The following is a 57671-nucleotide window of genomic DNA, read 5'->3' as shown; positions in this document are numbered from 1 at the left end:
GATAGCCAGATAAGTTTTTTCATTATTTATTCCTTATAATAATTAAACTAACTTTCCTGTTTTATATATGTCATGACGATGACGTTAAATGGAGTATAGTCTATGGATTACATAAATACATTATTTAGCAAGAATTAGTAATTATTTGAAAATACTAATTTTTCAAGAGACTGTGACTTAGTATTACGAAATAAATTGTTGACTATTAAATTTAATGATAACAAGAATCATTCAATTTTATTTTTTTATCTTTTGTAAGACTGAAAATGATTGCATCATGACAATGATGCTCGAGTTCTTTGATTAATTTTTGTGTGTATCCATTATGGTGATGAATGGTATGTAGGACATTTTTGAATTGAAGAATATTAAATTCATTGTCCTGGGTAAAGCAACTTAATACGAGTTCCAGATCCCTTATTCTGATACGATTTTTTTCCTTAGAGGCAAAATGTCGCGAAGTGTGTGTTATTTGTTGGATGTATTGTTCTATATCATTTTTTATTGTAGAAAACGAAACAGGTAAGCTTTGAGCAAGCTCTTTTTGCCGTGTGGCAAGTAATTTTGTCCGTGATGCTTGGAGTTTTTTTCCCGAATCCAACCATGAGGAATCATTTAATTCACCTTCGTCGACCCCTAGAAACTTTAGCATTCCTAAAACATTTTCATGCAAGGGAATAGAATTTTGTGAGCGAAAAGCATTCTGTAATCCGTAATGATTAAACGAGAGGGGTTGTATCTCTTTAATAAATTTATCAGAATCCACAACATAACCGCTGAATAATGCGTTTGATATTTGGATTGGACCGGTAGTGCAGACCACAATGGACTTAAGATATAGATCTCGCTCCTTATTCATTAAATAAGCTAGGAACTTATCATCATTTTTTTCTAAAATACGTTTAATTGAAGAATATTCTTTGCTGAAAAAAAGATATTTAATTAGGTTTAATTGAGTCTCGAGATCTTTTCTTAATCTCTTGATTACATCTGTATGAGTTTCTTGAGCTTCGATTTTGTTAAAATCCAAAAATTTATTTGTATCAGTCATTACCTCGTTGATATAAGCTCTAATTTTTAATGAAGAGTCGGATGTATCTGGTGGAATGATTTCTTTGGATTTTGCTATATAAAGTGACTCAGAACGATTTTTCATAAACTTTAAAAGATGACGATTTATAAAGCTGTCGGCGTTTAATTCATTTTCAGTCCGCTCAATAAAATCGGTATCATAATGTGCGAGTCTCGAGATCAGTCCGTTTTGCACCCGCTCAATGTCTTTTTTGGCTGCAATTTCATCTACAATAGCAACAAAATCATTGTTTGACAGAATGAATTCTTTTCTACCCATTTTTAAACTACCGATGTTAAGTAGTATGGGCATTTCAGTTGTAATCAGCTTGGGAAGATTGGAGGTATCAATTGGAAAATCAAAATCTGTGTAAGTACCTTTGTTAAATATTGGTGATAACCATCTTAAAATATCACTTGCAACGGCCAAATTCCCACCTGATTTTAAATTGCAAATTTCTTCCTTATAAAAGTCGTATAATTTTTGTTCATTATCTGATTGAAGCGATGTATGAATTGTATGAGCATCGAGTGAAATAATCTTATGTTCCTTACAAAATTCATTTAACGAATTTAATGATGCATGTGCGAGCAAATTGGAGTCATATACTAAATGAATTGTATCTGTAGGATTTTTTTCACGCATTTCAATTAGACGAATTTGATTTTCCAAATTCATGAATATGTTTGGATTATTACTTAACCAGATTTTTACATGTAAGTTTGGATTATATTGATACATTTTTTATTCTTAATTTTTAGGTTCAATAAAATTACTGCATATAAAAACTAGTTTTTTGTCTCTTCACAGGTGGCAATGAGTAACGCACCCTATATAAAAAGCTTAGCACAAGATAAAAAAAATGATTTGCCACTGAATTTGATTGATGAATTTCATCGAATATGGTATAAATACGGCGCTTTAAATACACACACGGTTCGGCACATACGATAGGGTCCCTTAAGGGTTTCGTATGGGGAGCGTGGAGGAATAACCCTGGAGAATAAATTATGAATATCAGTATGCGTGAATTGCTTGAATCAGGCGCTCATTTCGGACACAGAACACGTTTTTGGAATCCTGAAATGGGTGATTATATATTTGGTTCCCGTAACAAAATTCACATTATCAATCTTGAAAAAACAATGGTAATGCTTAACGATGTGGTCAACTATGTTGGCAGATTGGCATCTAATAAAGCAAAAATTCTATTCGTAGGTACAAAAAGGGCAGCACAAGAGAGTATTCGTGAACATGCGAAGCGTTGTGGTATGCCTTATGTCGATCATCGTTGGTTAGGTGGTATGTTGACCAACTATAAAACTGTTCGTCAATCCATTTTTCGTTTAAAAGAATTAAAAGAAATGAAAGAAAAAGGATTGTTTAACGGTATGATTAAAAAAGAAGCATTGATGCTGACACGTGAACTTGAAAAATTAGAAAGAGGTTTAGGTGGGATTGAGCACATGGGTGGTTTACCTGATGCTCTATTCGTTGTTGATGTTGGCTTCGAGCACATTGCTGTTGAAGAAGCTCATCGATTAAAAATACCTGTTATTGGTGTTGTTGATACCAACAATAGCCCAAGAAATATCGATTATATTATTCCGGGTAATGATGACTCCATGAGAGCAGTTGATATTTACGTACGTTGTATTGCTGATGCAATTTTAGATGCTAAAGGCAGTAATACAGTAGGAGGAGGTTCATCTGACGCTGAATTTGTAGAAGTAGTTGAACAAACTAAAGATGCAGAAAAAGCTGGGGAATAATTAGAATTTAAAATATAGGGGGCTGGGTGTTTGAACACCTAAATTGGCCCCCTTTTTGCTATACGGAGAAATGAAAATGTCAATTAGTGCAAGTTTAGTCATGCAGTTACGTGAGCGTACAGGTGCTGGTATGATGGAATGTAAAAAATTTCTAGTAGCAACCAATGGTGACATAGAGGCTGCAATCATTGAAATGCGTAAAGCAGGCCAAGCCAAAGCAGATAAAAAAGCTGATCGTGTTGCTGCAGAAGGTGTGATAGTAATTGCACGCTCTGCTGACGGACGCCGTGCAGTAATGTTAGAGATTAACAGTGAAACAGATTTTGTTGCTCGTGATGAGAACTTTACTAACTTCGCAAGCACAGTTGCTGATGCTGCATTAAATAGTTCAGCTACTACAATCGAAGAATTGTCTGCGATGGCTCTTTCTTCTGGTGCTACTGTAGAACAAGCTCGTCAAGAGTTAGTGGCAAAAATTGGTGAAAACATTAAATTACGACGTCTAGAGCGCATGGTTTGCGACACCGGAGTTATTGGTTGCTATCTACACGGATCACGAATTGGTGTTATGGCTGCACTAAAAAGTGGTGATGAAGAACTGGCTAAAGACATTGCAATGCACGTTGCAGCGAGCAAACCAATCGTAGTAAGTAAAGATCAAGTATCTACTGACGCTATTGAAAATGAGCGTGAAATTTTTACTGCTCAAGCAAAAGAAAGTGGAAAGCCACAAGAAATTATCGATAAAATGATTGAAGGTAGAATCAACAAGTTTATTGATGAAGTGAGCTTATTAGGTCAGCCATTTGTTAAAAACCCAGATACCAAAGTAGGCCAACTTTTGAAAGAAAAGAATACAGAAGTTCTTGCCTTTGTACGTTATGAAGTTGGTGAAGGGATAGAGAAAAAAGAAGATAACTTTGTTGAAGAAGTGATGGCTCAGGTTCGTACATGATGAATGAAAGTCACCCAACATTAAAATATAAACGTATTCTACTTAAATATAGTGGCGAGGCCCTTATGGGTAAGTCACAATTTGGTATTGATCCTTCGGTCTTGGATACATTAGCGAAGGACATTGCCGAATTAATTAAGATGGGCGTTGAGGTTGGTCTCGTATTAGGTGGTGGTAATTTATTTCGTGGTAAGGCGCTTTCTCAAGCAGGGGTTGGTCGTGTAACTGGCGACCATATGGGTATGCTTGCTACGGTAATGAATGCCTTAGCGGTGAGAGATGCGTTGGAACGTATTGATATGCCTGCGCGTATTATGTCAGCAATTCCCATGCTTGGGGTGGTTGACCCATACCATAGACGCAAAGCAATTGAACATTTGCGCACTGGACATGTAGTAATATTTGCAGCAGGAACTGGAAATCCGTTTTTCACTACTGATACAGCTGCTTGTTTAAGAGCGATTGAAATAGGAGCTGATGTAGTTTTAAAAGCAACTAAAGTAGATGGTGTTTACTCAGAAGATCCTTTTAAAAACCCTAATGCCAAACGATATGATTATTTAAGTTATATTGAAGTTTTAACTCAAGGTTTGGAAGTAATGGACTCTACTGCAATTTGTCTTTGTCAGGATCAAGGCATGCCTTTACAGGTTTTTGATATGACTGCACCCAATGCATTGAGAAGAATTGTATCTGGAGAGCGCGTAGGAACTATAGTCGGAGCTAATCATGATAAATGATATTAAGCAAGATTCAGAAAAGCGAATGAAAAAAACCATTGAGGTGTTACAGACTGATCTGACAAAAATTCGCACGGGAAGAGCAAATGTCGGTTTACTGGATCACGTACAAGTTGATTATTATGGAACTATGACTCCATTAAATCAAATTGCTAATGTTTCCGCTAGTGATTCACGAACCATCTTAGTGACTCCATGGGAAAAATCTATGGTAGCTGCAGTAGAAAAGGCTATTTTGACTTCTGATTTAGGGTTGAATCCTGCTACAGCAGGAAGTGCCATTCGTGTTCCCATGCCGCCATTGACTGAAGAACGAAGAAAAGAGTTAATCAAAGTCGTTCGTAATGAAGGCGAGCAAGGAAAAGTTTCCATTCGTAATATCAGAAGGGATGCGAACACTCAATTAAAAGATTTGGTCAAAGATAAAACTATTTCTGAAGATGATGAGCGTCGTGCAACCGAAGTGATTCAAAAGTTAACTGATAAGTACATCCTTGAAATAGATGCATTATTGGCTGAAAAAGAAAAAGATTTAATGGAAATTTAAGTTTAGTTCAGGCTTGAGGCGAGTAGCCTCAAGCAGCAATGATTCTATTGCAATACATTATCCTTCAAAAATACAAGTAATTCATTTTAATTTTCAAGATATAAATTAAAAACTTTGCAAAAAAGTGTCGCTTTAATCGTATTTTAAGAATTATTAATAGCTCTCTGTTTTTAAAATGCATTTGGTGAAATAATATTTGAGGTTTCGTATGGAATATAAAGTTGTTCTTTTGGGTAAAAAGGGGAGTGGCAAAACCCAACTTAATTATCAAATTGCTTCACAAAATTTTGATTTTAAAGAGGATTCACCTCCTTCCATAGGAGTAGATTTTTTAACCCGAACAATCGATCCGGATATTAAAGTAAGATTATGGGATATATGTGCAGATGAGCGATTTAAACAATTAAATCAAATTTTTTATAAAGGCGCTGATGTTGGTGTATTTTGTATTGATTTAACAGAAAAAATTAGTGAAAAAGAAATTATTGAAAGCATTAAAGAGTTTCGACAATATGCACCCCATGCCCCTATTATTTGTGTTGGAACAAAATCAGACTCTCCGTATGCAGACATCAATGCATTAGAGAAAATTAAATCAAAAGAATTATTTGCTGGTTTCATAACGACTTCAGCAAAAAATAGAAAGCATGTAGAGGAGCTTTTTAAATTAATCCATAAACACTGTGAGGCCAAATATCAACGGTCTTGGAACGAGGTTGTTATAGAACTTGAAAAAAGTTTGATGCAACTGCCGGACAAAAAAACTATCTTAATAAAAGAAGAATTAACTAAGTTATCAAAAGTCATATTGGCTAAATCTGACGATCCCAGTGTAAATCCAAAGGCTAAAGTTAAAGCGATCGAGGATTTTGCAAAAAACTGTGAAACTATTTTGAAAGACGAGCATCCTAATATTCTTAAAGTAGTGCTTTCAGTTGCTGCAGCAGCAGTCGTCCTTACTGTAACTGCCTTAATTGGTTTTGCAGTAGGCGTTGCATGCAGTTGGTGGACAGGGCCAGGGGCATTTTTTGGTGGGCTTCTAGGTGGTTATACTGCTGCTGTAGCTGTTGCATCATCCAGTACTGCATTAGGTGTTGTAGCGGGTAGTATCACAGCATATAGTTTATTTAAACCCTCCAAAGAAATGAAAGCAATCAATGATTTTACCGCTGAGGTTTCGTCTTGGGAGCAAGCAATCATTTTATAGCATCAAAACAACTGAATTTCATTTTGGATTCTTTTACTGAGTAGTATAAGTAATTGTATTTATACTGATTCAGATCATTAGCAAAAGGACATTTCTTAGTAGTTTTTATTTTGTAAAGGGATGAAAACATTACCTAACACCATTAGGGCAGTTCAAAAAGCCCATCATGCAATCAAGGCAAAACGAGGTTTAGAACAGGAAGAGGAGAGAGGTTAGACTCCATAGAATATATTCGGATTTTGCAAATAAAATATTATTTATTCCCAATAGAGTTCATTACGCACAATAAAATACTTTTTCAAATTCATCTTCTATGATGAGCTAATCTATATGCAGGTCAGGAAAAGCTATTGGAATTTAGTATAATAATAAAAAATGAACATGACTTTTTTAACTGGAGCTACTATAAACATTGTAAGCCCTACCTTTCTGATAGTTACATTATTTTATCTTACAATATCTTAAACTAAATCTTTAAGCATATAGTGGTTTATATAAGAGATACCGTCCTTTAATTCCATTGCTTGTTCTTTATTTATAAAAATCCCAAATTTTTTACGGCCAATACTTGCGGATAAGGGACCGGAAATCACTGGCAAATTGCATTTTATTTGTTGTTCTATAGTGCTATATAATGGTTTGGAGAGCTGTTTGAATGTAACAAAATTTTGAAGAACTTGCTCTGCTTTTCGAGCATTAATGAGATGGCCTCCGTCTGCAAACCCCTTGCAGGCTTCTTTAATAAGAAGTTCATCATACAAATAATAGACAGCATAATTCTCTGTTTTTGGTCGGTTTAATGTATATAAACAATTTCTCACTGTCTCCATTTCACCTTTCACCGCGGCACTATAAGTTACGTGAGTCAAGTTTGAAAACAAGTCCTCATGTGATACGCCATGTTGAACTAGAAAATCCACTGCTTCATGGTTTCCTTGCGAAGCTAAGAAACTAGCAGGGGTTAGCATGGCCACTTTGATATTTAAATTTGCTCCGTGATCTTTAATTTTTTTTAATCCAACGGCATCTTTTGCTTGTGCAAGTTGACAGATGGTCTCAAATAATTTTCGGCCATGATAAGAGGTGGAAAATGTCATTGCGTTCGAAATATTTTCTATCTCTCTAGGAGTTAAAGCATAGATAGAATTAGCTATATGACAGAACATACTAAATTCTAAACGACCTTCTTGCACGAGTTTTGTCCCATAAATCATCCAACCATAAAAACCAGGAATGGAAAGAGACATAGTTTCATTAAAGCTAAGCCCATATTTATTCATAAATATATGAACTTTATTTGCGCGTGGCAGAGATAGGATTGGCGTGGGATCTTGCCCCATGTGTCTTCCTAGTTCTTTAGCTAATTTTTCTCTCAGGTCAGGTTGTACTATAAGGCTTAGGCTATGTTCTACATTGAACTTACTATGACGTTCTCCATTAACTAAGCCCCGAGCAAAACTTCGACAGGTATCTTTCATGGCCCAACTGCGTATATACTTAAAACCAGGGTTTTTTGATGAACGATCTTTTGCAGGAACAGCGGCATTCATCCATTTTGCAGCTTGCTGTATATGGCCTCCATAAGCATACCCATAAATGGCCCACTCAACACTGCCGCCCAACCTAATTAAGAGAGCCACGGCCTCATGTTCGCCTCGAAAGGCTAATAAACTAAGAGGAGTATGACCATTTTGTTGGATATTGAGAGAGCTTAAGGAATTTTTGACAATTTTTTCAAGCTCTATGATATTTTTTTCTAAAGCTAGTTGACATATATAATCAAACTTTTTGGGTTCTGTGAGACTATTGTATGGGCTTAATAAGCGTGCTTTCTCCATTTTTATTAGAGTAGCGGCATTTGTATTGCTTAACATAGAAGAAATATTAAAGTCATATTGATTAAAATATTACCATTATGGTAAGTTAATATCAAGATATTGCTTGTTAAGGCAACAACTTTTTACACTGGTTTTGTCAATAGTCGTAGAAATCACTTAATTTTTATTCATTTTTTACAGAACACTGTAATACCGAAGATAATTGGTTAATTGCAGCCAACTAGTTTGTTTGTAATCCCCAACATAACCCCAAGAGTCAACCCAAATTATCCGCTTAAAAGCACCAGTTTCTTTTATTTTTTCCATAAATAATTCTTTACTTTCATTTTTTGCAGCAAGAATGACCATGTTAGCACTTTTTCTTATTGGAACGACTAAGGTATGATTAAATTGATTTTTAATTAATTGAAAAATTGGGTACTGTTCTTTTATATTTGCCAAATTTACAGCCAAGATTCCATTTTCAGTTATTATTCTTTTGCACGAAGCAAAAAACTGAGTATTGGCACATTCAGGTGGAAAATGGTTTGCGTTGTATAGATCAACGATTAGATGCGTGAAATTTATTTCGCATTTTTGTACATAATCCACCGCGTTTTCATGGATAACCGTTAGGTTTTTTAAGCGATCTATCATAAAAAAACGTTTTGCTATTTCAATAACTTCCTCACTATTGTCTACCGCGATTATAGGAGCATCCTTCAGCATTAATGCAACTCCTGCACCGCCCAACCCTAACAAACAAGTAACTCCTGGATCATTACGGGCCATTATCGTCAGAGCAGGAAGATAGTATAAAACAGGTTTATGTGGCTTATGACGGTTAATTACCGTTTGTAGGGCATTACTACCTAGCGTTAGCCATCGATAGCATCCATTTTGATATACTTTATAACCCGATGGAGAGGTATAAATGCATCTTCCCAACTTTGTTTTCCACATTTTAGAGAGTCTTCTCTAATTGAAAAGGATAAATTGAACCAAGTTTTAGGATTTGTGTTAATTCATCTAAGGCAAAAAAACATTCTTCAATCAACTGAGGATCAGCTAAGTCTGCTGCATTTAACTCAGTACGATAGTGCTTTAATACCCACTTTTCCAAAATTTTTAATAATGGATCATCTATTAAAACGCCTTGATGCATGGCTTGAAGCTCTTCTTCATTCAATGGAACACGCAATCTCAGGCAAGCTGGGCCACCACCATTTTGCATACTTTGTTTCAGATCAAGGAAATGGACGGAGTTAATAGGATTAGATTCATCAGAAAGTATTCTCTCGATACACCTGTTAGCACGAGGATTATTCTGACACTCGAAAGGGGCAATGAGCATCATAGAGGTTTGTTTCGTTAAACTAATAATTTGTGAGTTAAAAAGATAGGTTTCAACAGCATCAACGATACTTAATTCATTTTGTGATACTTGAATGATATTTATAGGAAATGAAGCTTTGTCGCTTAGTTCTTTAAGTACTGAGCTCTGCTGATGAAAGGCTTGTTCGTGGACGAGCAAAACAGATTCATTGGCTACAGATATCACATCATTATGAAAAACTCCTTGATCAATTGCGATCGGATTTTGGCATGCAAATACAACATGGTTGGTCGATAACTGATGTTGACGGACTATGGCTGCAGATGCTTCATGTGTTTGTCGTGCAGGATATTTTATTGGTCCAGAGGGTAATTGACTGGTTCCTAGCCCCTTTTTTCCATATACAAAAAGATGGATTCCAGGTTGATTATAGTTTTGACACAAGCGACTGTGATTGGCCGCACCCTCATCTCCCATAATTGTTGATCGTGGTAGAATAGGGTGGTGATGGAAGTAATCTGAGTTTGCGAAAATAAATTCCAGAATTTTTTTTGAAAAGTCAGCTTCATGGTGTCGGTGTAAATTACTTACAAGATTTGCTGCCGTAAAATGAACTTTATGGTCTTGAGTATCGGTACTGGGAGAAATTGTGGCTGCATTTGCTGACCACATGCTGGAAGCTGAATAACACGCGTTAAGAAGTTCGGGCGCTGTTCTGTAGGCTTTATTAATTTGTTCTTTCGGTGTACCACAAAAACCTAATTGATAAAGTAGTTCAAGATTAGGTCTTTGGTGTGGCGGAAACAAACCTTGTTTGAGCCCCATTTTATGAAGCAAGTGCATTTTTTCTAGGCCTTGTAAGGCAGCTGCTTGAGGATTAGAACTTGCTAAGGCATTAGAGAGCGATGCAATATTGCCTTGTGCAAGACCTGCATAATTATGTGTAGGGCCTACAAGGCCATCCATGTTGACTTCATAAACATTCATTTTAATGTTCCATTTTAAATTCATTACTACTTTGTGAAAACGTAATTGATACAAAAATGAGGCAAATATGTTTAACTAATTTATAAGTTTCAAATTGATTTGCCTTACTCAAGACAGTTTAGAATTCCACACAATGTTTAATTAACTCAATACAATACCAGGTAAAATTTGTTCGGGCATTGTTAGAAGTGGCTGCTCCATACTAGATACAGGGTAAGCGCAATAATCTGCGGCAAAATAAGCACTTGGCCTATGATTTCCACTTAATCCAACACCACCAAAAGGAAGGCTACTGGCAGCTCCTGTCGTGGGTCTGTTCCAATTAATCAATCCAGCACGTATCTGCTGATAAAATTGATGATAGTGTTGTTCATTATTACTTAATAAACCCGCAACTAAACCGTAACGGGTTTGGTTAGCCATGTTGATTGCTTCATCAAAATGATTGTACCGATATATTTGGACTAATGGTGCAAAAATTTCCTCATCTGGCGGATTTTCAAAGTGGGTCATATCAATAATGCCTGGTGACAGTAGGCCAGTATGTTCAACAAGTAACGTCATGGATAAGAGGGAAGCGCCACCCAACTCAACTAGTTTTTTTTGGCTCTGAAGGTGTTTAGTGGCTTGTAGATGACTAATAACTGGTCCCATAAATGGTTCTGGGTTTTGATCAAAAGGCCCGATCCTAATTGATGAGCACGTTTTGATAAAATAATTCAGGAACTCATCGCCTTGATGTGTGTCGGGAATAATGACTCGTCGTGCGCAAGTGCAGCGTTGACCTGCAGTAAGCAATGTAGAGAGTAAGGTATGATAAACGGCAGCATTGAGATCGGAAATTTCATCAATAACTAAAGGATTATTCCCACCCATTTCAAGGGCTAAAATCACTTCAGGTTTATCACTAAACTGTTGATGGATGCGCAATCCAGTTGCATAACTTCCTGTAAAATATACGCCTTGGATGTCTTGTGAAAGTAAGGCTTTTCCACAAGATGCATCGCCCTGTAAGCAATTGATTACTCCAGGGGGAATTTCACTTTCATGCCAACATTGCATAATAAATTCAGCGACTGCAGGTGCTTGTTCACTTGGTTTATAAAGAATTGTGTTGCCTGCAAGAAGGGCAGGAATTATGTGTCCATTACTTAAATGGGCTGGAAAATTAAATGCCCCAAGAATGACTACAACGCCTTGAGGTTTAAAACGAAGACACGCATTGGCTTCTGTAGTTTTGGTTATTTTTGTCCACGTTCTTTCCTGGTAAGCTTGTATGGATAAATTAATTTTTCCTATAACGGCGCTGACCTCTGTATGAGCTTCCCACAAAGGTTTTCCCGTTTCTAAAGCGATTAAGTGTGCCAGGTGGTCACGATTTTTATCAATTTGTTGAGCAAATTTTTGGGTATAAAGTACACGTTGTTCGAAATCAAGAGAAGACCAAGGTATAAGAGCTTGTCGTGCTGCATGATATGCAGCTGAAGCTTCTTGATCTGTAGCATTTGTGCCTTGCCAAATTAAGGTACCATAGCTAGGGTTTATAGATTCAAGCGTCGTTCCATGGCCTCTTATCCATTGGCCATTAATATATTGCCCTTTTCCACATGTTATATCTGCTTTAGTCATTTACCTCTCCACTGTCACATTGTAAAGGAGCTACTCGTAATTGATTTCCGCATTTGACTTGTAGGACATTAGCTGTCTCTTTACTAATAATACAGGTATTATTTTCCTTATTAATTAGCGCGCTATTAACGGTTGCGCGAAAGTCCAATTGGGTATTTGCTAATAAATAATTAGGACTACTCACCTCATCGCTAATATTTTTAATGATTACAACTCGGCTATGTTCTATGGTTTGGATTCGGGATAATGGAACCTCAAGGGTAGGACCGGCATCAAAAATATCAATATATTTGTTATATCGAAAACCTTCTTTTAATAAGATGTTCATAGCTGATTGGGTAGACGGGTGGGCTTGGCCAATTACTGCTTGAGCTTCCGGCGATAGCAATTTAATGTATATAGGATTTCTCGGCATTAAATCAGCTATAAATTGTTTGTCAGTTGCCAGAGTGAGTCGATCTGCATCAGCAAAAGCCATATGGAAAAAATGGCTTCCTACATTTTCCCAAAAAGGTGATATACCCTTCGCATCTGAGATTCCACGCATTTCAGCAATTACTGTTGTAGCAAAGCGTTGGGGATGTTGGGCGATAAATAGGAAACGTGCTTTGGATAATAATAAGCCATTTTTATTTTTTCTATACTTTGGCTCTAAAAAAAGGGTGCAGATTTCACTTCGCCCTTGATTATCATTCACTAGGCTTAAAACCTCGTAATCGCTACGGATATTTAATGAGCGACTAATTCGGGTACGTTTGGAGATTTTATAAGAATAGAACGGGGCCTCATGACCGGTACAGGATTCAATGCCTGAAACGCCAATTATTTTTTTACTCTTGGGATTTTCTAAAACGAATAAATAATATTCATTACTTGGTTTTTCTATATTTTTTTTGAATGACTCAGTGGACCAGTGAAGTCGTTTTGCTAATATTTCCTTATCTTTAGAAAGCGTTGTTATTCCTATACCGCTTTCTTCGGCCAAGTGATGAATGGCATCTAAATCTGTATCGCAAGCACTACGAAATAGCATCATTTTTTAAATCCTCTAAGCCACCTTGAGCAAGGTCGAGCAAGAGTAGGGCACTAAGCGCAGCACGTTCAGATAAACTATCGAGTAGTATATATTCATCTGTACTGTGGATGTTTCCCCCTCTGACTCCAAGAGTGTCTAGGACTGGTAAACCATGTTGGGCTAAGTTATTTCCATCACAACAGCCACCACTATCTTTCCAATCTATAGATAAACCGAGCTCATGTCCTAAATGTTGAATACGATGAAACAGACGTTCTGTACCTGAGCACACGCGTTTTACGGGCCTCCCAAAAACACCGTGTACACTTAAAGAATATTCAGGACGTTTTAATTGAACAATAATATCATCCAATTCGGTTCGTACCCAAAATTCATCTTCAGGCAGACTAATTCGAATGTCAAGTTGCGCTACAGCTTTATCAGGAACTACATTAAGTGCTTCACCACCTGCTATTTTTCCTACGTTAATGGTAACTCCATTACGTTTTCCGTTAAGGGCGTGTATGGCACTTATTGCTTCAGCCAAGTAACAAATTGCATTTCGCCCCTCTGCAAAATCGCGTCCTGCGTGAGCTGCTTTTCCAGTAGCGATGAGTGTTAATTTTCCGCTTCCTTTTCGATTTTTAGCTAAAGTGCCATTTGCTGTCATGGCTGGCTCGTATACCAAAGCGGCTTGATAATTAGACGCCAGTTCGTCGAACAGTATACTAGATGCTGGCGATCCGATTTCTTCGTCTGCATTGATTAAAACATCCCAACCCAGCTCTGTTGCACAATCATTCAATTCAAAAGCAGATAAGGCATGCAACATCACAATAAGCCCACCTTTCATATCAGTAACACCGGGCCCGTTGATGCAGTTGTCATTAATGTAAGTCAATTTCTGGAATGGATTATCGGCGGTATAAACTGTATCCATGTGTCCACAAAGTAAGACACGTCGTTTTAAGTGAGGCCGTTTTCTGATGAGCAAGGCATCTCCACAGGTTTGGAGTGAGGTATTACCGGACATATCAATAACTGATAAAGGTTGCAGTTTTTTTTTAAAGATTGTATCCGCAATAGGTTTATAGACTGTTTTTAGTAGGTTAGCCATTGATGCCAATCCAACTAAATTAGTTGTTCCAGAATTAATCTCACAAAATTGATGGAGTTGTTTTACCATCATTTGTTGATTGTTTTTTATCAAATTTATCAGCTTATTATATGATTTAATCACAGTTTTTGAATTCATGCTAAAAATACAGAATAGCTGAAATCAGGGGGCTTCACAATCTATTGCCATATTGAGCAAGGAATAAAAAATACACGGGATTTACTGTTATTTTATAATTCTATCCTCCAAGTAATGATGCTTGGAGGAAGCTATGATTCAAGACATTTCATTATTAAGGTGCTGGAGTATTTAGTTTCGGAGATGGAGATGGATTACTCATTGGCCATATCTGCGGTAACGCCATGAAACCAAGTTTACTTAGTAATCCCTCAGGTTTTATTTGTTCTTCAGTTTTAACGGGATTCAATTCTGGATGAACACTGGAGTCAACACGTTTATCCAGACTTTGTAGGCGCTGAAGTTGTTTTTCTTGAAGTTCTAAAAGCTTATGAAATCGTTCTGTACTAGCTTTCAATTCAGTTTTAACTTGGAAAAGATCAGACTCTGCTTGGAGCATACGTTTTGCCACTTCATCAAAACTTGCTGTTTTTTTATCTATGAAAGAATCGAGTTTCTCTTGAAAAGAGAGTCGTTGATTTGAGTCAGTTATGGCTGTACTGGAGAGAATTTTTACTGCTCCTTCTAAAGTGGATGCAATTTTCCTAGCTTTCTCTACTTCAGCTCCCATGGATATTCTTACTTCAGATAACTCAGATGTTTTTTGGGATAATAACAGCAGGCTTCTTGAATGCTCCTCACGAGCTTTAATAAGTTCTTTTTGAGTAGTGTCAAATTGTTTGCTTTGTTTTTCAGCATCTTGTTTTAAAGAAATAGCAGTTTTTTCAAGCTCGTCCTTTGTTTTACGAAGTAATTTTTCGGTTTCAACATACACTTCCACTTGAGCACTCAATGTTTCTACTTCTTCATTTAACCTTGTAATGTTTTTAGCTAATTTTTCATTTTCTTCTCTAAATCGTTCTATTTCAACGGCTAGTTTTTTGCGAATAGCATCTAAGGCACCAATAGTTAACTCAAGGATTTCCGCGACTCCAAAAATCCCTTCTTTTAATTTTTGAGCAATACTCCTGGTATGATAATGGTGGTCATCAAGAACGATACTGCTGGTGGTGTATGCTAAAGCGCTTACGCCACTAATGGTCACTAGGAACCCAATATGAGCTGCAGCTCCTATGATCAAGGTAGGTCCTGATATAGCAACACCACCTATAATTCTTTGCCATAACGGCAATTCCCCCCAAAAAGCAGCGGCACGGGAAATAAGGCTTGGATTATCTTGTAAACTCTCAACTATTTCTCCTAGACTTTTTTTGACTTGTGCTAAGTGTTGTTGCGTTAGAGCAATACTCTGTAGGCTATCCAGATCGTTTTCAGGCGAATTTGGGTTGAGCAATAATTCTTTTGCAGCATCGGAAAAATTCATCTGTGCTAAAGTTTTTTCAATGACGACTCTATTTGTATTAGAGAGGTTTGTATCACTCTTTATAAGTACATCAAGTTCTTGTTCTTTAGTAGACATAACACCAGCTCCCTGTGTAAGAATCTCCCTGTAAATTCTATTTTTAACCACAAGGCATGAATTAGCAAGTAAAAAATTTGTTTCTATGGAGTTATTTTAAGACAATGGGGTCATATGAAGTGGTACTCAAACTTAGAGGCATAGCTCCAAAAAAGTACGGTTTTACATACTTAGACTTGAAGTGAATTCAGCTAGTTCTTCACTTAGTTTATTTCTGCTTTCGTAGAAAAAGCCTTTGTTCTGTAGAGCTTCTCCACTATCTATTATCGCCTGGGAGAATCCCAAAGAGGGAATAAGAAGTATAACACCAAGTAATGATACCATTAAACCCGCGATTTCATATAAAGTTGGGTGATTTATTTTTAGAGCATGGGTAAGAGCATTATAGTTTTCAATTGACTCTTTAGACGGTGTATTTACGAGTTCAGAGGTGCGTGAAATTATTTCGAGTAGGAGTTCATCGCTACAAGACTTTTGGTGATCTAATTTATTGACATTCCTCAATAATTTAAGACCTATTACTTTCACATCTCCTTCTGGTAGTTTTTCAAATTGTTTATGAGTTTCTTGGAGTCTTTTTTTAAGAAGTTTCCTTGTCTGTATCTCTGGACAGTTCATATCACGCCAGTGAATTAACCAAGACTTCTTCTTGTTCGTAATTAATTCAGAGTAATTAGCATTAACATAAGTATTTAAAGCATTCCATATGATTTTTCGATGAAAATTCATACCTCTTCCTTTAACATTTGCCGCTGCAGCATCTAGAGAACGTTCAAATTCTCTTTTGTTTATAGGCTTTTCTAATTTAAAGGATTTCATCAAGTTATAATAAGTAGACGATAGTGCTCCACGATCTATTGCATCTTTGCAAGAAAAATTGAAGCTATTAGGTTTTACTTGTTTTATGATGTAATTTGGGAGTTCATATTTGATGAAGTGCACCCAAACTGCTTGTTTTTCCGCAGAAGTAATAGAACGCTTATTGATAAGTCCTTGTGCCTTAAAACTCTTTCGAAGTAACTTTTCTAAGATTTCTTGTTCATTATCACCAAACAACAATTTTCTTGCTGTAGGACTAATGTGGAAATCAGAAATGACTTTTTTATCTGTTTTTTCTCTTGCTATCTTTAGAAATTCATTAAATACAGCTCGAGGTTGTAACCGATCATCCACTTTTTCAAAGTCGGAAGAATCCATTAAACCTTCATTAGCAGGAAGAGTAATGACAAGAACTTTAAGCTTTGGATCGTCTTCAAGTTTATGTAGCGCTAGAGTCAAATCTCTTTCTTTGGAGCCCGCAATATCATACTTACTTCGATCTAGCCCCAGATTATTAAAGTAGATATGGCATATCGGTTTGTCCGATTTTTCGGCATTTATTGTTAACCAACGGTTAAAAAGAGGACTGATACGAGGTTTTCCACCATGGCGCTGGGCTTGAGTGCTAAAACGATACTCTGTAGGAGCTGAGCCATCTTTATAGGGAAAGTTTTTAATTGTTGGCAGATTGGTTTCGTGTTGGGGTTTAAAGTCTTCTGAAAACAGAGAATAAAGGCGTCGGAAAATGCTACTTTCACTATTTGGTGAGCGCTTATTTACATTTTTTTTTGTATCTTTTATTGTTGTTTTAATTTTTTTATCTATATTGGATTTCCGAGGATGTAGTTGGTCACCAATATCATTTATCCAATCAGAAGACTCTTCGAGGATTTTATTATCATTGTGGTAAATGGCTAGAACTAATTCATCCAGCTCTTTAACTTTATCTGTAGAGTTGTCCTCAATATACTGTTCCAAAGCGGCGATACAAGACGAATATAAATCACCATAGGGATAATTTTCATCATATTTTTGTTCTAGTACAGCGTATAATTTGGCGAATTCTGGCAGGAGCTCCAAGACAACTGGGCATTGACTAATTGCAGTTTTTAATTGAAGAAAATAAGCATAGCAGTTACGATTATGCAGTGCATCGCTAGTTAGGATTTCTTCGTTTTTTACGCTAGTGCTCATAACTTTTATATTTCTGCTCAAATTAAGTGCATTATATAGAAAAAGGAGTCATATTGGAAGGGTCATTAGAATTGTTGATACCGAATATAAAAATGGAAAATCAATCTTTTTTAAATAATTGTCATTCTGATTGGAAAAAAATTCTAATCACAGCCTTAAAAACAATGGATCAGAATTATTTGCATCAGTTAATGAATGATGAAAATTGGTTGCCAGGAAGAGCGAGATTATTCGCAGCGTTCAGTTTACCGCTGGCCAAAACTCAATATATTTTATTAGGTGAATCACCTTATCCACGTAAAGAATCAGCAAATGGATATGCATTTTGGGATAATTCTGTTGCTGAATTATGGAGTTCTACGGGTCTGAGCAAAGCGGTGAATAGGGCAACTTCTTTGCGTAATTGGATAAAAATGATGCTTTGTGCACGTGGGGATTTAGGTTTTAATACATCACAAGCTGATATTGCGTTACTGGATAAAAAAACCTTGGTACAAACAGCGCAACAATTGTTTGAGGGAATGATGAATAAAGGTATTTTATTACTCAATGCCTCGTTGGTTTATAGTGAGGGTAAAGTTCCTTATCATGCTCGCCAATGGAAGCCCTTTATGCAAAGTCTTTTGGAACAGTTAATTCTAATTAAGCCTAATATTCAACTGATTTTATTAGGTAAAATTGCAGAAACTGCGGCGCAGAGTAAATTGCCTATAGGACTTATTGCAGAGCATCCCTATAATATAAGTTTTATCACGAATCAACACGTGATCGATTTTTTTAAACCTCTGGATTTATTAAAATATGAGTAATACAGAATCAACCGTTAATCCGCAAGAAATAAATAAGTTTGCTCAGCATGCCAACTTATGGTGGGATAAAGAAGGGCCACTGAAAACACTTCATGATATTAATGAAATACGACTTGATTTTATTAAACAACATGTTCAATTAACTGATTTAAATGTTTTGGATGTTGGTTGTGGCGGGGGTATTTTATGTGAAGCCATGGCAAATTCTGGAGCAAAAGTTACGGGGATAGATGCAGAATCTACTGCAATTTCTGTAGCACAAGAACATGCCAAAAAAAATCATTTAAGCATTAACTATCAATGTGCTTTAGTTGAAACTTATAAGGATCAACGTTTCGATGTTATTACGTGCATGGAAATGTTAGAGCATGTTGAAAATCCCGAGTTAGTTTTTGAACATTGTAGACGATTACTTAAGCCCAATGGATTTTTGTTTGTCTCAACAATCAGTAGAACAATTAAAGCTTATGCTACTGCAATTATTGCTGCTGAATATGTATTGAATTTATTGCCAAAACAGACACACGATTATAAGAAATTTATCAAACCCAGTGAGTTGTGTGCCATGGCGCGTCCTTGGGACTTCAATTTAATTGACTTGAAAGGTATGGATTATAATCCGTTTTTAAGAAAAGCTACGCTCGGCTCTGATGTCCGAGTTAATTATTTGATGGCTTTTCAGTAATCATTAGGATGAACGAAGAGGGCATATCTAAGACTGGATTTAAAGCCAGTCTTAGATTTTTTGGAGTCCTTTAGGCGCTACTTTGGTTGCTACTCTTTTTCTCTGAATTTTGTTTCTTGTTATAACGCTCCAAATAACGCTGATGAGCGTATCTGGCTTGTTCTTGAGTGACTACATCTACTTCATTCCCATAAATATCAATTCGTGCAGCGTTCTCTTTTTGGCAATTTAGGTAAGCTGGTGAGGCACTATAGTAACTTAATGCCTCTCGTAGCGATTTTTTACTAAAAGGTGGGGTGTCTAGTCGTTCGTAGAAGTCGATAATATCGTCAAAAATTCCAATTTTCAGAGGTTTAATCTGATTTCCTTTTTTAAAAAAAGCATTTGGAAAATGTTCAATAAGCCAATCTATAATGTTTAGTTTATCTTTTTTTACTGTAGTTAACGGTTGTTTGTCCATCATATTGCTCTAAAGCGTGATCTAGATGCTGAATAAACTACCACATCTTTTGACATAATCAAGCACTTGTATGTAAAGACTGTTATTACTTTAGTTTTTTAGTGGAAAATAATATGCTTAATAGATAGGGGTACGTTTTTTTTGCTCGATCTTGTGTAAGAGATTTCTCAATTCAAGTCAAGAGAAACGCTGCTTTTTTTGGCATATATTTCAATGATTTTATTTAACTCATTGTTTTAAAATAATATTTCTGAAATTTATTTGAGGGTTTATTTAAAGTCTGTTAGAGAAAACTACCCAAAGCCTTCTTGCGCTTCTAAATATCTATGCTAAATTTTAAACATGACTTGTATGGATATAAGTCATACAAATGGAATTGTAATCATATGGATATGATTTATCATGGATGATAATAAGAACTGAACGTTCTTATACGGATGACTGCGAAAGCCAGGGCTTAAACCCTGGCTTTTTTTATTTATGCTACTAGATAGCCTGATCGAGATAAAAACTTTTTATCCGGAAAATAAGCGAAAATAACAGAACCATTTTTTATGGTATTGATTACTGGTTTTGCTAAGGTTTGAGCGATAGCTGGACACCCCCATGAGAGTCCGGCGCGACCTGATCGCTTTATGAAATCAGGTTCTACATACCAAGCCCCATGTATTACTACACGTCGACTTAATGCATTATCATTGAAACCTTTATCTAAGCCCTGTAAGTTAAGCGAATATCCTTTATGTCCTATATAGGTATCTTTCGTAATGTATGTACCTAAGCTTGATTGTTTGCTTGAGGGAACATTGGAAAAATGGCTGGCTTTATTCACCCCTGAGTTTTTTCCATGTGCTACATAAGTGTTATATAAAAGACGCTCTTTACGGAGATCGAATACCCACATGCGTTGTTTGTTTGAAGGCAAGGAATAGTCTATTACTGTAAGTACAGGCTTTTTAACAGAGCCTCTTTTACTTGCATTTTGGTAAGCAGTTAATGCGAGTCTTAAGACATTTTTATTCAATTGGGGGGCTTTGTGACTCAAATGTTGCAATTTGCTATTAATATCAGATTCAGACCTTGCTGCAAAAGAAGGTGTGCTGGAGGTTATATTACTAGTTAAAATTACGGTTGAGATTAGAGTTAATAGAGTATTCATACTGCTCCTTTCTTCTGTAAATCGCCGTTATTGTTTCTTAGAAAAAATGGTGATTATATTAACAATTCACGTAATTGTAAAATCAGAAGTCCTTAATTTGTCCATCAGGGAGAAATATTACTCAATTCATATGCTTAACCCTGAATAGAAAAAAACATAGTTTAAACAATGCGCTATATGATATAAAAAAACGCCATTTGCCATGTTTAAATAAGTTCAAATAGATAAAAAAAAATTCAAGAAAAATAAATAAACAACAGAAAAAAGATCGAAATTTAGGTATAATTACTCGATTTACAGCCGATTTGTATTTTATTCTATAGGCAAAAAAGCAAGTAGTGCATTCCATTTTATATGGCGCTAAATTATACTTGGCTGTTAGTTTTTAAACTCTTTTGAGCCCAGCATTGACTTGGTACTTCTTTGTGTTCAAGAAGGCACGGGAAAAAGATTAGTTATAGATTTGATTGCGGAGAAATACTATGCTGGAAAAGCAGACCATACAATTACCCGAGGGTTTACGCGCTGCTATTAATCATGCCTATCGTCTTGATGAGTTGCCATTAATAACAGAGCTTTGTGAAAAAGCAGCCTTAGGGCAACAGCAACTAATTGATATTAAGAATAGTGCTACAAAATTAGTTGAGTCAGTGCGTACGGAGCGAAAAAAAAGCACGGGTATTGATTCCTTTTTGACTGAGTATGCTTTATCCAGTGATGAAGGTATTGCTCTGATGTGTTTGGCTGAGGCACTATTACGTGTTCCTGACAGTGCTACAATAGATAATTTAATTAAAGATAAATTATCGGGTGGAAATTGGAAATCTCATATAGGTCAAAGTGATTCATTTTTTGTAAACGCAACTACCTGGGCATTGATGCTTACAGGAAAAATACTCACACCGGAAAAAGCTGAAAATACATTAACTAAATCGTTAATGAAGCTCGTTAATCGCAGTAGCGAAGCGGTTGTAAGAAAAGCTGTTGATAAAGCAATGCGCATTATGAGCAAGCAATTTGTTATGGGGCGCACTATTAGTGAAGCACTAAGCCGAGCAAAAAAGAAAGAGGCACAAGGATATCGTTATTCATATGACATGTTGGGTGAAGCTGCATTAACATCTGTGGATGCATTACGTTATTTTGAGGCCTATAAAGAAGCCATTGAAACCATAGGGAAACAGGCTGATAAAGATTCTGATGTATACAAACGAGCAGGGATATCTATAAAACTTTCTGCATTGCACCCACGTTATAATGAAAGCCAGCATGATCGAGTGATGGAGGAGTTACCAACTAAACTCTTGGCTTTGGCTCGCTTGGCAAAAAGTTACGGAATTGCCCTAACGGTTGATGCTGAAGAATCCGAGCGCTTGGATTTATCACTTGACGTGATGGAGTGTGTATTTAACGATGCAAGTTTGGATGATTGGAATGGTTTCGGTTTAGCGGTCCAGTCCTATCAAAAAAGAGCTTTTTATGTATTGGATTGGGTTGCCGCTCTTGCAAGAAAAAAACAACGTCGAATCATGGTACGCTTGATTAAAGGAGCCTATTGGGATAGTGAAATAAAGAAAACCCAAATGCAGGGGTTGAATGAATATCCTGTATTTACCCGAAAAGTTTTTACAGATGTTTCTTTCCAAGCGTGTGCTAAAAAAATATTGACCATGACGGATGCAATTTATCCACAATTTGCAACCCATAATGCTTATTCTGTGGCGATGATTTTAAATATTACTGGTGATTATCGAGATTTCGAATTTCAGTGTTTGCATGGAATGGGTAATGAGCTCTATCAACAAGTAGTACCAACAGAGCGTCATGGAATTCCATGTCGTATCTATGCGCCAGTAGGAAGCCATGAAGATTTACTTCCATATTTGGTACGTCGTTTGTTAGAAAACGGTGCAAATTCTTCATTTGTGAACCGTATCGTTGATGATAATGCACCAATTAGTACATTGGTTGAAGATCCTGTCGAAAAAGCCAGATCATTACTCCATAAGATGAATCAAAATATTCCATTGCCGGAAGATATCTTTCAACCGAGCAGAAAGAATTCTAAAGGTTTTGATTTTTCTGATCGTACTGAGCGCGCTTTTTTACAACAAAAAATGGCGCAACTTAAATTACAGCAATGGACCTCAGGACCGATAATCTCAGGAAATCCAGCACTTAAAGGCGAAATGCAACGTGTTGAGTCGCCGCAACAAACTGAAAATATTATTGGAACAGTTCAAAACTCATCCCTGGATGATGTGGAGAAAGCATTGGTACAGGCTGAGCAAGCATTCCCTGGATGGTCGAATACTCCTGTAAAAGAAAGGGCTGCCTGCCTTAATCGTTTTGCTGACTTATTACAGGAAAATTATGCGGAACTTATGACCATAGCGTGCCTAGAAGCCGGTAAAACTATGAATGACTGCATTTCAGAGGTGCGTGAGGCCATTGATTTTTGTCGTTATTATGCGATCCAGGCCCAGCAAATTTTAGCTCCTCTGCGTTTAACAGGTTATACAGGTGAACTAAATGAGCTAAGCTTGCATCCACGTGGCATAGCGCTCTGTATCAGTCCCTGGAATTTTCCCTTAGCAATTTTTACAGGACAGGTTGCTGCTGCATTGGTCACAGGAAATTGCGTTATTGCAAAACCAGCAGAACAAACTCCTTTAATTGCTGCTTATACAGTTAAATTAATGCATCGAGCAGGAATTCCAGCTGGCGCTGTACAATTAGTTCCTGGACCTGGTGAAACCATAGGGGCTGCCTTGGTTGCGGACAAAAGAATTAAAGCGGTATTGTTTACTGGCTCTACTGACACAGCAAATCTTATTAATCGTACCCTAGCAACGCGTGGCGGTGAATTGATTCCTTTGATTGCTGAAACTGGCGGTCAAAATGCGATGATTGTTGATTCGTCTGCTTTATTGGAACAGGTAGTAGTCGACGCAGTTAACTCTGCATTTGGTAGTGCGGGTCAACGATGCTCTGCGTTGCGCGTTTTATTTGTCCAAGAAGAAGTATATCCACGAACTATTGCGCTTTTAAAAGGAGCTATGGCGGAATTGGTAGTTGGCGATCCACGTTGGCTTGTGACTGATGTTGGACCTGTAATTGACAGGACTGCTTTATCCACATTAAAAAATCATGTGGAGCATATGAAAAAGCGTTTTGAAATCATTTACCAATGTCCATTGGATGAATCTTTGGAATCAGGATACTTTATGCCACCTACTGCGATTGCTATTGATCATATCAACGCATTGGAAAAGGAAGTTTTTGGTCCGGTTTTACATGTAATTCAATTTAAACGAAAAGACTTAGACCAAGTCATTAAACAAATTAATGCAACAGGGTATGGCTTAACATTGGGGATTCATAGTCGGATTAATGAAACAGTAGAATACATTAGACAGAATATTCATGCGGGTAACTGTTATGTAAACCGTAATATGATAGGTGCTGTTGTGGGTTTACAGCCTTTTGGAGGAGAAGGATTGTCAGGTACAGGTCCTAAAGCAGGCGGTCCTAACTATTTGATTCGACTTTGTCATGAGCGAACCTATACTGTTGACACTACTGCAGCAGGAGGTAATGCGAGCTTAATGTCTTTGCCTGATTAATAGGTAAATGATGCACGGCGTGACTCTAATCATTATCTAGATTTCAGTTACGCCTATATTTCTGGTGCAACAGGAAGTTGCCATTTCAAATTAGTGGAGTGATTAATGAATAAGATACTCTATGTGACCCATGCTCTAATCTCTATTCTTATTTGCTTTTTTAGTAATACTTTGCAGGCAATGACCATAGCACTTCCTCATTCAAATCAATTTATTTCTTACAATGATGTAGGTGAGGGGAAACCAATCGTATTAATCCATGCATTCCCAACCGATCAACGATTGTGGCAGGCCCAACAAGAAGGGCTTAAAGGGCACTTTCGAGTGATTACCTTAGATTTATGGGGATTTGGTGAATCATCTTCGGTGGATGGAAATGCAATTCCTATGACTCAATATGCTGACGAAGTAAAACAACTGTTAGATTACTTAAAAATTGATAAAGCAATCATTGCTGGCGAGTCAATGGGAGGATATATTGCCCTGGCATTTTTAGGCAAATATCCTAATCAAATACTTGGACTAGTACTTTCAAATACCCAGGCGGTGGCAGATAGTCCGGAAACAAAAGCAACACGCGAGAAAACTGCCCTTGAAGTTCTTGAAAATGGGACGGATAATTTAATTAACGGGTTTATGACTAAGGCGCTATCACCTTATGCATCACAACAAACTCGAGCTTATCTACGCCATATTTTAACATTACAAAAATCAACCGCTCTAGCATCGGCTTTGCGTGGAATGGCTCTTCGTAATTCAACAGCAGCTCTACTGGAAACTACAAAACTACCAATTCTGATTATTTCAGGAGAATTGGATAATGTTATTTCCCCGCAACAAAGTATCGATATGCATTCAATTTCAAAAAATAGCCAGTTAATTATTTTACCTGATGCAGGACATTTATCTAATTTAGAGCAACCCGAACAATGGAACCAAGCGGTTATCGAGATGTTTGAATAGTGAATAATTATAGTTTGGGTGAACCCCGGATTATCTTGTCGTCATCCCTTACTACGTTGGGGATGACGGCTTCACACACTCTAATGTTTTTTAGCAAGAAACCAGGGAATTAATACAAACAAAATTAATCCACCGATTAAAAATGATTCGAAAATAAATACATTACCAATAGGTATTTGTGTTGGCGGTACAAAACCGATAACAATTGCTGTAAGACAACAAAGAATCCCCACGGTACATAATAACCACATGACTACATTACCACCTGGGACAGTGTAACCACGATGTATATTGGGTTTGCTGTATCTTAACTTAATAGCAGCTGCAAACATAAAGACATAGACTAATAAGGCCATTTGGGCACAGAGATCACTTAACATCCAGTAGGCCGCATTAATTGAATGTAACAAAATAAAAGCGGTACTTAAAACTGTAAAAATAATAGCTTGTGCAAAGAGAATCGTTGTTGGAGCACCGAATTTATTTGTATGAGCGAATAGAGCAGGTAATGAGCCATCTCTTGCTGAAACCATTAATCCTTTTGTGGGGCCAATAATCCATGCCGAAACGCCACTGAGGCCACCTAAAATAATTAAAACGGCAATAATAGAGGTCATCCAGGGCATATTATACGAATTAAAAAAAACAGCATAAGCATCAATAAGCCCAGATACTACACTTAAACTTTCATTAGGAACTACAACCATAATGGCGATTGAGCCTAAGGAAAGCGTAGAAATGACTAAAATAGTTGAATAAAAAAGTGCTTTTGGATAATCCCGTTGAGGATTTTTTACTTCTTCAGCATGAACAGCGGACATCTCCATACCAAGTAAACCAAATAACACCACTGCAAATAGTGATAAATTACCAAAAGAACTGAAGTCAGGTAACCAGGTCGTGGGATAGCCAACAACCATAGGTTTTCCTTGAATAGCCCAAAGTATGGCTAAGAAAATAATAAAAAGCATTGGGAATATAGTGCCTATTGTTGCTCCGATAGTGCTGACTATGCTCGATACTTTCATTCCAAAGCAATTGAGTATTGTAAATAACCAAAACAGAACAAGCACTGTACCTAACAAATAATACTTGTTGCTTCCTAATTCTGGGGCAATTAAATAAGATAGGGTGGCCGCGATAAAAGCAAGTATCGTTGGATACCATACTACATTATATATCCACTGCAGCCAAATTGTAATAAAAGCTGCTCGTTTACCAAATGCTTCACGAACCCATACATAAATTCCACCTGTTTCGGGGTAGGTAGTTGCTAATTCGGCTGCCACTAAAGATACAGGGATAAAAAAGGCAAATGCAGCTACAACATAATAAGAGACTAATGTAAGTCCGAGTTTGGCACTAATGGGCAAAGTACGTAAGCTATCAACAGCAATGACGTTAATCATTACTAAAGAAAATACACTTAGAACCTTTTTAGGGTGATTCATGATTAGTCCTTAACAAATGCGGTACAAGCAAAACTTTGATGCGCAATGCTATTATCATTAATGAAATTAAATAAAAAAGTAGATTGGTGTCTTTATAACCAAACAAAAGATGAGCATTAGATATATGAGCTAGCTGAATATCAGAGCTGTTGGGCCATAGGCCCAACGTAGAAGGTATCATAATCATCAAGCACTCAGATTCCTGAGAACGTATTGAAGAATACCCCCATTTTTATAGTACTCTAATTCATCAGCTGTATCGATACGACATAATGCTTTAATCTGCTCTACTTGACCATTGGTGCGCTCAATTGTTACTGGAACCATTGAACCAGGCGTTAATGAATCCGATACATCAACGCTAACACGTTCATCTCCTTTCAGATCCAGAGTTTTGCGTGTCATGCCATCACAAAATTGTAGAGGTAAAACGCCCATGCCGATTAAATTAGACCGGTGAATACGTTCAAAGCTTTCAGTAAGTACGGCCTTGACACCAAGCAAATTGGTTCCTTTGGCCGCCCAGTCTCTAGAAGAGCCGGTACCGTATTCTTTCCCTGCAATAACTACAAGCGCATGATGGTCTTTTTGATAAAGCATTGCTGCATCATAAATAGGCATTACTTCGCCAGAAGGAATGTAACGGGTGATGCCTCCTTCTTGACCAGGAGTCATTTCATTGCGAATACGAATGTTAGCAAAAGTACCTCGCATCATTACCTCATGGTTACCACGACGAGAGCCGTAAGAGTTAAACTCTTTTTCATCAACTCCTTTGGATTTTAAGTACAATCCTGCTGGAGAGTTGGCCTTTATGGATCCTGCTGGAGAGATATGATCTGTTGTAATTGAATCACCAAATAATGCCAAAATGTAAGCTTGTTTGATCGGTTTAATTGAATCAGGTTTTGCTTTTAAATTATCGAAAAACGGAGGGTGTTGGATGTATGTTGAATCTGCATCCCACTCGTAGGTTTTTCCACTGCTTGTTTTAATTGATTGCCAGTGTTCATCACCAAGAAATACTTCAGAATACTCTTTACGGAACATGCTACCAGTAACTTTAGATACTTCGGCAGCAATTTCAGCATTAGATGGCCAAATATCTTTCAGATACACATCATTACCTTTATCGTCTTTACCAATAGGCTCTTTGCTTAGATCGATAGTGGTCGTTCCACAGAGAGCATAAGCAACAACTAAAGGAGGAGATGCTAACCAGTTTGCTCTAACTTGTGGATGTACCCGGCCTTCAAAATTACGGTTTCCTGATAAAACAGCTGAAACAACAAGATCGTTATCACTGACACAGTGAGAAATAGCATCGGGCAGTGGTCCAGAGTTACCGATACATGTTGTACAACCATAGCCAACCAAGTTAAAACCTAATTGATCCAGATAAGATTGCAATCCTGCTTGTTTAAGATAATCTGTAACGACTTTAGAACCAGGTGCTAAAGAAGACTTAACCCAAGGTTTGCGTTGGAGTCCTTTTTCAATTGCTTTTTTAGCAACTAAACCTGCAGCCATGAGCACACTTGGATTCGATGTATTGGTACAACTGGTAATGGCCGCAATAACCACATGACCGTGTTTCATTTGGAACTCATGATTCTTAACAGAGAACGAAGAATCTGCTTCTTGTTCTTTTCCTGCTTCTTTAAGGAACGTATCAAATTCCACAGGTAAAGTACTTAATGTTACTTTGTCTTGTGGTCTTTTGGGGCCAGCTAATGAGGGAACAATTGTACTTAGATCGAGTTCCAGAGTATCAGTAAACACTGGGTCTTCACTGTCTTTATCGTACCACATGCCCTGTGCTTTAGCGTACGCTTCAACCAACGCAATAGTATGTTTATCACGTCCAGTCAATTCAAGATAACGAATAGTTTCTTTGTCTACTGGGAAAAATCCACATGTAGCACCATATTCTGGAGCCATATTAGAAATTGTAGCTCGATCAGCAAGGGGTAAGTCGCTTAATCCTGGACCATAAAATTCAACAAATTTGCCCACTACACCTTTTTTTCTAAGCATATGCGTAACAGTGAGTACGAGATCGGTTGCAGTGATTCCTTCCTTCATTTTTCCATGCAATTTGAATCCGATAACCTCTGGAATCAACATCGATACGGGCTGTCCGAGCATAGCAGCTTCGGCTTCGATACCTCCAACGCCCCATCCTAAAACGCCTAAGCCATTAATCATGGTTGTATGGGAGTCTGTACCTACTAAAGTGTCAGGATATGCATATAAAGTACCATCATCAGTGCTACTCCATACAGTTTTTCCTAGGTATTCAAGATTGACTTGGTGGCAAATACCAGTTCCAGGTGGTACAACTTGGAAATTATTAAATGCTTTTTGTCCCCAGCGTAAAAACTCATAACGCTCATTGTTTCGCTTCATTTCAATTTCAGTATTAACTGTTAAAGCGTCTTTACTACCAAATTTATCAACCATAACTGAATGGTCAATGACTAAATCCACAGGTGACAACGGCGAAATTTTATCTGGATTACCACCCAGTTTAGCAATTGCATCTCGCATTGCTGCTAAGTCCACTACAGCGGGAACCCCAGTGAAGTCTTGCATTAATACACGAGCAGGTCTAAAAGCAATTTCATGTTGTGATGTTTTATTGTTCAACCAGTCAGCAACAGCTTTAATATCTTTGGTGGTAACTGTATTGTCATCTTCAAAACGCAATAGATTTTCAAGAAGAACTTTAAGTGAATAAGGAAGACGATGGATTCCGTTTAAATTTTTTTGTTCGGCTTCTTTAAGACTATAATAATGATAAGTTTTTCCATCTACATGCAATTGGGATTTTGTTGATAAGCTGTCATGACCTACTTTCATAAGGAGCTCCTGAAATCAAAAACTGAATGATAGCTCAATTTTAAGAAAATTCCATGAGTTCTTATGAAATTAGGTCAGAACTTTTTAGAATATACTAGCGTACTGTGGGGTATACCCTTGCGTTTCATCAAAAGACAATTGAGGATTATTTACTTGAACACCAGCTTGAAAAACTAATTTCTCTAGGCTTTTTATCTCTGATGTATCAATAGGGCCTGGAATTAATAAGGATGCGCCGCCTGGAGCTAACATCGTAATACCAATTGGAAGCAAAATGGCAGTTATCAATGGATTAATCCATATTGCAGCTATGGATGCTAGGATAAGCGCTGAGCCTAAGATTGTCGCAGCCAGTGATATATTATGCCGAAAGGGCTCTTCGATTACCTTAGTTGCTCCTACAGGATAATAATTCTTATTCTTATGATAAGAATCTATTATATAAGCCGCATTGTGTGGTGTGGATAAACAAGATGATAATGTTTTAGCAAAACGGTGATATTGTTCCAATATTCGTTTTATTTCATAAGGATCCGTGGTTTGTTTCAACGCCTTGTTGAAATCTTCTTTTCGTAATTCCAGCATCTCAAGGAACGCTTTATATTGATCGTCTTGATTAACCAATAGCTTCAAGGCATTTTTAATTTCATCTGAAATTGATTCATATGTATATATATTTTTTTGCTTATAAAAAGAAGGTTTACCATACATGATAATTACTCTTAAAGATTTAGTGAGCGCAGATTAACATTATTTGACTTGGTTTAAAATGGATCTCTTAGGTAAATTTACAATCAAGTAATATTTTTTAACAATAACTTAATTTTTCTAATAAATTATTCAATTGGTATGGATATTGCTATTAAATCTACAAATTAATGGAGGATTGGAATGACAGACTTGAATAAAGCAATATCAAATCTACCTACGGCTGACCTTTTCTCGAATAATCTGTCGGGTAGTAGTAATGCTGTAGATGGCGAAATTTTGACGAATACAGTAGAAAACTCACAGACAAAAAATGCTTTGCCAAATAATGATCTTAAAGATACAAATGATTTCATCTTTTTACTCACCCATATTGCGACGCAAATATCCAAGCATCAAGGAGCAAAGCAAAATTCGTTTCAAGTTTCAGAGGTAACGCAACACTTAAGCCCTACAACGACTAACTCAACCATTGATTCGGATGAAGAGGTGTTGGAAAAAACCATCTCAGAACAAACGAATGAAGAGCAATCACCAAGTGTGGTGGAGGATAATGTTGCTGTCTCTTGGATTAATTCGCAATATTTCCAGCAAGCAGTAGAAAATCTGGCAATCCAAGATGAGCCGCCATCAGGACAACCTGTTTTGATTGAAATGCAGCAAGAAGTTGATGTGAATCGGTTAAATTTTCAGCAAGAATACAATTCAAGTGAAGATAGAAATATAAGTAAAGAGCAAAATGTAGGGCTGAATGTATTAGAAACGGTACAATCAGCCGAAGTTCAAACCCCAGTTCAAGAAGTTCAAAATGTAATGGAACGTACTTTAACTCAAGAAGTACGACAGCAACCAGCTGAACCTGCTTTAATTGAACATGGTTTATTACAAAATGAAGACATTATTTTGAGTTCTGATGCGAATCAAATTATAAAAAATGTGTCATTGAGGCCTGAAGAGCCCACCGAACACGATGAACGCTCAGAAAATCCCCCGTCGCGTGGAGTACGCATGAAATCCATGAGCGCATCCATTCCTTTGCTCCCTAACGTCAATTCTTGGGAAAGTAAAGAAGGAGATAATGAAGAAAAACAGATTATATTGCAGCCTTTAGCTCGTGAAATGGGGAAGCAAAACGAAAGTACGTTACCCACTCAACCTAAACCGGAATCTCTCATGGAACAGCTTGATGGGGTAAAGCTACCGTCAATGGTCAATGTATTTACCAATGAAGTACGTATTAATCCACCTGTGGAAAATCATGCTCGTACTTTTGATGCTATACCTCAAACCCTCACGATACCAATGGAAATAGATAATCCTGAATGGTCAAATCAATTTTCGGAGCGTATTACTTGGCTTGGCCAGCAAGAGGTAACCGGCGCAATAATTAAAATAAATCCTGAAGACTTAGGCCCGTTGGAGATCAATATTAAGGTAATAAATGATACAGCTTCAGTCAATATAACGGCACATAATCATCATGTACGAGATATTATTGACCAAGCATTACCGAAATTGCAGGCAATGATGGCTGAACAAGGCTTAAATTTATCTGAAGTGCAAATTGATTCAGACAGCAGTTCAGGTCAGTTTTCGCAACAAAATGATGGGACTACAGAACAATTGACACATGAAGATGAAGTTGGAGTAACCCCCTTAAAAAATAAGAGGGTGATTAAAGGTCTGATTGATTATTTTGCCTAAGCATTAATACATATAGCGCTTGCTTTCAAAAGCAGTGCGAATTGTTATCGGCAACTTCTTTTACAGCGAATTACACGTCCACTCCAGCGGTCAATGAGACAGCTTTGACTACAGCCATGTCCTATGTATCTCCAATCCGTCCAGATAAATCTTCTATGGTGACGATGGTGGTGGTATGGAGGCGGAGGCGGGCCATAATATGGGGATGGTCCATAATAGCCGCCGGAATGATATCCAATGAAATAAGCGAGCTGCTGACTCTGCAGTTTAGAAGATGTTATCTCAGCCTTAGCTAAATTACTGTATAAGAAACCTATGAGTATTGTGAAAGACAGAACAAGGAGCCGAAAAAACTTATTGCTTCGAATGCTAACTTTTTCCATGTCGCAACTCCATATTATGTTGTTACATTAGGAATTATAGATTATAAATGATTTTCCTGAGCAATTTTTGGATACGATTTATGAAGGAAAAAATAATTCTAATTACTGGATGTTCTAGTGGAATTGGGTTCGATGCTGTTTTTACTCTGAAAAAAAGAGGACACAGAGTTATTGGATCATGTAGAAAAAAAGAAGATGTTCAAAAATTATTAGATATGGGAGTAGAAGCCATTCAATTGGATGTTGCAGATTCCTCCTCAATTCAAAATGGGTTTGCTGAAGTATTGGTTAAAACAGAAGGTCGCTTAGATGTTTTAATTAATAATGCTGGGTATGGTCAAGCAGGGGCTCTGGAAGATATTGGACGTGATGTGATACGAGCCCAATTCGAAACGAACGTTTTCGGGCTACTTGAACTGACGAATCAAGTGATTCCCATCATGCGTAAGCAAGGATGTGGTCGTATTATTAATATAAGTTCAATTTTAGGCATTATCAGTATGCCATTTCGGGGTGCTTATAATGCATCCAAGTATGCAGTAGAGGGCATTAGCGATACACTAAGATTGGAATTAAAATCTTCAGGTATAGATGTCATTACGATAGAACCCGGTCCTATAGAAAGTCGGTTTCGAGATAATTCTGTTGATAACTCATTAAACAACATTGATATGCAGCGTAGTTATTTCAGTAAACAATATGAACGAATGCTGGCTTCATTTAAGCAAAAGAAATCCGACTCTTTTTTTACTCGAAAAACCGATGCGGTGATCGATAAATTGATCCATGCAATTGAGTCTAAAAAGCCTAAAGCCAGATATCCGGTAACATTCCCGGCTCATCTGATGATTTTTTTAAAATGGATTTTAAGCGTTAAAATGCTAGATAAATTCTTTTTGCAGGTTTCAAAAAAAGAACTATCCTAACTGCACTTTTGAGCTTATTAACCCTGATTAAATTGGTACGGAATAATAAACTTTTTTTAAAAAAAAGAAGAAAAACTCAAATTTCTTTGCTAATATCTAAATGGGTTAAAAATCATTAACTATCAAGGAAGTAAAATTATGAAAAAATCAACAATAGCTGTAGCTGCTCTATTAACTGTATTAGCAGCTCCTGTAGTATCTGTTGCTTACGCAGATGATGCATCTACTACTACAAGCACTTGCAAAGGTTGTAATGGTTGCAAAGGTTGCAAGGGTTGCAACGGTTGCAAAGGCTGTAAAGGTTGCAAAGGCTGCGGTGGTTGCTCTGGTGACTAATCTGTAGTTTTGATTCTAATAAAGAGGTAGTTCCTACTACCTCTTCTTTTTTCCTTCCTATATGAAGTAAGAAATATGATTAGTCATGCTGAATTTACATTACCCAAACTTAGCAGTTGGTATAAAAATATTTATTTGAATTACGCCAAACAAATTTTAGAAGCCCAACAATTAATGACAGCTAGAAAAGGTAAAAGCATCCTGCATTATACCTTACAAAAAAAACGACGTTTTGAACGAATGAGCCATTATCCTCGAGGAGATCGCATTGATCGTAATACTGGGGCTCAATATTTTTATCATTGCCATAGAGAAAACTATGAAAGTACAGAACATGGTCATTTTCATTGTTTTTTACGTTACAAACATATCCCTAAAAGTATCAAACCAGCTCCTTTAGCAGATTGGGACAAATATATTGATAACCCTATGACCCATTTGATTGCAATCGGCATAAATCAATTAGGGCAACCAATACGCTTATTCACGGTTAATCGTTGGGTTACTTCAGAAATTTGGTATAATTCAGAATACAGTGCACGCTTACTTAAACACTATAAAATGACTTTAAGTGATGATCCTTATTGGCAAGTGTTGGATCGTTGGGTTGAAGGGATTATTCATTTGTTTAAGCCACAGATTTTATGGTTGCATCAAGAGCGTGATAAAAAAATTATGCAGCATCAAGCAAATAATAGTGCAATTGATAATCCTTATCTGGATTATGAGCTAGAGGAGCTTTCAGAGATTTCAATTGACTTGAAACAACAAATTGAATGGATAATCAGTTAGTATAAAATAGTCACGAGGATTGGTTTTTTTAAATCAATCCTTTTTCTATAAAACACTTAGCCCTCAATCCAAAAATCAAAATCAATAATCTGTACTATAATTTACATGCAAAATAATAAATTCTTTGGAGTATTTGCATGTCAGCCCACGCAAAAAATAGGACTGTAGAAGATCTTAATTCGATACATGAATATTACATGGAAATCATTAATTCAATGCCCAATATAGTTTATTGGATAGATACTGAATGTAATCTGAAGGGGTGTAATAATAATTTCGTGAAATTATTAGGTCTAAATACACTCAAAGACTTCAAAGGCTCGCCTTATCAGAAAATGGAAGAATTTGCCCATTGGAATAAGGAACGAGTAGAAGAATTAAAACTAGAAGATATGAAAGTAATATTTTCGGGTATTCCTCAGCATAACGTGGAAGAAAAAGCGATAGAAGACAGTGCAGGTAAAACTTATTACTTCCTATCCTCACGAGTGCTAATGCAGAATCGCAATAAAAAAATAATTGGATTGATAGTCATTTTAAACGATATCACCATAACTAAAGAACTTAAAAAACATGTTGAAGTTTTACAAGAAGACAATCAAATGATAAAGCCCTTATTAAAAGAGGGTTATTTACCCACTGTGCTGATGGTAGAAGATAATGTTATTGCGCAAAACGTGGAAAAAGCATTACTCACTGCATTACATTGTCAAGTTGATATAGCCGATTCTGCTGATAGCGCAATAAAATTATTCCAGCCTGGAAAATATGATTTAGTGTTAATGGATATTGGATTAGAAGATTCTTCTGGCTATGTTGTTGCAAAACAATTACGTCAAAAAGAAAAAAATACCCAACACCATGTTCCTATAATTGCCCTAACTGGTTTTGAAGCAGACGTAGTCAAATATGATTGCCAGCATTATTTTATGGAAGGAGCAATCAGCAAACCTTTAACTTGTGAACAAGCCGAACAGATTATCAAACACTATGTATACCATATGGATGTTCCTGTGCGCGGTTTGAAGACGACTTAGTATGCTGTTATTATAATCATTTTTGAAATGAATTTATTCTATGAGTAGTAATTCAACTGAAGCTAGTCGTATCTTATCTTTAGATGTTTTTCGTGGTTTGACTATGGCATTAATGGTTTTAGTCAATAGTCAGGGAACGCGATTTATATACCCTATACTCGATCACGCTGAGTGGGACGGATTTACATTAGCTGATTTTGTGTTCCCAGCCTTTTTATTCATCGTGGGAATTACTACCGTTATTAGTCTAAAAAGACACCTCAAAGTGGAGAGTAAAGCCTTACTTTATCGGAGCATTTTTACTCGTACGCTTCTTTTATTTTTATTTGGTATGTTTTTAAATGCTTTTCCTTCTCATTTTGATTTAGCAACTGTGCGTGTTTATGGTATTTTGCAACGCATCGCTTTTTGCTATTTCATTTGTGCTCTTCTTTATCTTAATACTTCAGTGAAGACTCAAATTTTTATTTTTTTTGGCATTCTTATAGGATATTGGTATTTTCTAACCCAGGTTCCAATTCCTGGTCCTGGTATGGAACAATTAAGCATGACAAGAAATTGGGTAAGCTATATTGATTCACTCATATTCTCTCCTGCACATTTATTATCAAAAACCTTTGATCCAGAAGGACTTTTAAGCACTATCCCGGCGATTGCCACGACACTTTCTGGAGTTTTGGCTGGCCATTTTTTGTTAACCTCTATCAGTAAGCAAAAGAAAAGTATGATAATAATTGCGACGGGCATATTATCTCTATTATTAGCCTGGATATGGAGCTATAACGTTCCAATTAACAAAAACTTATGGACAAGCAGCTTTGTTTTATGGAGTAGTGGTTTTTCACTTATTGTTTTTGGTTTGTGTTTTTTTATCATCGATGTCTTAGGGTATATAAAATGGTCGTTGCCTTTTAAGATCTTTGGCATGAATGCCTTATTTATTTTTATTTTTCATGTGCTTTTATTGAAAATTCAATCCATGTTCGTTGTTACTCTGCCTAATGGGTCGCATGATGTTGTTCGAGTTGCAATTTCAGAATATTTATTTGGCTATTTAAGTCCTCAAAACGCGGGCTTATTTTACGCCTTGCTTTTCCTTTTCTTAAATTTTTTAGTTGCTGCTTTTTTATATCAACGAAAAATATTTATTAAAATTTAAACAATTTTCAGGCGAATACAACGACTTTGCTCGTTCTGGCTTAGGAGCTACATATTGTTCATCCTTCGTGAGTTAGCTATAATAACAGGTTAGATTAAACTGTCTGAAGTTAATGGAGTGGTTTTCGATGCCAATTTATGAATACCAATGTACAAATTGTAATCATCATTTTGATTTGATGCAAAAAATCAGTGATGAGCCAGTTAAACAGTGTCCGGTATGTTATAAAGATACTGTAATTAAGCTTATTTCAGCTGCAGGCTTTCAACTTAAAGGTACTGGTTGGTATGCTACTGATTTTAAAAACAAAAGCAGTAAACCGCAGGAAACTACAACTAAAAATGATGACTCTGCTTCCACAGAGAAGCCAAAAGATACTTCTTCAGCTAAAACGACTCAAGATGGTGACAACAAGTGAAAACAAAGTCATTAAGAAGCTATTTACTCGCGGGATTGGTGGTATGGTTACCCATACTCATCACCATAGGTGTATTGCGCTTTATTATTGACTTACTCGACAACACGCTTGCTTTAATTCCTAAAGCCTACCAACCTGAGCAATTAATTGGACATTATATTCCAGGTTTTGGAGTTATCTTATCACTTGTTATTTTATTGGTCACAGGAGTAATTGCCACCAATTATTTTGGACAACGCTTAGTAGAATGGGGCGAGTCTATTCTAATTAAAATTCCTTTGGTCCGATCAATTTATAAAGCAGTAAAACAAGTAATTAATGCGGTATTATCTACAAATAGTGAAGCGTTCCGTAAAGTAGTTCTAATTGAGTATCCACGTAAAGGATTATGGAGTATTGCCTTCCAAACAGGTGCAGGAAATACTGCAATAAATAATAAAACAAAAGATGAAATGATATCTGTATTTATACCTACTACTCCTAACCCCACTTCAGGCTTCCTCATAATGACTCCTAGAAGTGATGTAATTGAGTTGGAAATGAGTATTGATGAAGCACTAAAATTTATAATTTCTTTAGGAGTAATGCCGCCTGCATCAGAGGCAGCGTTAGCAAACAATTTGTAAAAATTTAAATAGGCGGTTTTATATGCGTACACACTACTGTTTGGGCGTCGATGAGTCAAGTTTAGGTAAAGAGGTTGTTGTATGTGGTTGGGTACATCATCGTCGAGATCATGGTGGTGTGATATTTCTTGATGTTCGTGATAGCTCGGGTTTACTGCAAGTAGTGTATGAACCGGAAAATAAATTATCTTTCTCTGACGCAGAAAAATTACGATCTGAATTTGTTGTTCGTATTACGGGAATTGTACGTAAAAGACCCGAAGGAATGATTAATGATGCAATGGCCACTGGTAAAGTAGAGGTTGTTGGCACAAAGCTTGAGATTCTAAATCAGTCACCGACCCCTCCATTCTTACCTGATGATTTCCAAGTTGTGAACGAAGATTTACGTTATAAGTATCGATATATTGATTTGCGTCGTCCTTCAATGAAGCATAAATTAACGTTACGTCATGAGTTAAACAGCTGTATTCGAAATTATCTCAATCAGTATGGTTTCCTTGATATTGAAACACCAATGCTTACTAAAGCAACTCCAGAAGGGGCTCGTGATTATTTAGTTCCTTCCAGGGTACATCCTGGTTCATTCTATGCGTTACCTCAATCACCACAACTTTTTAAACAATTATTAATGATTTCGGGTTTTGATAAATATTACCAGATTGTTCGTTGTTTTCGTGATGAAGATTTGCGCGCTGATAGACAGCCTGAATTTACACAGCTTGATATTGAAATGGCTTTTATTGATGAGGAAAGCATTTTAGAGCTTATTGAAGGGTTATTAAAAACTGTATTTAAGCAAGTTCTTAATGTGGAACTACCCGAAAAGTTACGTAGAATGCCTTATGCTGAAGCAATGCGACGCTTTGGTAGTGATAAACCAGATTTACGTAATCCTTTAGAGTTGATTGATGTTGCAGATTTAGTAAAAGAGTGTGATTTTAAAGTATTTTCTGCTGCAGCTAATGATTTAGAATCACGAGTGATTGCTTTAAGATTACCTGGTGGATGTGACCTTAGTAGAAAAGATCTCGATGATTATGGTCGTTTTGTAAGTATTTATGGTGCTAAGGGTCTTGCTTACATTAAGGTAAACAATCTGGACGAAGGAATGGCTGGATTACAATCACCTATTTTAAAGTTTCTCTCTGAAGAAGCAGTACAATCAATTTTGCAACGCACAGAGGCTAAAACTGGCGATGTTATTTTCTTTGGATCTGATAAAAGTCATATTGTTAATGAGTCTATGGGGGCACTAAGAATAAAATTAGGACATGATAGAAAACTTCTCAAAGAGGGTTGGGAATTATTATGGGTTGTTGATTGGCCAATGTTTGAAAGGGATTATGAGAACAACAAGTTAAATCCCATGCATCATCCATTTACTTCGCCTAAGGATCTATCACCTGAGAACTTACGCGCTAATCCAACACACACATTAGCAAAGGCTTATGATATAGTAATTAATGGTTATGAAATCGGTGGTGGGTCCATACGTATTCATCAATCTGATTTACAAAAAGCAGTTTTCGAATTGCTTGGAATTAATGAGCAAGAAGCTCAGGAAAAGTTTGGCTTTTTACTTGATGCATTGCAATATGGTGCGCCACCACATGGTGGTATTGCTCTTGGTATCGATCGCCTCGCTATGTTACTTACAGACTCAACATCAATAAGAGATGTTATTGCTTTTCCTAAAACACAAACAGCATCGTGCCTTTTAACGAGTGCGCCATCACCTACGGGTAACGCACAATTAAATGAATTGGGAATAAGACTTGCTCCAACTACACAGACTAAATAGTATATTTAAACTTGGTAGTAACCTAGCTAACCTCGTACAAAAAGTGATTATCCCTGCGAAATCAGGGATCAATTCTCTAATTGGTGTAAAAACTAATTTGGGAAAAGATCCCTGTACGTGTAAGGATAATTTCTTCTTAGGAAAAATGAATTCATTGGTAAAGCGAACGTATTGGTGCTTTTTATTTTGTTTGCTTTTTTCTGCTTCCTTTGCTTCGACCGCACCAGTAAAAAAGCAAGTTACTTTTTCCGAATACTTAACTCAAGACAAAATACATCTAATAACCGCCATTCAAGATTCAAAAAAACCGATACAGCTTAAAAGTGAAAAGGAATTTAGCGACAAAATGAAGCAGGTGTCGGCGATACACTCAATGACGGAAGTTAAAATTGAAAGTTTAGAAAGTTTTTTTGAACATCAAAATAAAGAACAAAACTATCTTAATCAGCGTTTAAAGCAACTTCAACAGATGCCTCTCGATAAAGAGAACACGAGCATACCCGAACGTGTAGAGAAAGTAGAAAATTTAATCAATATTAACAAACAAACAATTCAACTTATTACTGAAAATTTAAAACTTGTTAAAGAATATCAAGCCTCTCTAGATGATGAGATAAAACATTTGGAGTCGTGGCATTCGAATTTTGTACTTGAACAAAAATTAATGCAGATTAAATCGCTAAAAGAACAACTCAATAAACGATTGAGTATGCTTTATGAAAGCAACGTAAAGAATCAGCCAGATAAGCGTTCTAAGTCATCACCAAAACTCGTAGCAGCAGATTACGAAGCAATGTTATTGATTAATAATCAAAATATTGCAGCAATTCAAAATCAATTAAATGCTTTAAATATACAAAAGACTGTGGTTAAAGGGGATATGATTTATCTTAAAAATCCTGATACCAAAAATTTGCAGCTTATCACAGAGATTTATAAAGATGCCTTAAATCAATACGCTAAAATAGAAAAGACAATACAGCACATTCAAAATTTTCTGAATAAAGAAACAAAACTTGTTGTAGCGCCAACGTTAAAGAAATCGATAAGCACGCTACAAAATACTTTAGCGCAACAGGTCAATGAAGCCAATGTACAAAAACAACTTTTACTTAAGAGCTTATCTGATTATCAAGCGCAACTTAAATCACTCATGTCTTCACGACAAACCCTTGCCGATTATAGCTTTAGCAGCTGGCCAATTATTGTAAAGAAAATAGTCGCTATTCCTGGATTAGTTTATAAATATTTAAAAACATTGAGCTTAAAAGTTTATGATAGTTATTTGTGGTTAAGTACTTTATCCATGGTTATCTTATGGGGTGGGTTTGCGCTGATAACCGGTTTTTTCTTTATGATAAGCCGTATCTTAAAAATGCTTCGTAGAGATAAAGAGCGGTCCCGTTTAACAGGTTATCTGTATGATGGTGTTCTAGTTCTCATACAAAGAAATATCCCTTATTTCTGTATTGTTTCCATGCTCTGGGCATTACTTTATATAACACATATTTCTTTTTCCAATTATCAATTATTGTTTAAATTAATCGCAGTGTGGTTTACTTTTAAGATTTTAATCTTAATAGCTCGTTTGGCATTATTAGAACGAGTCACTGACTCATCGGGTAAGGATGTTAAACTTTATTACCGTTTAAAATGGCTATTACTATTCGGCGGTTGGACCACCGCTTTAATGACTATTGGCCATTTATTACCCCTATCGATACTGCTTCAAGACATATTTAATCGATTATTTATGCTCTTTATTTTAACCGTATCTCTAGTTATATGGAAAAGTAAAGATGTCATTCCGTATCTTCTACGCCCGTTATTCAAGAGTCAAAAAAGATATGTTAGTAACGCGATTTCTTTATTGGTTATTTTGGTACCAATTACATTATTAACTACTGGGGTAATAGGGTTATTTGGATTTATCGGCTTAGCATGGAGCCTGAGTCAATATTTGGCTTATGCATTACTTGTACTAGTAGGATATATTATTGCCAGAGGTTTATTATTCGATGCGTTGGAATTGTTTTCTGAATTGATGATTTCTTCATTACGTAACGGATGGTTATGGGTGGAGGTCTTTTTAAAGCCCTTAGACAATATTTTACGTATTGTACTACTATTAGCGAGCATTCATGTTCTATTCCAATTATTTGGTTGGAATTCCGATTCCTTAGTTATGATCAATTTAGGTAAATTTGCTCAATATACTATTGTTAATATCCCAGGGATCCAAGTTACTGTAACAAGCACTATAGAATTTTTTATCCTACTTGCCGTGCTTGTTTGGGCCTCTAAATGGACGCGTGAATTCTGTTATCGTTGGTTGTATAAAAATGCCAAAGATGTAGGGATACGTAACAGTCTTTCGGTTTTCACTCAGTATGCCGTTATTCTTTTAGGTGGCTTTGTTTCTCTCCACGTACTTGGATTTGATTTTAGTGGTATGTCTATGATTGTTGGTGGTCTTGCGGTAGGTATGGGATTTGGTTTACGCGATTTTGCAAGTAATGTTGTAGGTGGTCTTATGTTGCTTGTTGAAAGACCTGTTCGCGAGGGGGACTTGGTAACTATAGGTGAGCATGAAGGACGTGTTGCCCATATCGGTATTCGCTCTATGAGAGTTTGTTCTTGGGATAATATGGAAGTTCTAATCCCCAACGCTGAAACGTTTAATAAACCTTTTACTAACTGGACACATCAGGACGGTATTGTCAGAACTGTTATTCCTATAAAAGTCAGTCGCTCGGATGATCCAGTGATGATCCAACAACTGATACAAGATATTCTGGCTACAACTCCAGAAATTGTGGGAGATCCTCCGGCTCAAGTTTTTCTTAAGAAAATTGATGAAGCATTACTTGAATTTGAGGCTCGATATTTTATCAATGTGCAAATTCACACCCGTGTTGAGGTACAATCTAAAGTATTGTTTGCTATTATGACTCAGTTCAAAGCAGCAAATATTAGACCTCCGATTGAGCCGCTCGCTATTGAGATTAAAGAAGGCCATGCTGACCTCACTGCCAAAAAACAGACCGCCGAAAACTGAAGCGGAATTGCTTGAGCGTTGTAATTCGATTGCGGGCCTTAGTTTTGTACAATTAGGTTTGAGCTTAGAATTGTTAATTCCGGCGCATCCTAATCAACGAAAAGGGTGGGCTGGTCAAGCAATCGAGTTGGCGTTGGGTACTGATGCTCAGAATAAATCATTACCCGACTTCCAAGCTTTAGGCGTAGAGTTAAAAACACTACCTCTAAATAAATCCGGAAAACCTACAGAATCTACATTTATAACGTCTATCCCTTTGCTCACTATTCATCAACAGCAATGGAACTCGTCTCAATGCTATGCTAAATTAAGACGGATTTTATGGGTTCCAGTAGAAGGGGATACGGATATTCCTTATTCACAGCGAAGAATCGGGCAAGGATTCTTATGGTCGCCCGATGAAGCAGAGGAACGTATTTTAGCAGAAGATTGGAATTATCTATCATTTCAAATCAGTAGTGGACATATTGAGACACTAGATGCAAAATCTGGTGAGTATCTGCAGGTAAGACCCAAAGCGGCAGATGGCAAATCATTATGTTATGGTTACGATGCTTATGGAAATAAAATCAAAACATTACCACGCGGATTTTATTTAAGAAGCAGTTTTACCGCAAAAATTTTATCATGTTCCATGGATCAAAATGTAATGAATTTATAATTGAATTAGAGAGTGGCTCGCTCTAAATGCGAACACCCTTTGGATTCGTAGTTTAATGATTTACTTGATTCAATGTTACGATTCATTCAGCTAATCTTTTAGTGTTTTTAGTACTACGCAGCAGTTGGAGCTTCACTTAAATTAAAAACCCGGATTACTTTGCAGTATCCGGGTAAACATAAATAATATTTATTATTCAGATTTAGAATGTCCAAAAGTAAGTGCCGAAGGCAACATTTCTCTTATCTGATCGACGGGTTGTTTGACTTTAGCCATTAAAAGCTCTCTAAAATGAGCATCTGTTGCGAAATAACGAATGGCTCCCTCTACACCTTTATATACACCTACATCAAGTTCTCGTCGTTCTACGCTTGCTTTTAAATCTTGAAGACGATTGAGATCGACATCAGGTTTAGACGATGAAAAAAGAGAGTAGGCACTGTAGAAACTACTCCAAATAGAGGTTTTAGTTTCTTCAGCGGCAGTTACTTTTTTCCACACCAGCATAAACTCATTGGAACATAATGGAGCCATTAATTTAATCATGCGTTGAATATCAGGATTTGAGAGTGTGTTTGTATTATCTGTTCCATCATAATAAGCTTCATTTTTTTTCAAACACCAGTTGTAAATGGTTTTCATCTCATCAAGTTGGCTATGAAAATCGGCTAGACTAAAATTTTGGAGAATGTAGCCAGCGGCGCCACAGTAAAGAAACATACTTAGAAAGTAATTTGCAAACTCAGGAATTGGTAAAAGGAATCCTGCTAGCCAAGAGCCTCCCCAGGCAGTTAGTCCGGTACTCATTCCTTGGAATAGATACATTAGATTGGCATTGTACTCAAAGTCATTAATATATTTTCTAAGCAATTTTTGCTGTTCTTCGTCATTTAAGTTATACGGTTTAGAAGTTAATGATTTTAAAGCGTCCGCACGCTCTTTTTTTGAGTTTTCAACAGCGTTCATTCCATCAACAGTAAGTGTCCCCACAATACTCTCCTTGAAAAATTACAATAAAATCCCTCTTCATCCTACCTGAAAAAACATAATTAGTGCTATTGCTTTTTTACAAAAATTCAATCTGTTAAAATTGTTGAGATGTTTTGGATATTTTGAAAATCCATAAAAGGCGAGTAGAATTAAAAGTAATTGATTTAAATAAAGTGGTTTGGATGATAAGGATACGCTATAAACAGTGAGCATAATCAATGTCTTAGAGTTGCTTCGATTTTATTTGACAAATTAATTAATTATAACTAATCTTGAATTGTGCAATGCAACATATGGAGATGCTAATGAAAAATGAATTTTTTGAGCAAAAATTTTTTAACAATTTTGACGCCCCAATGCAAAAGCTCATGGAGCTCAACGTTAAAATGATGCAAAACTTATCTTTAATGAAACCCGTAGATTTATTAAGCTTAAAAAGACCCGAAGATTTTTTTGAAAAAAATATGGAATTGTTTATTCAAAATAGTCATATGACTCTAAATTACATGCGAGAAACCTTCAATATACTTGAAAGTCATTGGTTAAATGTCTCTCGTAATTTGGATCAAAATACTAAAAAAATGATGAGTGAAGTCTCTACTACTATGGAGAAAAGTACTAAAGAAGCAACAGCTGCTGCCAAGTCTGCTGCGAAAAAAGTTTCTTCTGTTACTAAAAAGGCTTCTTCATCTGCAAAAAAAATGGCCTCTGCTATTAAGAAAGCCTCTGCGCCTGCAAAAAAAACGACTTCTGCTATTAAAAAAGCTACTTCGACTGTAAAAAAAGCAGCGCCAACCGCTAAAAAATCTTCATCATCAGTGAAAAAAGTAAGCCCCCAAAAAAATACTAAGGTAGCTACCAGTAAGACATCGACTGCCTTAAAAGCAAAACAGGAAGCTAAAAGTACTCCTCAAAAATCAACTGCAATACAGGCTAAAGCACCAATGGCTCAAAATGCGCCAAAGGACAATACAGCACCAAAACTAAGCAACCTAACAGAAAAAAGCAATCTTAATATCCAAAATATGGGTAAAAGCAATCCCATGCCAAATCAGTAAGAATAAAAGAGCTCTATCTTCATAGTAAGAGCTCTTTTATGTAATTATTTATCCCGTTTATTCTAAGATGCCTTGTTTCTGGTTCTCATCTTTAAAATATTTGATAAAAAATATTTTTGTGAGTTTAGGGTTTTGATTATTTTTTCTGATGAACTCAACTTGGAAACCACATTTTTTGTAAAAATCAGGAGCTTGGAATGCGCTAGTGACTAAATTTATATTATTAAAACCTTTCCCTTGAAATTGATCTTCAAGTGCTTGAAGTAATATTTTGCCATAACCTTTACCACGATGTTGCTGATGTACCCACATATCATCAATATAAATCTCTGCAAATGCAGTGAATGCATTGATGGCGCCACATACTTTCTGATTTTCATCTCTTAAAATGAGACAGAATGGTTTATAATTAACATCGGTCCCATGACTGGTTTCATACGCTATAAGATCCTCTCGCATGATTTCCTCTACTTCATCAGGTAGCGAATTGTAAAATTCTATGGTAGTGGTTTGTTTTTTTTGCATGAACTAACCCATCATTTTATTGTAAAGTAACGAGTTGATTAAAGTCAGGTAATATGGCTTGCAACTCTTTTGCCAAAGAGTATAGCAGTAAGTCATTTCTTTGAGCAGCACCAATTTGTATTGATATTGGAAGTTGATGATGCATCATAACAGGAATTGTCATTGCTGGCAGACCAGCTTGATTAAACAGTGATGTAAATGGAGAAAATTCAATATTTTTTTGTAAATAGCTCTCAAAGTCATCATCTGTTCTTAATTCGCCGATAAGCAAAGGAAGTTGGGCTAGGGCGGGGGTTAATATTACATCCGTTTGCTTTAATAACCGATGTAGTGGTTGAGTAAGTTGGTATAAACTCGCTTTTGCAATAAGATACTCATAAGCTGAAAGAGCTTGCCCACGCTTGTAAAATTCCCAGGCCACTGGTTCGAGTTCATTTTGTGTTGCCTTTCTTCCTAATTGAATTTCTTGTAGTTTAATCTCTGAATATGTATTGGCGGCGATAAGAGTAAGCACATAATTACCGATGGCATTAAGGTCCAGGGCTAATTTTTTTTTCTGAATTGTATGCCCCATTTTTTTTAATAATTCTTCAACTATATTAACTGCCTCAAGACATGGTTTTGCAACAGGTACTGATGCAAAAGCACCATCAAGATAAAGAATATTTAATGTTTTTTTATTCGGTTGATGTAGAGGTATCCGTGAACGATCCGTTAATTGATTAAATAATTCTTCTGAATCTCTAAGTGATCGAGTTAGGACAAAATTGACTGCCAGACCAGACCACAACTCATTAGTTAAAGGGCCTGTTGGGGTTAGACCTGTTGTAGGCTTAAAACCAAATAAACCACAACATGCGGCAGGGATCCTAATGGAACCACCGCCATCGCTTGCAGTTGCTACAGGTGCAATACCTGTAGCAACTGCTGCTGCAGAACCTCCGGAAGAACCACCAGAAGTTCTATTATGATCATAGGGGTTACGGCAAGGGCCCAATAAAACAGATTCTGTAACATAAGAAAGGCCTAACTCAGGTGTGTTTGTTTTTGCAATAGGGATAAAACCTAATGAAATCATTTTACTCACCAAATCACTGGTGAACTCAGAAATATTGTTAGCAAAAAATCGTGATCCTTCTGTGCTGCGGATTCCTACAAGGGGTTGTCCTAAGTCTTTTATTAATAAAGGGACACCATAAAATGGTTCATTACCCCTAAGATTAGCAAGACATTCCTTTGCAAAATCAGAACAATCAGTAACAATTGCATTGAGTGTTGGGTTCACTTCATTTATCCGTGAACGAGCGCAATTCATAGCCTCAGCGGGACTAACTTCTCGTGCTTTAATTCGTTTTGCAAGTTCAGTTGCATCACAGTTTAGATATTCTTTTAATAGCATGAAAATACCTTCCCTCCTAAAGATCCAGGAACAATTTTCATTGTTCCTGAATTAACTCTTTATACTGACTATTCTTTATGGCAATTCTTAAATTTTTCTTCCATCCTTGCTTCCATCTTTTTCATTTTATTTTGAAGTTCTGTTTTTTGTTGTGGGTTAAGCACAGAAAAAATTTGATTTTTTGCTGTGATTTTAGCTTTCATCATATCACCAATAAGTTTTGTCTTTTTATCAATTAAACCGTCAACTGCTGATTGATCCATGGTGGCTGATTCAGCTTGTTGATTGATTTGTCGACTTAAATCCTTCATTTGGTCCGCATCATTTTTCATTGAGGCTTTAAGTTGGTCTAAAATAGGTTTTATTTTAGCTTTTTGGCTATCATCTAGTTTGAGTGATTCAACCATACTTTTAAATCCCTCTCCACAGCCTCCAGAGTGAGCCAATACTACTGGGCTTACTGCTAGTGTAAATGCAAATGCAGCGGTCTGTATAATTTTTTTATACATGATACGTCCCTTCCTTAGTTAAGTGTTAAAATCATAAGTTAGTATAGATGTTCCAAACTGATTTTTGTTAATTTTGAGTGAACTAGATGAAAATAAAATCTTTTGAGCCACAACTTGTACTGGCGACACTTAAGGACTACCCAACAATCCAAAACATGGCTCGCTTCTATGTTTACGACATGTCAAAAGAATGCGGTTTTATTTCTACCGATTGGAATATTCCCGCAGATGGCTTGTATGAATGCTTTGATTTCAAAAAGTATTTTATAAATGAAACTCGAAAAGCCTATAAAGTTTTAATCAATGAGGAGCTTGCAGGCTTTGTTCTCTTAAATTGTGAGGGAAAGCGTTCTGAAACCGAGTGGAATATGGGTGAGTTTTTTATTCTAGGAAAATTTCAAAAAAAAGGAGTAGGAAAAGCGGTTGTGGGAAAAGTCTTTATATCACATCCAGGGCACTGGGAAGTTTCTGTAATTCCTGAAAACCAAATAGCTTATAAATTTTGGCGTAAAACCATTTCAGAATATACAAAAAATCAATACTCAGACGAAATTGTGATCGTTGATTATGATCCAGCACAACCTAAGCGGATCTTATTTAGTTTTGATATTTAAGTTTCGTCTTCCGAACTAATCAAAATTGGTACCGTGTGACGAGGATTACGCTCTTAATAAAACGTTAAGAAAATATACCTATAATGACGCATGGAAAAATATAAAAAATCTATATGACTACACCATTTTGGCAAATACGAAATAGAAAATTCTTAACACGACAAGCGAACATGGAGGGTAATCTCGCTATATGTCTTCATGACCTTAATCGTGATTTAACAATAATTCACTTTAATGGCATATCATTACTGGATATTTGTATTGCTGACTTAAAAATTGATTCAACAGGAATGAATACTAACGAGAAAATAGCTGTCGTAAAAGCGAATCTCACTATTGATCATATTTCCAACCTCTTTAAAAGAGAATTACTAAATTTTTGTAACGATGAGGAGCTACAAGCTCAGTATGTTAATAAATTAAGCAAGGTTTTTTATCAATGGGGACTACTTTATTTAGCAGCTCAGTCACTCACTGATAATATTGAGGTTGCAGAAAAAGGATACACTGTTGATGGAAATAAATTAAATACAAAAGTTAATATTTATGAAAAAAATGGAAGTATCTATATTGATGAGCAAACAGAGCTAATGGGCTTAGATAAACGAGAGGGATTAGGTGCAGTCGAAGTGAGTAATGACGATAAATCTGCAATGATGATTATAAAAAATAGACTCCACTTGAGACCTACCGAGTTAGGCGGTATGGAGTATGCAAATACAGATTTAACTATTGAATATAATAGTACTCTTGCGCAAACACTATATGATAAAAGGACATTTGTTGAGAAGATCATTGACCTCATTAAATCAATTTTAAGTCGCAATGGGATTGATGACTTTTCATTTGCATTTGATGAAGAACCTCCTAAACCTACTATATAAGCCTCCTGCAAATCCATTAGTAAATGAATATCGTTCATTCTAAAAAAGCTAATGGAGAACGATATTCATTTCTTTCGAGACTCAAAGTATCTAGGCTTCTTCAGCACCTGCAGTCACATTACCCATAGTGTATGAATGAGCTCCTGTTCCAGCGAGTCTGCCTTTATCAACTATAAGATAAACATCACGGATAGGGCGTCCCTCTAACCAACACTCCAAAATTTCGCGTGTTCCAGCAGCGTAACGAGCTTGTGCAGATAAGGACGTTCCTGAAATGTGAGGAGTCATACCATGGTGAGGCATTGTGCGCCAAGGATGGTCTTTGGGTGCCGGTTGTGGAAACCATACATCACCTGCATAGCCTGCAAGTTGACCATTTTCACAGGCTCTTACAATGGCTTCGCGATTACATATTTTTCCTCGAGCCGTATTGATTAGATAAGAACCTCGTTTCATTTTATTAATCAATTGCTCGTCAAATAAATTTTCAGTCTCGGGTGTTAATGGGCAATTAATAGTTACCACATCACATGCTTCCACAAGAGATTCGACTCGATTATGAAAAACCAATCCCAATTCCTTTTCGGTTTTTTCTGGCAGGCGATGGCGATCTGTATAATGCAATTTTACATCAAAAGGCTTTAAACGCTTCATGACCGCTAATCCGATACGCCCACATGCTACAGAGCCTACTGTCATTCCTTCCAAATCGTAGGAGCGTGCGATGCAATCAGCAATATTCCAACCTTTTTGGACAACCCATTGATACGAAGGCAAGTAATTACGTACTAAAGAAAGAATCATCATGACAACATGTTCTGCAACGCTAATGCTGTTTGAATAAGTGACTTCTGCTACAGTAATGTTCCTTTCTTTTGCGGCTTGTAAATCTACATGATCCGACCCAATGCCCGCGGTAATGACTAATTTTAATTTTTTTGCTTTGGCAATTCGCTCTTCCGTTAAATAAGCAGGCCAAAAAGGTTGGGAAATCACTACATCGGCATCGGGTAATTCTTTTTCAAAAACGGAATTTGGTCCCTCTTTATCCGAAGTAACGATAAACTGATGTCCTTGAGCTTCAAGAAACTCACGTAATCCGAGTTCACCAGACAAAGAACCAAGTAAAGAACCAGGTTTAAAATCAAGATGATTAGGAGTAGGGACCTTTTGTCCATCAGGATAGTGTTCTATTTTGGGAATCGTATCCCGAGCATAATGTTTTGGATATCCATTAATTGGATCGTCATATAGAACACAAAGAATTTTAGCCATACATTTGTCCTTAAATAAAATGATTAATTAAATCGCTGCGTTTCAAATCAGTGGCAGTTGGCACGTGGAAGATGATAGAACGTTTATTTTAGTATTCAAAGTTCTAAATTATTGGATTAAGATAATGAATTTATTCTGTTAACTTGTAAACTATTATCAGCAATAAATTTTTTGGTTGGGGGGGGATGTTCGTAACTAAAATGCATTGTAGAATCAAAAAGCTACTCACCACTTCATTTTACATGGGGCATAAAATACTTAGCAAAGGAACTTCCTTATTTCCATGCTAAAAGAGATACAGCACTAATTGGGATGATACTCAGTATTTTGTTCTTGGCGAGGCTGTTCGCCTTTTATCTCCAACCCTGGGTATTCACTTTTTAGTACAGCAATCGCATCTTGAGCAAACTCGCTCTTAATGGTCACTTTTAATCTGTCTGAATTTAAACGACCATCTGCTGACTCTACAAAAAAATGTTTGCCATTTACGAAGGCATTCTTCTTACTACCTTGATCATCGCAAATTGCTAAAAGTGCATGATACGCAAAAGTCATATCACCAATTGCATCTCGCGTTCCATCCTTCATAACAAGAGTACCATCCCGGTATTGTTCAACAGTTGTTTTGTATTTCATAATTTCCTCATTTGATGAACTATCTGTATTTAATTTTAACAGAGCATTGTTAGCTAAAGATTAAAACTCGAAAAAAGTGCTCTACTTTAGGTTAAAGTTTGTTCTACTTAAAAAAATCCAATCTATTGAATGGTCAAGCAATCTACTGTTTTACTGAGCACTGCTAAAACTGAGGATAGTCAAGAAAAACATGGTGAGATACAATGAGCTTTTGTTAGTTTGATAAAACCAATTTAAATAAACAATGACTTATATGAATAGTCAAAGAAAAAGGAGCCAGTCCCCCACTTATGAGAAGTATTTTATGCGCTAATTCCAAGATTGAATTTGCAAACACCTTGCGAGGTCTTGCAGCATTATTGGTTGTTATTTCCCATTATTTCAGTACTTTTTGGTATAAGAGAGACTCCATCGCTCATATAATTAATGCGCCGATTCTATCTCCTGAAACATATGCTATACCCACATACATCAAATGGTTTAATTTATTTCCTCTTTTTGACTGGGGCTCTTATGGAGTGGGGTTATTCTTTATAATCAGTGGTTTTGTTATTCCATTTTCACTCCATAGAATAAATGCAATTGGATTTTGCATAAAGCGTTTTTTTCGTATTATTCCTACCTACATAATAGGATTTAGTATTACTTTATTGGCTCTTTTTTTATGTGGAAAATATTTTCCTGCACCTTGGCCTTATACCTTTCAAGAGATTTTAATCCATTACATACCAGGAATTCGAGATATTCTCGGATCGAGAAATATAGATACAGTTATCTGGACTCTTGAAATAGAAATGAAATTTTATCTTATAGTGGCTTTATCAATTGCCTGGTTTCGTAGGTATTCACTAAAGGTTTTTTTAATACCCATCGCATTATTTCTTTTAACCTGCTACCTGTCGCATATGATTCCAGTGTGGGCAATGAATCATCTGGTTGCCTTTATCCAAGCTGAAATTTATATGATGTCATCACCTTATATAATTTTCATGTTCATTGGGGTAGCTTTTCATTATTTATACGCTCATAAAATATCATCTGATGTAGCATATTTGCTAATAAGTAGCTTATTTTTTATATTTTGCATCGCTTGGTGGGCTGGGCCATATTCCAATAACTTAATATTGGCATGGAGCTATGCGTTGGCTTTGTTAACTTTTATGTTTGCCTATATATTCCCACGTTTTTTTAAAGCAAATCCTATATTTAATTTTTTTGCTGACATTAGTTATCCTCTGTATATTATTCACAGCATTGTGGGGTACATTCTTCTTCGCATTATGTTGGATAGAGGTTTTAAAATTGGGTTAGCTCTGAGTGTAGTGATTTTTGTTTCTGTACTACTCTCCTGGTTTCTACATCTACTTATTGAGCGGCCTTCGCAGATGCTCGGAACAAAACTTTCGGAACGATTAAGTTTCAGCATTCCAGAGTCATCAATATTTCTAAAAAAATGGATTAAGTCATTGCGATTACAATCTTCAGAAAATTAGCTTAGGGGTTTTATGTCGGAGTATGAAACTATTTTAAGTGAGCAGGAAAAGAAATGGATCTTGGATAGACGTATAACAAGGCTCTCTGACAATAAAGAGGTTCAAATATACCCCATGGGAGCGGAGCGATATTTATCATCTGCTTTGGCGGGGAATCAAAGAAACCGATATAATATCCGTGCCAATGTGGAAGGAAAAAATGTCTTAGTCATTCCGGGATATGGTAATAGTAGTTTCTTATTTGCACAAGCAGGCGCAAAATCAGTTACTGCATATGACAAAGATGCTGTGACAATTGCCTGGATGAAAGCATTTAAAAAATACTATCTTTATCGTGAATATGATGATCGAGGAAATGCGTTGCCCTCAGTTGGAGAACTATTTGACGCACTCACGTGTTGGTATCCCCCCTTAGTTAATTTGCAGCGGGGAAACTTTGTTAATTTTTTATTCTGGATAGTCCAACCCAATTTATTAAGGCGAGCCTATATTCACTATATGGTGACATTAGTTCAGCGTGCTGTTAAATCCACAATTCAAACGAGTTGTGAATTGGATAAAAACATTCAGTTTCATGTGGGCACAATAGATAAACTACTTACGAGTGATAAAAAGCAAACTTTTGATACTGCTTTTGTCCCCTATCTTTTAGGAGTTGAGAACGGAATTGAAAAAGAAGACGACATTGTGAACTTTATTGGACAAATGGTTCATATTATTCCTGAAGGTAATATTTTGGTTACTCCCTCTAGAAATACGAAGGAGCATTACATTACCGGACGGAGTTATTTTTTAACAACAGGGTATGCGGAGATTCAGGCAATTCCCAAACTCAAAACATATGTTATTGGTAATGACAAATATTGGTTTCGCACACAAGGCTTGGCAATATTTGGAAGACCTCATGGTTAATCGAGTGCATTGATAAGAAATGGTAAAAATTTCTAAAGATAAATCTACGATTACCCATTAAATGTATAATTAATGAACAATCGTAATCCATTTAATGAACTGAAATGTCTCAATCCAAAACCGAAAAATCCTACGGAACTAAAAACCCCGATGTGGAAGATGTAAGAAAGATAGCTAATATAACTCAAGTAGATGTTGCTACTGTTACAAGTAATAGCTCTCCTATAGTCCATAGCTTTGGAGATGCCCCCATGAGTAGGGATGTACGTTTTGGGGCTGCTTCACTTAGTAAACCCGTTTTTGCGTACCTCGTGTTAAAGCTCGTGGAGGCCGGTAAGCTAACTCTAGATATGAAGGGGTTTAATAATATTTTGCCCTTTAAAGTCTTTTGTGATCAACATGGTTTTAAATGGAAAAATGATAAAGATATTAATGAAGAAGATATAGCACGCATTAATTCATTTACACCGACCATGATTCTCTCACATAAAACGGGATTTGATTTAAATCGAACAAATGAAGCAAATCATCAGTTTGAACCTGGCCAAGAATATTATAGATATTCAGGGTTGCCATTGTTCTATTTGCAAAAAGTGATTGAAAAACTTTATGAACCGCAATTGGTTTTAATGCAGGATAGTACCGACTCTTTTGAAGAAAATAAGCTGTATGTTTCAATCACCCCTCCGACTCTAAGATATACAATTATTGACATGAACGGAGTAGGTGTATCCAGTACCATAGACTTAAAAGTACTTAACTGTGAACTACAGAGGCTTACTGACATCAAGGAGCTTAACCCATACCTACCCAAAATACTTGAAGAAGTAGCAAAACGAGGTCATACAACTCATCTGGATGTACTTGCTAGGAAATATGTATTTGAACCGCTACATATGAACCATAGCAGTTTCGGAGATAAGCCCTGCGCAGCGAATAGTTTATCTACTTCTGCTGAAGATTATGCACTTTTTGTTCAAGCCTGGATGTGTGATGAACAATTACAATATGCATTTCAACAGCAGATCCGTATGACTCAGGATCCTTGGGCAAAAGAGGTTGTTCCTGAGAAAAGCCATTTGAACTATGTGGCTGAATGTTTGGGCTTTCAACTTGAACTCGATGAACAGGGTAGACCCCTTACAGCATTTAAGACGGGAGATATGGGACCATGGAGAGGGTGGGTTGCTATTGATTTAAGTGCTGATTTAAAGGATCGGAGAGCAACGGTTTATTTTGCAAAAGGCCCTGGCCATGACGGGAATGGACATATTCTAGCCGAAACTCTAATAAAACCCTATTTTCAATTAGAGCATGCGTTTAACTGGTTTAAAGAGAAATATGGTTTTGCCACAAAACTTGAAGAAAATTGGCAAGAAAAACAACAAGAGCGCTTTGATCGCGTAGAATATTACATGGAGTCATTATCTGGTTTACATGCCAGTGAGACAGAGTGGGCTGAAGAGGAAAAAGACTTTGAAGCAAATAAAGATAAATACATGCAACCCCCTGTCGAGAAAAATATAATTCATGAATATAGAGAATCCATAAAACAGTTAAGAGAAAGTCAACAGGATCTCTCAATGACTCAAAGGGTAGTGTTTAAGTAACCATCCACCTTTTTAAATTGGTTATAATAGTTTCTGAGTTTTCGGCAATGGTGTCGCTGAAGACAAGTTTGTCGGTTAGGCTATAGCCTCGATGATTTTAAGATGCGGCTTAAATTAGACTCTCTCAAACAACCATTTTGATACTGGCGAACCACACCAAAATCCTTCATTGGAAAGCACTTTTCTCTATTATCCTTATAATTATTTCCATTTTGGAAAATTTACATTTCCAAATCTCTATATTATCAAAACAACTCACTTGGTGTAAATTATGTACATAATTATCATGGAAAATGTGCAAAATGATAAAACTTAAGGATCTAACTGCAACTAACCGAGTAGATATACTAACCTCTAAAAAAGTCGGAAATCATTATGAGGCAGTACCGATGACTTTTTATAGGCTACGTGATCTTGCACAATGTACTGAGCAGGATTTGCCTGAAAAATTATTTCAAGATGAAGATTTTGTCATACCACCAAAAGACGATGGCCGCTCTTGGGTCAAAGCAAAGATAGGAAAACTATACCTTGAATGGAAACCTGAGGGGAAAGGAAGTTTTCTTTTAAACATTAGATATATTGATAGGAAAAATCAACTCCTACAGCCATTTTTAAATATACAAATTCCACGCCATTCAAAGATTGAGCCTCATGATTTATTACCCTTTTTCTTGGATACTTATTATAATGATTATACGGGCAAGGTGACAAGAAGTGGCTACGAAGCACGTGTACCGAGAAGCTGTGCTTATGAGTTGAAATTGGTTCTCACTAAATTGCTTCTTGATGAAAAACCTAGTGCATATGAACTGAGAAATTTCCAGGAAAATTGCCGGAAGCTTAATGCTCAAGGAAATTCACAGCATTCTGGCGTACAAATTGAACCAGTAATTAATATTGCATACTTTGACTTTAATGTTCACAAAAAGCCCACTACTCTGTTTCAAGTAACAGCACATGATGCTCATGAGTTTCTTTCAACAACTAGAAGTGGGGCCGAGATTGATCAATGGTTGCAGGATATATTGTTGCCCAACCTCTCTCCTAAAGAACGCAAACAAGGATATCTTTTAGGCTTGGAATATATTATTAATGAATTGGATTATGCGGCAAAAAAGAGCTTAGCTTTCCATATTTTAAACAGTCCAGACCATTTTTTAAAAAAAGAAAGACATTTTTTTCGCTCTTTAGAGTATTCCAACGAAACGTTCTCCGTCTTTCAACTTGTTAAAAAGCTCATGAAAGTTCCCGCAGAATCTAAAAATAACATTCTGGTTATTGAGGATAAAGAACATAATCAGGAATATATTATTTCTCGCCATACATAAAAATTAGCCTCGGGAACGGTTGCAACCGGGATCTGACAGATATTCCGGTTGTAAGATCAAGGCTCCCTCAGAGTATATAAAATGGGGCTATTTCACCCCCGAGATAATTAATGGTTATTCAAACCCTAATTGATTGTTATTATCAGGAATTTCACTTTTTTCTAAGTCTCTAAGTGATATTTTTAATTCTGTCTTGAGCAAACCTACTCGATGAAACATTGAATTGATTCCTAATGGGTTAATCACATTAAAGTTACCCAAAAGTAGATTACTAAAGTCACCCGTCACTATAAGATAAAGGCAGTTAATTATATTGCTTATGATATCTACTGCGCCACTTTGTTTTTGTAGTTCCTGCGTTGCATTAGGATCTGATAACACAGTTTTACATGACGCTGCAAATTCTTGTCGTGTGATCGGAGATTCTTTAGCCAGAAACTTTTCTTTCTCCTCTGCTAATTTTTTATGAAGTGCACATAATTCGTCACTTGCTGGTTTATCGCTTTCTACCAGATCCTCTGCTTTTTCTAAGATTTTTTGGAGATATGCATTAAATCCTACTATATCTAAGAGATCATTTCTCAGAATATGTTCGCTATTTATCGAGAAAAATTCAGAGTTGATTAATGAATACCAATGGGCATTAGCTGAATTATTTAAAATAATATCTGGGGTACCAGGTTCAACTGATGGAACAGGTATCCCATCACGATAAATTTGTAATCTCATTGGAGTATCATAGTGTATTTCAACATGATCGGGCCCAATCCGTTCTCGTATTTCTCCCTGAAGCTTACAATGCATTAGCATCAAAGTTTCTTCTGTTCCCCATATGTAGTTAGTATTTAAATGACGAATATATGCATCTAGATGTTTGTGTTCATCCTCCTGGAAAAACGCTACAGTCATATCACCTATTAGGTCTGTCACAGATTGTTTTGCCCGGAACATATAGTTTCCAATTTCTGCAAATGTTTTAGGACTTTCATCTGTATCCCATTCAG

49 protein-coding genes (2 of these 49 cut by a window edge) are annotated in these 57671 nt (G+C 36.5%); 27 read left to right on the top strand and 22 right to left on the bottom strand.

Features of this window, described 5'->3' with window-relative positions; all coding sequences use genetic code 11:
- On the bottom strand, nt 1-23 hold the beginning of the coding sequence (locus ACWTEW_RS06125) for a Spy/CpxP family protein refolding chaperone (protein WP_454780828.1). It extends 400 nt beyond the left edge of the window; only the first 23 of its 423 coding nucleotides appear in the window; it begins with the start codon at nt 21-23; its stop codon lies off the left edge, out of view.
- Between the two features lie 188 nt (nt 24-211).
- On the bottom strand, nt 212-1813 hold the full coding sequence (locus tag ACWTEW_RS06120) for a glycosyltransferase family 88 protein (protein ID WP_454780827.1): 1602 nt from the start codon (nt 1811-1813) through the stop codon (nt 212-214).
- 266 nt (nt 1814-2079) lie between these two features.
- Here ACWTEW_RS06120 and rpsB point away from each other — a divergent pair, with 266 nt between their 5' ends.
- The 5 genes from rpsB to ACWTEW_RS06095 all read left to right on the top strand — a co-directional run bounded on the left by rpsB (nt 2080) and on the right by ACWTEW_RS06095 (nt 6293).
- Nucleotides 2080-2844 (top strand): 30S ribosomal protein S2, encoded by a 765-nt coding sequence (rpsB, locus tag ACWTEW_RS06115; protein ID WP_454781272.1) that lies wholly within the window; start codon nt 2080-2082, stop codon nt 2842-2844.
- A gap of 76 nt (nt 2845-2920) precedes the next feature.
- Nucleotides 2921-3799 (top strand): translation elongation factor Ts, encoded by an 879-nt coding sequence (tsf, locus tag ACWTEW_RS06110; protein ID WP_454780826.1) that lies wholly within the window; start codon nt 2921-2923, stop codon nt 3797-3799.
- Nucleotides 3796-4539, top strand: coding sequence for a UMP kinase (gene pyrH / locus ACWTEW_RS06105; RefSeq protein ID WP_454780825.1), 744 nt, complete (start codon nt 3796-3798; stop codon nt 4537-4539). Before tsf ends, pyrH begins: the two co-directional genes overlap by 4 nt.
- A complete protein-coding gene (gene frr / locus ACWTEW_RS06100; protein ID WP_454780824.1) occupies nt 4529-5086 on the top strand; it encodes a ribosome recycling factor in 558 nt (185 codons plus the stop codon). The genes pyrH and frr overlap by 11 nt, the downstream gene beginning before the upstream one ends.
- 208 nt (nt 5087-5294) lie before the next feature.
- The gene (locus tag ACWTEW_RS06095; RefSeq protein WP_454780823.1) at nt 5295-6293 is read left to right on the top strand and encodes a Rab family GTPase; all 999 of its coding nucleotides are present in this window, start codon (nt 5295-5297) and stop codon (nt 6291-6293) included.
- Between the two features lie 461 nt (nt 6294-6754).
- Here ACWTEW_RS06095 and ACWTEW_RS06090 read toward each other — a convergent pair whose 3' ends face one another.
- The 8 genes from ACWTEW_RS06090 to ACWTEW_RS06055 all read right to left on the bottom strand — a co-directional run bounded on the left by ACWTEW_RS06090 (nt 6755) and on the right by ACWTEW_RS06055 (nt 17804).
- Nucleotides 6755-8167: a hypothetical protein gene (locus tag ACWTEW_RS06090; protein WP_454780822.1), complete on the bottom strand. Its 1413-nt coding sequence runs from the start codon at nt 8165-8167 to the stop codon at nt 6755-6757.
- A gap of 138 nt (nt 8168-8305) precedes the next feature.
- Nucleotides 8306-9073 carry a spermidine synthase gene (locus tag ACWTEW_RS06085; protein WP_454780821.1) on the bottom strand — a complete coding sequence of 256 codons (768 nt, stop codon included), beginning with the start codon at nt 9071-9073 and terminating at the stop codon, nt 8306-8308.
- 1 nt (nt 9074) lies between these two features.
- Nucleotides 9075-10433 carry an N-succinylarginine dihydrolase gene (astB, locus tag ACWTEW_RS06080; protein ID WP_454780820.1) on the bottom strand — a complete coding sequence of 453 codons (1359 nt, stop codon included), beginning with the start codon at nt 10431-10433 and terminating at the stop codon, nt 9075-9077.
- A 141-nt stretch (nt 10434-10574) separates the two neighbouring features.
- Nucleotides 10575-12062 carry a succinylglutamate-semialdehyde dehydrogenase gene (astD, locus tag ACWTEW_RS06075; RefSeq protein ID WP_454780819.1) on the bottom strand — a complete coding sequence of 496 codons (1488 nt, stop codon included), beginning with the start codon at nt 12060-12062 and terminating at the stop codon, nt 10575-10577.
- A complete protein-coding gene (locus ACWTEW_RS06070) occupies nt 12055-13098 on the bottom strand; it encodes an arginine N-succinyltransferase (protein WP_454780818.1) in 1044 nt (347 codons plus the stop codon). The genes astD and ACWTEW_RS06070 overlap by 8 nt, the downstream gene beginning before the upstream one ends.
- Complete coding sequence (locus tag ACWTEW_RS06065) at nt 13082-14332, bottom strand: hydrolase (RefSeq protein WP_454780817.1); 1251 nt, start codon at nt 14330-14332, stop codon at nt 13082-13084. Before ACWTEW_RS06065 ends, ACWTEW_RS06070 begins: the two co-directional genes overlap by 17 nt.
- Before the next feature lie 154 nt (nt 14333-14486).
- Nucleotides 14487-15791, bottom strand: coding sequence for a LegC2/C7 family Dot/Icm T4SS effector (locus tag ACWTEW_RS06060; protein WP_454780816.1), 1305 nt, complete (start codon nt 15789-15791; stop codon nt 14487-14489).
- 162 nt (nt 15792-15953) lie between these two features.
- Nucleotides 15954-17804, bottom strand: coding sequence for a hypothetical protein (locus tag ACWTEW_RS06055; protein ID WP_454780815.1), 1851 nt, complete (start codon nt 17802-17804; stop codon nt 15954-15956).
- 92 nt (nt 17805-17896) lie between these two features.
- Between ACWTEW_RS06055 and ACWTEW_RS06050 the strand changes: the two genes are divergently transcribed.
- Both ACWTEW_RS06050 and ubiG read left to right on the top strand, forming a co-directional pair.
- On the top strand, nt 17897-18613 hold the full coding sequence (locus ACWTEW_RS06050; RefSeq protein WP_454781271.1) for a uracil-DNA glycosylase family protein: 717 nt from the start codon (nt 17897-17899) through the stop codon (nt 18611-18613).
- A complete protein-coding gene (gene ubiG / locus ACWTEW_RS06045) occupies nt 18606-19298 on the top strand; it encodes a bifunctional 2-polyprenyl-6-hydroxyphenol methylase/3-demethylubiquinol 3-O-methyltransferase UbiG (RefSeq protein WP_454780814.1) in 693 nt (230 codons plus the stop codon). The genes ACWTEW_RS06050 and ubiG overlap by 8 nt, the downstream gene beginning before the upstream one ends.
- 70 nt (nt 19299-19368) lie before the next feature.
- On the opposite strand, the gene ACWTEW_RS06040 is transcribed toward ubiG, so the two are convergent.
- On the bottom strand, nt 19369-19758 hold the full coding sequence (locus ACWTEW_RS06040; protein WP_454781270.1) for a ProQ/FinO family protein: 390 nt from the start codon (nt 19756-19758) through the stop codon (nt 19369-19371).
- Between the two features lie 478 nt (nt 19759-20236).
- Entirely contained in the window at nt 20237-20917 is a 681-nt protein-coding gene (locus ACWTEW_RS06035; RefSeq protein ID WP_454780813.1) for a murein L,D-transpeptidase catalytic domain family protein, read from the bottom strand.
- A 482-nt stretch (nt 20918-21399) separates the two neighbouring features.
- On the opposite strand from ACWTEW_RS06035, the gene putA reads away from it, so the two are divergent.
- Both putA and ACWTEW_RS06025 read left to right on the top strand, forming a co-directional pair.
- The gene (gene putA / locus ACWTEW_RS06030; RefSeq protein WP_454780812.1) at nt 21400-24543 is read left to right on the top strand and encodes a bifunctional proline dehydrogenase/L-glutamate gamma-semialdehyde dehydrogenase PutA; all 3144 of its coding nucleotides are present in this window, start codon (nt 21400-21402) and stop codon (nt 24541-24543) included.
- Nucleotides 24544-24648: 105 nt separating this feature from the next.
- On the top strand, nt 24649-25506 hold the full coding sequence (locus tag ACWTEW_RS06025; RefSeq protein ID WP_454780811.1) for an alpha/beta fold hydrolase: 858 nt from the start codon (nt 24649-24651) through the stop codon (nt 25504-25506).
- An 80-nt stretch (nt 25507-25586) separates the two neighbouring features.
- Here ACWTEW_RS06025 and ACWTEW_RS06020 read toward each other — a convergent pair whose 3' ends face one another.
- From ACWTEW_RS06020 to ACWTEW_RS06010, 3 genes are all read right to left on the bottom strand, one after another.
- The gene (locus tag ACWTEW_RS06020) at nt 25587-26957 is read right to left on the bottom strand and encodes an APC family permease (RefSeq protein ID WP_454780810.1); all 1371 of its coding nucleotides are present in this window, start codon (nt 26955-26957) and stop codon (nt 25587-25589) included.
- Between the two features lie 186 nt (nt 26958-27143).
- Complete coding sequence (acnA, locus tag ACWTEW_RS06015; RefSeq protein WP_454780809.1) at nt 27144-29819, bottom strand: aconitate hydratase AcnA; 2676 nt, start codon at nt 29817-29819, stop codon at nt 27144-27146.
- An 84-nt stretch (nt 29820-29903) separates the two neighbouring features.
- Nucleotides 29904-30530: a lpg1689 family Dot/Icm T4SS effector gene (locus ACWTEW_RS06010; protein ID WP_454780808.1), complete on the bottom strand. Its 627-nt coding sequence runs from the start codon at nt 30528-30530 to the stop codon at nt 29904-29906.
- 180 nt (nt 30531-30710) lie between these two features.
- On the opposite strand from ACWTEW_RS06010, the gene ACWTEW_RS06005 reads away from it, so the two are divergent.
- The 11 genes from ACWTEW_RS06005 to mutH all read left to right on the top strand — a co-directional run bounded on the left by ACWTEW_RS06005 (nt 30711) and on the right by mutH (nt 43431).
- Nucleotides 30711-32231 (top strand): flagellar hook-length control protein FliK, encoded by a 1521-nt coding sequence (locus tag ACWTEW_RS06005; protein WP_454780807.1) that lies wholly within the window; start codon nt 30711-30713, stop codon nt 32229-32231.
- 463 nt (nt 32232-32694) lie between these two features.
- A complete protein-coding gene (locus tag ACWTEW_RS06000; RefSeq protein WP_454780806.1) occupies nt 32695-33540 on the top strand; it encodes an SDR family NAD(P)-dependent oxidoreductase in 846 nt (281 codons plus the stop codon).
- A gap of 138 nt (nt 33541-33678) precedes the next feature.
- Nucleotides 33679-33876 carry a hypothetical protein gene (locus tag ACWTEW_RS05995; RefSeq protein ID WP_454780805.1) on the top strand — a complete coding sequence of 66 codons (198 nt, stop codon included), beginning with the start codon at nt 33679-33681 and terminating at the stop codon, nt 33874-33876.
- 75 nt (nt 33877-33951) lie between these two features.
- On the top strand, nt 33952-34668 hold the full coding sequence (locus ACWTEW_RS05990; protein ID WP_454780804.1) for a DUF6969 family protein: 717 nt from the start codon (nt 33952-33954) through the stop codon (nt 34666-34668).
- 137 nt (nt 34669-34805) lie between these two features.
- Complete coding sequence (locus ACWTEW_RS05985) at nt 34806-35705, top strand: response regulator (RefSeq protein ID WP_454780803.1); 900 nt, start codon at nt 34806-34808, stop codon at nt 35703-35705.
- Nucleotides 35706-35745: 40 nt separating this feature from the next.
- Nucleotides 35746-36864, top strand: a complete 1119-nt coding sequence (locus ACWTEW_RS05980; RefSeq protein ID WP_454780802.1) for an acyltransferase family protein — start codon at nt 35746-35748, stop codon at nt 36862-36864.
- A 127-nt stretch (nt 36865-36991) separates the two neighbouring features.
- Nucleotides 36992-37282, top strand: coding sequence for an FmdB family zinc ribbon protein (locus ACWTEW_RS05975; protein ID WP_454780801.1), 291 nt, complete (start codon nt 36992-36994; stop codon nt 37280-37282).
- Nucleotides 37279-37908: a DUF502 domain-containing protein gene (locus ACWTEW_RS05970; protein WP_454780800.1), complete on the top strand. Its 630-nt coding sequence runs from the start codon at nt 37279-37281 to the stop codon at nt 37906-37908. The genes ACWTEW_RS05975 and ACWTEW_RS05970 overlap by 4 nt, the downstream gene beginning before the upstream one ends.
- Before the next feature lie 22 nt (nt 37909-37930).
- Complete coding sequence (gene aspS / locus ACWTEW_RS05965; RefSeq protein ID WP_454780799.1) at nt 37931-39712, top strand: aspartate--tRNA ligase; 1782 nt, start codon at nt 37931-37933, stop codon at nt 39710-39712.
- 145 nt (nt 39713-39857) lie between these two features.
- Nucleotides 39858-42770: a mechanosensitive ion channel domain-containing protein gene (locus ACWTEW_RS05960; RefSeq protein WP_454780798.1), complete on the top strand. Its 2913-nt coding sequence runs from the start codon at nt 39858-39860 to the stop codon at nt 42768-42770.
- Entirely contained in the window at nt 42730-43431 is a 702-nt protein-coding gene (gene mutH / locus ACWTEW_RS05955) for a DNA mismatch repair endonuclease MutH (RefSeq protein ID WP_454780797.1), read from the top strand. The genes ACWTEW_RS05960 and mutH overlap by 41 nt, the downstream gene beginning before the upstream one ends.
- 192 nt (nt 43432-43623) lie before the next feature.
- Here the strand turns inward: mutH and ACWTEW_RS05950 are convergent, their stop codons facing one another.
- A complete protein-coding gene (locus ACWTEW_RS05950) occupies nt 43624-44421 on the bottom strand; it encodes a hypothetical protein (protein WP_454780796.1) in 798 nt (265 codons plus the stop codon).
- Between the two features lie 305 nt (nt 44422-44726).
- Here ACWTEW_RS05950 and ACWTEW_RS05945 point away from each other — a divergent pair, with 305 nt between their 5' ends.
- Nucleotides 44727-45479 (top strand): hypothetical protein, encoded by a 753-nt coding sequence (locus ACWTEW_RS05945; RefSeq protein WP_454780795.1) that lies wholly within the window; start codon nt 44727-44729, stop codon nt 45477-45479.
- Nucleotides 45480-45536: 57 nt separating this feature from the next.
- Here the strand turns inward: ACWTEW_RS05945 and ACWTEW_RS05940 are convergent, their stop codons facing one another.
- The 3 genes from ACWTEW_RS05940 to ACWTEW_RS05930 all read right to left on the bottom strand — a co-directional run bounded on the left by ACWTEW_RS05940 (nt 45537) and on the right by ACWTEW_RS05930 (nt 47912).
- On the bottom strand, nt 45537-46004 hold the full coding sequence (locus ACWTEW_RS05940) for a GNAT family N-acetyltransferase (protein ID WP_454780794.1): 468 nt from the start codon (nt 46002-46004) through the stop codon (nt 45537-45539).
- Nucleotides 46005-46020: 16 nt separating this feature from the next.
- A complete protein-coding gene (locus ACWTEW_RS05935) occupies nt 46021-47403 on the bottom strand; it encodes an amidase (protein ID WP_454780793.1) in 1383 nt (460 codons plus the stop codon).
- A gap of 68 nt (nt 47404-47471) precedes the next feature.
- Nucleotides 47472-47912: a Spy/CpxP family protein refolding chaperone gene (locus tag ACWTEW_RS05930; protein ID WP_454780792.1), complete on the bottom strand. Its 441-nt coding sequence runs from the start codon at nt 47910-47912 to the stop codon at nt 47472-47474.
- A gap of 86 nt (nt 47913-47998) precedes the next feature.
- On the opposite strand from ACWTEW_RS05930, the gene ACWTEW_RS05925 reads away from it, so the two are divergent.
- Both ACWTEW_RS05925 and ACWTEW_RS05920 read left to right on the top strand, forming a co-directional pair.
- Complete coding sequence (locus ACWTEW_RS05925; protein ID WP_454780791.1) at nt 47999-48526, top strand: GNAT family N-acetyltransferase; 528 nt, start codon at nt 47999-48001, stop codon at nt 48524-48526.
- A gap of 113 nt (nt 48527-48639) precedes the next feature.
- The gene (locus tag ACWTEW_RS05920; RefSeq protein WP_454780790.1) at nt 48640-49410 is read left to right on the top strand and encodes a hypothetical protein; all 771 of its coding nucleotides are present in this window, start codon (nt 48640-48642) and stop codon (nt 49408-49410) included.
- A gap of 90 nt (nt 49411-49500) precedes the next feature.
- Here the strand turns inward: ACWTEW_RS05920 and ACWTEW_RS05915 are convergent, their stop codons facing one another.
- Nucleotides 49501-50685 carry an NAD-dependent formate dehydrogenase gene (locus ACWTEW_RS05915; RefSeq protein WP_454780789.1) on the bottom strand — a complete coding sequence of 395 codons (1185 nt, stop codon included), beginning with the start codon at nt 50683-50685 and terminating at the stop codon, nt 49501-49503.
- Nucleotides 50686-50988: 303 nt separating this feature from the next.
- Nucleotides 50989-51321, bottom strand: a complete 333-nt coding sequence (locus ACWTEW_RS05910; protein ID WP_454780788.1) for a hypothetical protein — start codon at nt 51319-51321, stop codon at nt 50989-50991.
- A 290-nt stretch (nt 51322-51611) separates the two neighbouring features.
- Between ACWTEW_RS05910 and ACWTEW_RS05905 the strand changes: the two genes are divergently transcribed.
- The 4 genes from ACWTEW_RS05905 to ACWTEW_RS05890 all read left to right on the top strand — a co-directional run bounded on the left by ACWTEW_RS05905 (nt 51612) and on the right by ACWTEW_RS05890 (nt 56667).
- Nucleotides 51612-52814: an acyltransferase family protein gene (locus ACWTEW_RS05905; protein ID WP_454780787.1), complete on the top strand. Its 1203-nt coding sequence runs from the start codon at nt 51612-51614 to the stop codon at nt 52812-52814.
- Nucleotides 52815-52826: 12 nt separating this feature from the next.
- A complete protein-coding gene (locus ACWTEW_RS05900; protein WP_454780786.1) occupies nt 52827-53726 on the top strand; it encodes an ABC transporter permease in 900 nt (299 codons plus the stop codon).
- Between the two features lie 104 nt (nt 53727-53830).
- The gene (locus ACWTEW_RS05895) at nt 53831-55336 is read left to right on the top strand and encodes a serine hydrolase (RefSeq protein ID WP_454780785.1); all 1506 of its coding nucleotides are present in this window, start codon (nt 53831-53833) and stop codon (nt 55334-55336) included.
- A 302-nt stretch (nt 55337-55638) separates the two neighbouring features.
- On the top strand, nt 55639-56667 hold the full coding sequence (locus tag ACWTEW_RS05890) for a hypothetical protein (RefSeq protein ID WP_454780784.1): 1029 nt from the start codon (nt 55639-55641) through the stop codon (nt 56665-56667).
- Nucleotides 56668-56781: 114 nt separating this feature from the next.
- On the opposite strand, the gene ACWTEW_RS05885 is transcribed toward ACWTEW_RS05890, so the two are convergent.
- Nucleotides 56782-57671: the 3' portion of a hypothetical protein gene (locus tag ACWTEW_RS05885; RefSeq protein ID WP_454780783.1), read on the bottom strand. Its footprint extends 517 nt past the window's final position; only the last 890 of its 1407 coding nucleotides appear in the window; the start codon falls outside the window, past its right edge — the gene reads right to left on this strand; it ends in the stop codon at nt 56782-56784.

It is taken from the genome of Legionella stuttgartensis (assembly GCF_977063405.2).
Note: the sequence above shows the minus strand (reverse complement) of the source record. Positions and strands in the feature narration are given on the sequence as shown.

Coding starts and splice junctions, on each gene's coding strand:
- ACWTEW_RS06120 (WP_454780827.1), bottom strand. CDS start 1,813: ATGTATCAATATAATCCAAACTTACATGTAAAAATCTGGTTAAGTAAT.
- tsf (WP_454780826.1), top strand. CDS start 2,921: ATGTCAATTAGTGCAAGTTTAGTCATGCAGTTACGTGAGCGTACAGGT.
- pyrH (WP_454780825.1), top strand. CDS start 3,796: ATGATGAATGAAAGTCACCCAACATTAAAATATAAACGTATTCTACTT.
- frr (WP_454780824.1), top strand. CDS start 4,529: ATGATAAATGATATTAAGCAAGATTCAGAAAAGCGAATGAAAAAAACC.
- ACWTEW_RS06095 (WP_454780823.1), top strand. CDS start 5,295: ATGGAATATAAAGTTGTTCTTTTGGGTAAAAAGGGGAGTGGCAAAACC.
- ACWTEW_RS06090 (WP_454780822.1), bottom strand. CDS start 8,167: ATGTTAAGCAATACAAATGCCGCTACTCTAATAAAAATGGAGAAAGCA.
- ACWTEW_RS06085 (WP_454780821.1), bottom strand. CDS start 9,073: ATGTGGAAAACAAAGTTGGGAAGATGCATTTATACCTCTCCATCGGGT.
- astB (WP_454780820.1), bottom strand. CDS start 10,433: ATGAATGTTTATGAAGTCAACATGGATGGCCTTGTAGGCCCTACACAT.
- astD (WP_454780819.1), bottom strand. CDS start 12,062: ATGACTAAAGCAGATATAACATGTGGAAAAGGGCAATATATTAATGGC.
- ACWTEW_RS06070 (WP_454780818.1), bottom strand. CDS start 13,098: ATGATGCTATTTCGTAGTGCTTGCGATACAGATTTAGATGCCATTCAT.
- ACWTEW_RS06065 (WP_454780817.1), bottom strand. CDS start 14,332: ATGAATTCAAAAACTGTGATTAAATCATATAATAAGCTGATAAATTTG.
- ACWTEW_RS06060 (WP_454780816.1), bottom strand. CDS start 15,791: ATGTCTACTAAAGAACAAGAACTTGATGTACTTATAAAGAGTGATACA.
- ACWTEW_RS06055 (WP_454780815.1), bottom strand. CDS start 17,804: ATGAGCACTAGCGTAAAAAACGAAGAAATCCTAACTAGCGATGCACTG.
- ACWTEW_RS06050 (WP_454781271.1), top strand. CDS start 17,897: ATGGAAAATCAATCTTTTTTAAATAATTGTCATTCTGATTGGAAAAAA.
- ubiG (WP_454780814.1), top strand. CDS start 18,606: ATGAGTAATACAGAATCAACCGTTAATCCGCAAGAAATAAATAAGTTT.
- ACWTEW_RS06040 (WP_454781270.1), bottom strand. CDS start 19,758: ATGGACAAACAACCGTTAACTACAGTAAAAAAAGATAAACTAAACATT.
- ACWTEW_RS06035 (WP_454780813.1), bottom strand. CDS start 20,917: ATGAATACTCTATTAACTCTAATCTCAACCGTAATTTTAACTAGTAAT.
- putA (WP_454780812.1), top strand. CDS start 21,400: ATGCTGGAAAAGCAGACCATACAATTACCCGAGGGTTTACGCGCTGCT.
- ACWTEW_RS06025 (WP_454780811.1), top strand. CDS start 24,649: ATGAATAAGATACTCTATGTGACCCATGCTCTAATCTCTATTCTTATT.
- ACWTEW_RS06020 (WP_454780810.1), bottom strand. CDS start 26,957: ATGAATCACCCTAAAAAGGTTCTAAGTGTATTTTCTTTAGTAATGATT.
- acnA (WP_454780809.1), bottom strand. CDS start 29,819: ATGAAAGTAGGTCATGACAGCTTATCAACAAAATCCCAATTGCATGTA.
- ACWTEW_RS06010 (WP_454780808.1), bottom strand. CDS start 30,530: ATGTATGGTAAACCTTCTTTTTATAAGCAAAAAAATATATATACATAT.
- ACWTEW_RS06005 (WP_454780807.1), top strand. CDS start 30,711: ATGACAGACTTGAATAAAGCAATATCAAATCTACCTACGGCTGACCTT.
- ACWTEW_RS06000 (WP_454780806.1), top strand. CDS start 32,695: ATGAAGGAAAAAATAATTCTAATTACTGGATGTTCTAGTGGAATTGGG.
- ACWTEW_RS05995 (WP_454780805.1), top strand. CDS start 33,679: ATGAAAAAATCAACAATAGCTGTAGCTGCTCTATTAACTGTATTAGCA.
- ACWTEW_RS05990 (WP_454780804.1), top strand. CDS start 33,952: ATGATTAGTCATGCTGAATTTACATTACCCAAACTTAGCAGTTGGTAT.
- ACWTEW_RS05985 (WP_454780803.1), top strand. CDS start 34,806: ATGTCAGCCCACGCAAAAAATAGGACTGTAGAAGATCTTAATTCGATA.
- ACWTEW_RS05980 (WP_454780802.1), top strand. CDS start 35,746: ATGAGTAGTAATTCAACTGAAGCTAGTCGTATCTTATCTTTAGATGTT.
- ACWTEW_RS05975 (WP_454780801.1), top strand. CDS start 36,992: ATGCCAATTTATGAATACCAATGTACAAATTGTAATCATCATTTTGAT.
- aspS (WP_454780799.1), top strand. CDS start 37,931: ATGCGTACACACTACTGTTTGGGCGTCGATGAGTCAAGTTTAGGTAAA.
- ACWTEW_RS05960 (WP_454780798.1), top strand. CDS start 39,858: ATGAATTCATTGGTAAAGCGAACGTATTGGTGCTTTTTATTTTGTTTG.
- mutH (WP_454780797.1), top strand. CDS start 42,730: ATGCTGACCTCACTGCCAAAAAACAGACCGCCGAAAACTGAAGCGGAA.
- ACWTEW_RS05945 (WP_454780795.1), top strand. CDS start 44,727: ATGAAAAATGAATTTTTTGAGCAAAAATTTTTTAACAATTTTGACGCC.
- ACWTEW_RS05940 (WP_454780794.1), bottom strand. CDS start 46,004: ATGCAAAAAAAACAAACCACTACCATAGAATTTTACAATTCGCTACCT.
- ACWTEW_RS05935 (WP_454780793.1), bottom strand. CDS start 47,403: ATGCTATTAAAAGAATATCTAAACTGTGATGCAACTGAACTTGCAAAA.
- ACWTEW_RS05930 (WP_454780792.1), bottom strand. CDS start 47,912: ATGTATAAAAAAATTATACAGACCGCTGCATTTGCATTTACACTAGCA.
- ACWTEW_RS05925 (WP_454780791.1), top strand. CDS start 47,999: ATGAAAATAAAATCTTTTGAGCCACAACTTGTACTGGCGACACTTAAG.
- ACWTEW_RS05920 (WP_454780790.1), top strand. CDS start 48,640: ATGACTACACCATTTTGGCAAATACGAAATAGAAAATTCTTAACACGA.
- ACWTEW_RS05915 (WP_454780789.1), bottom strand. CDS start 50,685: ATGGCTAAAATTCTTTGTGTTCTATATGACGATCCAATTAATGGATAT.
- ACWTEW_RS05910 (WP_454780788.1), bottom strand. CDS start 51,321: ATGAAATACAAAACAACTGTTGAACAATACCGGGATGGTACTCTTGTT.
- ACWTEW_RS05905 (WP_454780787.1), top strand. CDS start 51,612: ATGAGAAGTATTTTATGCGCTAATTCCAAGATTGAATTTGCAAACACC.
- ACWTEW_RS05900 (WP_454780786.1), top strand. CDS start 52,827: ATGTCGGAGTATGAAACTATTTTAAGTGAGCAGGAAAAGAAATGGATC.
- ACWTEW_RS05895 (WP_454780785.1), top strand. CDS start 53,831: ATGTCTCAATCCAAAACCGAAAAATCCTACGGAACTAAAAACCCCGAT.
- ACWTEW_RS05890 (WP_454780784.1), top strand. CDS start 55,639: ATGATAAAACTTAAGGATCTAACTGCAACTAACCGAGTAGATATACTA.